The following is a 55,418-nucleotide window of genomic DNA, read 5'->3' as shown; positions in this document are numbered from 1 at the left end:
GCGCCATCCTGGTCGAGCAGTTCGCCGAGGACGCCGACCTGGTCGGCGAGCTGCGCGAGCTGATGTGGACCCGCGGCCAGGTCAAGTCCGCGGTCCGCAAGGGCAAGGAGACCGAGGGCGCCAAGTTCGCCGACTACTTCGAGTTCTCCGAGCCGTTCGGCAAGTTGCCCAGCCACCGCATTCTCGCCATGTTCCGCGGCGAGAAGGAGGAGGTGCTCTCGCTGACCCTCGATCCCGAGACCGAGGAGCTCCCGCTCGGCGAGGTCAGCGTCTACGAGGGTCGTATCGCGGGCCGGTTCGGCGTCGCGGACCGCGGACGTCCGGCGGACCGGTGGCTGCTCGACACGGTCCGCTGGGCCTGGAAGACCAAGATGCTCATCACGCTCGGCATCGACACCCGGATGCGACTGCGTCAGGCCGCCGAGCAAGACGCCGTCGATGTGTTCGCGATGAACCTCAAGGACCTGCTGCTCGCCGCCCCCGCGGGCACCCGCACCACGATGGGCCTGGACCCCGGCTTCCGCACCGGCACCAAGGTCGCCGTCGTCGACTCCACCGGCAAGGTGCTCGCGCACGACACCATCTATCCGCACCAGCCGGCGAACAAGTGGGACCAGTCGTTGGCGACGCTCGCCGCGCTGGCCGCCAAGCACAAGGTCGACCTGATCGCCATCGGCAACGGCACCGCCTCACGCGAGACGGATGCGCTGGCGGCGGACCTGATCAAGAAGTTCCCGGAGGCCGGCCTGACCAAGGTGATGGTCTCGGAGGCGGGCGCCTCGGTGTACTCGGCCTCCGCGTACGCCTCCGCCGAGCTGCCGGACCTGGACGTGTCCATCCGCGGCGCGGTGTCGATCGCGCGCCGCCTGCAGGACCCGCTGGCCGAGCTGGTGAAGATCGATCCGAAGTCGATCGGCGTCGGCCAGTACCAGCACGACATCTCCGAGACGCTGCTGGCGCGCTCGCTGGCAGCGGTGGTCGAGGACGCGGTGAACGCCGTCGGCGTCGACGTCAACACCGCGTCGGTGCCGCTGCTCTCGCGGGTCTCGGGCATCACCGGCTCGCTGGCCGAGTCGATCGTCGCGCACCGCGACGCGAACGGTCCCTTCCGGGCCCGCGCCGGCATCCTCGAGGTGGCGCGGCTGGGCCCGAAGGCGTTCGAGCAGTGCGCGGGCTTCCTCAAGATCACCGACGGCGACGATCCGCTGGACGCCTCGGCGGTGCACCCGGAGGCGTACCCCGTCGTACGGCGGATCGTGGAGGCCACCGGAACCGGGGTCAAGGAGATCATCGGCAACACCACGGCGCTGCGGGCGCTGCGGCCGCAGGACTTCGCCGACGAGAAGTTCGGCCTCCCGACCGTCACCGACATCATCGCCGAGCTGGAGAAGCCGGGCCGTGACCCGCGCCCGGAGTTCAAGACGGCGACCTTCGCATCGGGTGTGGAGAAGGTCGCGGACCTCAAGCCCGGCATGACGCTGGAGGGCGTGGTCACCAACGTCGCCGCGTTCGGCGCGTTCGTCGACGTCGGGGTGCACCAGGACGGGCTCGTGCACGTCTCCGCAATGTCGCACAACTTCGTGAAGGACCCGCGCGAGGTGGTCAAGTCCGGCGACGTCGTCAAGGTGAAGGTGATGGAGGTCGACATCCCGCGTCAGCGCATCGGGCTGAGCCTGCGTCTGGACGACGAGCCCGGCGCCGCCAAGCAGGACGGCCCGCGCGGTCAGCGCGGCGGGGGCGGCCAGCGTCAGGGTGGCCAGCGCGATGGTGGGTCGCGTCAGGGTGGCGGCCCGCGCAACGGCGGGCAGCGCACCGGCGGCCTGCGTCAGGGCGGCGGGTCGGGCAACAGCCCCGCGGGCGGTTCGATGGCCGACGCCCTCCGCAAGGCCGGCTTCGGCAAATAGGCGGCTCCGCCGCCTGTGCGCGGTTGACGAGTCCAGGGACTCGTCAACCGCGCACAAGCGCGAAGCGCCTAGTACCCGCCGATGCCCTTGCCGATCATCACCACGCCGATGACCAGCAGCAGCGTCGCCATCACGGCGGCGTTGTTCGCGGTCAGCCAGGACTTGAGATTCTGGAGCCACGCCGTGGCCTTCTCCCTGGCGACGAAGTAGGCGATCACCGGGACGGCGACGGTGCTGGCGGCCAGGATCGTGAACACGATTCCGGCGACGACGATGGTCGCGCCGCTGACCCCGAGGTTGGCCACCGCGACGGCAGCGCCGACGATCATCAGCAGGTTCTTCGGGTTCACCGCGGACAGCGCGAAGCCGAGACCCAGCGCCTTGCCGGGGGTGACCTTGTCGATGGCGGCGAGCCAGGCGGGCATCGTCGGTTCCGCGCCGGGCGCGGGCCTGCCCCTCCACTGTTTCAGGGCGAGGCCCAGCAGGGCGACGCCGAGCACGATCTTGATCGTCGCCGTGGTCGCGTTGCCGCCCGACGAGGTCTGCAGGCCGACCGCACTGGCGATCGCCACGATCACGGCGTAGGCGACGGCGATGCCGAGGATCCAGCCGGCGGTGAAGGCCGTCGCGGTGCTCCCCGCCTTCGGCGTCAGCAGCATGAGGATCGCGGCGATGATCGGGATCGGACTGATCGCCACGCCGAGCGCGAGCGGAAGAATGTCACCGATGGCTGTTCCCATGGTTGGCATGCTGGCAGTCGCGGGGAGTCCGGGAACCACCCGAAACGGGTGACTGTGGTGGCTGCGCGCGGTGCCGGTGAGGTGACATGCTTCGTCTCATGGCTCCGCACACGCAGTCGTTGAACATCGAGCCGCACAAGCCGGCGACCGCGAGGGCCGGGTCTCCCGGGTCCGGTTCGCTCAAGAACATGTCCTGGGTGCCCGGCGGCGTCTTCTGGATGGGGTCGGAGGACTTCTATCCGGAGGAGCGGCCGGTCCATCAGGTCGAGGTGGACGGATTCTGGATGGACACCCACCAGGTGACCGTCGCGGAGTTCCGGCGTTTCGTGAAGGACACCGGACACGTGACCGTGGCCGAGACCGCGCCGGACCCGGCCGACTATCCCGGCGCGGACCCGGCGCTGCTGGTCCCCGGCTCGCTGGTGTTCACGCCGCCGTCCGGGCCGGTCTCGCTCGACGACTACCAGCAGTGGTGGTCGTGGGTGCCGGGCGCGGACTGGCGTCACCCGGAGGGCCCGGACAGCAATGTCGGCGGGCGCGAGCGGCACCCGGTGACGCACGTGGCGTACGCGGACGCCAAGGCCTACGCCGCATGGGCGGGCAAGGAACTGCCGACCGAGGCCGAGTGGGAGTTCGCCGCCCGCGGCGGCCTGGACCGCAAGGCCTACGCGTGGGGCGACGAGTACACCCCGGGCGGGAAGCAGCAGGCCAACACCTGGCAGGGCCAGTTCCCGTGGCAGAACCTTGCCGAGGACGGCTTCGTCGGCACCTCGCCGGTCGGGAGCTTCCGGCCCAACGGTTACGGGTTGGTCGACGTGGCGGGCAACGTCTGGGAGTGGACCACCGACTTCCACACCGCCGACCACAGCGCGGGCGGGAAGAACGTCAACCCGGCGAGCTCATGCTGCATCCCGCGGAATCCGAGGTCGGAGTCAGCCGCGCAGGCCGACGGTGAGAGCTATCCGCGCCGGGTCATCAAGGGCGGCTCGCACCTGTGCGCGCCCAACTACTGCCTTCGCTATCGCCCCGCCGCCCGCCAGGGGGAGACCGAGGAGACCTCGACCTGTCACCTCGGGTTCCGGTGCATCGTCAGGGCGCCGGGGCCACGCTGATGGGCGGGTGGCTGCAGCACGCGATCATCGAACCGGGCAAGCTGCCGCTGCTCATGTTCTTCCTGGGCTTCATCGGTGGCTTCGCGTTCATCCGGCTCAGCGTGCGAATGATCCGGGCGCAGGTCCGGTGGTGGCCCGGCAACGTCACCCCGGGCGGCCAGCACGTGCACCACGTGGTGTTCGGCGTGGTGACGATGCTCATCAGCGGCGTGTGGGTGATCGCCGTCTACGAGGACGGCAGCTCGACGACCGGCGCGGTGCTCGCGGCGGCGTTCGGAATCGGCGCCGCCCTGGTGCTCGACGAGTTCGCGCTGATCTTCTATCTCAAGGACGTGTACTGGGCCGAGCAGGGCCGGACCTCCGTCGACGCCGTGTTCGTGGCCATCGCCGTCACCGGACTGCTGCTCCTCGGTGCCCGTCCCACGGCGATCCTGGACGTCGAGGACTTCCGCGGGGAGGCCCCGGGGTGGGTCCGCGCGCTGGTGGCGCTGCTCACGCTGCTGAGCTTCCTGATCGCGGCCGTTGTGATCGCCAAGGGCAAGATCTGGACGGGCCTGTTCGGCATGTTCTTCTTCCCGGCTCTGCTGGTCGGCGCGATCCGGCTGAGTCGCCCGGGCGCGCCGTGGGCGCGGTGGCGATACGGGGACCGGCCGAAGCGGATGCGGAGGGCCCTCGAACGGGAGAAGCGGTACCGCCGGCCGATGATCCGGGCGAAGATCTACGTGCAGGACCTCGTCGCGGGCAAGCCCAGCGCCGAGCACGCCAGGGTGGCGACGGAGGAGGAGCTCGAGCGGACCGTGCACGCCGCGCCCCCGGCCCCGCACCACGAGCGGGTGCCCCGGTAGTCCCGATTTCGCCCCGTCCTGGTCGTCTGGCACAATTGACGGGTTGCCTGTACAGGCCACACCTACCTAATCGGAGTACGAACCAGCCGAGCACCGTGAGCTGTGCCGCTCGGTTCCTCTACTCGTGCGAAAACGCAAGGATGGAACAACCGATGAACACCCTGGACTTTCTGGACGCCCGCTCTCTCCGCGACGACATTCCGGAGTTCCGTCCCGGCGACACGCTGAACGTGCACGTCAAGGTCATCGAAGGCTCGAAGGAGCGCGTGCAGGTCTTCAAGGGCGTCGTGATCCGTCGCCAGGGCGGCGGCATCCGCGAGACCTTCACCGTCCGCAAGGTCTCCTTCGGCGTCGGCGTCGAGCGCACCTTCCCGGTGCACAGCCCCAACATCGCTCAGGTCGAGGTCCTCACCCGTGGTGACGTCCGTCGCGCCAAGCTGTACTACCTCCGCGATCTGCGTGGCAAGGCCGCCAAGATCAAGGAAAAGCGCTGAGCTTTTTTCACGTCGGCCCGGCCCCGGAACAGCGCAACCGTTCCGGGGCCGGGCTAACCTGATCCGGTGGTAAATACCCCTCAGGAATCGACGGCGCCGGATGGTGCTGAATCCCCCGAATCGACGTCGGGGAGGGTTGAGAAGAAACCCCGCTCGTTCTGGCGGGAGCTCCCCGTACTCATTCTCGTCGCGCTCGTGATGAGCTTTCTGCTGCAGACATTCATCGTCAGGGTGTACCTGATTCCGTCGGAGTCGATGGAACCCACGCTGCACGGCTGCAACGGCTGCACCGGCGACCGGATCGCCGTCGAGAAGATCAGCTACCGCTTCGGCGAACCCCAGCCCGGCGACGTGATCGTCTTCCTCGGCCCGGATTCGTGGAACCAGGGATTCGTCTCGACCCGATCGTCCAACCCGGTGGTCCGCGGTCTCCAGGAGGTCGGTTCCCTGGTCGGACTCGTGCCGCCGGACGAGAACGATCTCGTCAAGCGCGTCATCGCGACCGGTGGCCAGACCGTCGAGTGCTGTGATGACCAGGGCCGGATCCTCGTCGACGGCAAACCCATCGACGAGCCGTATGTCGTCACGGACTTCCCGTTCACGCCCGGCACCCAGGACTGCCACACCCCGCTGAAGTCGGGCCGCTGCTTCGGCCCGGTCACCGTCCCGGAGGGCAACCTCTGGATGATGGGCGACAACCGCAGCAATTCCGCGGACTCGCGCTACCACGTCGGCGACGAGTACAACGGAAGCGTGCCCGTGGACAATGTCATCGGCAAAGCCGTCGCCATCGTGCTGCCGCCCTCGCGGTGGGGCCTCATCGACTCGCCTGATATCCAAGGAAAGTGAGTACCTGGCCACCGAGGACGATCATTCGCAGGGCCGCAGGCCTGCGGACGATGGAGTCGGCCCTCATCCGGAGCGGCCTGGGGCCTGTGGTCGGGGTCGACGAGGCCGGCCGCGGTGCCTGCGCGGGCCCGCTGGTCGTCGCGGCCTGCACGCTCGGGCCCAAACCGCACCCGGCGCTGGCGAAGCTCGACGACTCCAAGAAGCTGACCGAGCGGGCGCGGGACGAGCTGTTCCCGGCCATCACGCGCCTGGCCCGGGCGTGGTGCATCGTGGAGATCCCGGCCTGGGAGGTCGATTCGCTCGGCGTGCACGTCGCCAACATCGAGGGCATGAGGCGCGCGGTCGCGGGACTCTCGCTGGCCCCGGGATACGTTCTGACCGACGGGTTTCGGGTGCCGGGCCTGCCCGCGCCGTCGCTCCCGGTGATCGGCGGCGATGCCTCGGCGGCGTGTATCGCGGCGGCCAGCGTGCTGGCGAAGGTCTCCCGCGACCGCACCATGGTGGCCATGGACACGGAGCTGCCCGGGTACGGGTTCGCCGCGCACAAGGGGTACAGCACGGCGGCACACACCGCCGCGATGGCCGCGCTGGGCCCGAGTCGGCAGCACCGGATGTCATACGCGAATGTCGCGGCCGCGCGTCTCATGCAGCGCGATCCGGTACGGGACGACCGCTTGGTGGCCGATGCGGTGGGCGAAATGTACACCGCGGAGGTGCGTGCGGGATGATGATGGTTCACCACAGAGCAGGAGGACGGCGAAACCGATGAGTGCCGAAGATCTCGAGAAGTACGAAACGGAGATGGAGCTCTCGCTCTACCGTGAGTACAAGGACATCGTCGGCCAGTTCGCCTACGTGGTGGAGACCGAACGCCGGTTCTACCTGGCGAACTCCGTCGAACTGATCCCGCACAACGCGGACGGGGAGATCTACTTCGAGGTGCGGATGGCCGACGCCTGGGTGTGGGACATGTACCGCCCGGCGCGGTTCGTCAAGCACGTCCGGGTGATCACCTTCAAGGACGTCAACATCGAGGAACTCGAGAAGTCGGACCTCCGGCTGCCCGAGAACGGGCCGTTCGGGGAGTAGGGCGCGCCCACACCGCACACTTTCTGCCGAGATCGCACACCCCATGATCGCTCAACGGGTGTGCGATCTCGGCATTGGGTGTGCGCGATCTCGGGCGGGCGCGGGTCAGGCGATCCGGACGCCGTTCTCTAGCATCGTGGTCCGCAGCACGAAGGCAGCCTCGCCGCCGATGATCTCGCCGACCAGGACCAGGTAGCGGTCGACGAACTCCGGGCCGTGCGGGGCGAGCGCCGCGCCGTCCGGCTCGAGGTGATGGGCCAGCTCGTGCAGGACCACCAGCTCACGCAGCGCCCAGGCGGTGCCCCGGGTGTGCAGGGGGACCGCGATGGTCGCCGCACCGGGCTCGTAGTGGGCGGCCGCCGCCCCGGCCCGCGCGCGGACCGCCACCGGGACTGCCGCGCCCGGCCATAGCTCGCGCACCCAGTTCAGGGCCAGTACGCGGTCCGCGTAGTCCTGCACCGACTCGATCGAGGCGAACTTCCGCTCGACCGGCAGCGTGATCGTGGAACCGAACAGCTCGAGCTCCCGCGCGCCGCGGTCGGCGCGGTCGAACACCGTGCGCACCAAGGACTCAGCCTCGTAGACCCGGTTGCGCTGGCTGTCGCGGTCGGCGCTCATTCGAGCTGCTTCGTCGCCGCCGCGAGCTCCGGCGCATGGCCGAGGCGCGCGGCCCGGCCCGCCCGGTCGCCGGCCCGGCGTGCGGTCGACGAGTGCCCGGCGGTGGCCTTGGACCCCCGCCAGGTCCCGCGGGCCTGCGACGTTTGACGGTAGAAGTCCGACAGCTCGAGTTGCTTGTCGCGCAACACGAGCGCGGTGCCCGCATGTTCGGTTCCGGCCTGATCCGCGCGCACCGCGTCGGCCTCGGCGGCCTTCTTCGCGGTGGCCAGCCGCTCGCCGATCCGGGCGGCGAACGCGAGCTGGAAGTTCAACCGGGCGGTCACCCCCGCGACCGGGCGGTGCGCCCCCGACTTGATGAACGCGTCCGACGCCCGGACCATCTGGACCAGCAGGCTCGAGTAGAGCGCCTCGCAGGCGTCGATGTCGGTGCCGAACCCGTAGGCGAAGACCTGCGTCGAGTTGTGCGCGACGTCGCACTGCACGTCGTTGGCGGCCGCGATGCTGACGAACAGGTGCACGTACGTGCGCAGGCCCTTCTTGCCGATCTCGCCGATCGCGATGACCCGTTGGGTGGGGGTGACGCGCTGCTCGCGGCGCGAGGTGTGCGAGCGCGCGACGGCGAGGTCGATCGAGGTCGCGGTGGCCAGCCGTTGCGCGGCCTCCATGAAGGCCTGGGCCTCGTGCGGGTTGGTGGTGGACTCGGCCTGCCGCAGGAGGCCGCCGATCCGGGCCAGCATCTTCTCGGAACTCACGCGGACGAGCGTAGCCGCGGGCACCGACCGGGAGACGTGTGCCGTGGGCCAGTTGTCCACAGCCCCGAATCCATCCACAAGACGTCACGAAGCACCAGGAACCTCGGATGGGGCGGGGCGCCCGGGGTGCAGGGTCGTGGCATGGCGCGAAACCGGGAGCTGGGGGCATTGGGTGAGGACATGGCCGCGGGCCACCTCACCCGCGCGGGCATGACGATCCTCGAACGGAACTGGCGGTGCCGGTACGGCGAGTTGGATCTGATCGCCCGGGACGGGGACGCGGTGGTCTTCGTCGAGGTGAAGACGCGGTCGGGGCGGGGATTCGGCACGCCTGCCGAGGCGGTGACGTTCGCGAAGCAGGGTCGCATCCGACGGCTGGCCGGACTCTGGCTGTCCGGGCAGCCACACGGCTGGCGGCAGGTGCGGTTCGATGTGATCGCGGTGGTCGTCGAGTCCGGGCGGGATCCGGTGCTCGAGCACCTGCGGGCGGTGTTCTGATGGCGCTGGGGCGGGCGTATGCGGTGGCGGTGCGCGGCGTCGACGGGCAGCTGGTGGAGATCGAGGCGGACATCGGGCGGGGGCTGCCCGGCGTGCACCTGGTGGGGCTGCCCGACACCGCGCTGCAGGAATCGCGCGATCGGGTGCGGGCCGCGGTCACCAATTCCGGTGAGCGATGGCCGGATTCGCGGGTGATCCTGGCGCTGTCGCCCGCGACCCTGCCGAAGGGTGGCAGCGGATTCGACCTCGCCCTGGCCTGCGCGGTGCTGGTGGCGGACGGCCGGGTGCCGAGCGCCGACCTGGACAAGTCGGTGCTGCTCGGCGAGCTGGCGCTGGACGGGCGGCTGCGCGGGGTCCGCGGCGTGCTGCCCGCCGTGCTGGCGGCCAAGTCCGCGGGCAGGCCCCGCGTGGTGGTGCCGCACCCGGCGCTCGCCGAGGCCGGCCTCGTGGCCGGCATCGAAGTCCTGGGGGCGCGCAACCTGCGCGAGGTGATCGAGTGGCTGCGCGGGGAGTTGATGCTGCCGGGCCCGAGCCCCCTGGAATTCGAGCCCGAGCGCACGGCGGCCGACCTCAGTGACGTCGCGGGCCAGGGCGACGCGCGCCTGGCGCTGGAGGTGGCGGCCGCCGGCGCGCACCATCTGATGCTGACCGGTCCGCCTGGCATCGGGAAGACGATGCTCGCGCAACGCCTTCCGGGGGTGCTGCCGCCGCTGAGCGAGCAGGAGGCGCTCGAGGTGACCGCGATCCATTCGGTGGCGGGCCTGCTCACCAGCGAACGACCGCTGATCACCGAACCGCCGTTCGTCGCCCCGCACCACACCTGTTCGATCAGCGCTCTGGTCGGGGGCGGGTCGGGGATGGCCCGGCCCGGCGCGGTGAGCCGGGCGCACCGGGGCGTGCTCTTCCTCGACGAGTGCGCAGAACTGGGCGTCAAGACGTTGGAGGCGCTGCGCACCCCGCTCGAGGACGGCGAGGTCCGGATCGCGCGGCGGGATGGTGTGGCGTGCTACCCTGCGCGGTTCCAGCTGGTGCTGGCGGCGAACCCGTGCCCGTGCGCGCCGCCCAGGACGGAGGACTGCGTCTGCGCGCCGACCGCGCGCAGGCGCTACCTGGGCAAGCTGTCGGGCCCGTTGCTCGACCGGGTGGATCTGCGGGTGAGCATGCAGCCGCTCTCGGTCGGCGCGCTCAACGGGGAGGCCGCCGAGTCGACGGCGGACGTCCGGGCGCGGGTGGCCGGTGCCCGGGCGACGGCGGTGGAGCGCTGGCGCGAGTTCGGCTGGCGGACCAACGCCGAGGTGCCGGGTCCCGCTCTGCGGCAACGGTTCCGGATCTCCCGGCAGGCCCTTGGCCCGCTGGAGGGGGCGTTGCGGGAGGGCCAGATCACCGCGCGCGGCGCCGACCGTGCGTTGCGGGTCGCCTGGACACTCGCCGACCTGGCGGGCCTGTCGGTACCCGGCGAGGACCAGGTGGGGTGCGCGCTGGGCTACCGCGACCGGAGAGGGGAGTGAGCGCGCGGCTGGCGGCCTGGGCGTACCTGTCGCAGGTGGCGCCCGGTCCGTGCGCCGCACTGGTGGACCTGGTCGCGGCGGTGGGACCGGAGGAGGCGGCGCGTGCGGTGCGGGAGGCGGAGTTGCCGGAGGTGTTGCGCACCCGGACGCAGGCGCGCAGGCACATCGATTCCGCGGACCGCGACCTCGACCTCATCGAGCGGATCGGGGGCAGGCTGCTCACGCCCGACGACGAGGACTGGCCGTCGTGGAAGCTGCTGGCCTTCGACGGCCTCGACCCGCGGCGCGAGCGGGAGGCGGCGCCGCCGTTGGCGCTGTGGGTGCTGGGGGAGCGACCGCTGACCGAGCTGACCGAGCGTGCGGTCGCGGTGGTCGGGACCAGGGCCGCCAGTGGCTACGGCGAGCACGTCACCGGGCAGTTCGTCGACGATCTCGCGGGCCGGGGGTGGACAGTCGTCTCGGGTGCCGCGTACGGCATCGACGGCGTCGCACATCGCGCCGCCCTGGCCGCGGGCGGACCGACGGTCGCGGTGCTGGCGTGCGGGGTGGACCGGGCCTATCCGGCCGGTCATGCGCGGCTGCTGCGGGAGATCGCCGTGGAGGGGGCCGTGGTCAGCGAGTATTCGCCGGGCACCACGCCCGCCCGGCACCGCTTCCTGGCCCGCAACCGGCTGGTGGCGGCGCTCGCCGACGCGGTGCTGGTGGTGGAGGCGGGCGCCCGCAGCGGGGCGCGCAACACCGCGGCGTGGGCGTCGCGGCTCGGCCGGCCGGTGCTCGCGGTGCCGGGCCCGGTGACCTCGGCCTCCTCGGTGGGGTGCCACCGGATGATCAGGGAGGGCGAGGCTTTGCTGGCATCGCGGGCCGCCGACGTCGTGGAGGTCGCCGGACCGGCGGGGGTGGGCGGCGAGGAGGGCGGACCGGTGCGGCCGCTCGACGGCCTCTCGGCGAAGGCGGCGCTGGTGTACGAGGCGTTACCCGCGTCGGGGTCGATGGGCGTGCGCGAGCTCTCGGAGAGCGCCGGGGTGCCGATCGATTCGGTGCGGGGCGCGCTGCCGGTGCTGGAGCTGGCCGGGCTGGTCGGGTCGGACGGGACGGGGTGGTTCCGGCGCGGGTGAAATCGGAAGCGGGGGCCACGAATACGCGGGGTGTCCCTCCTCGCGGCAGTAGCGCCTCACCCACCGAATGTGCAATCGACAGATCGTCAGCGCATTCCATGGAGGTGTCGGACCGCGCGATGCAGCTCCTCGCTCACCGCGGAGAAGGCCGGCTGGGACCGGCTGCCGTTGCGGTAGGCGATCCGGGTCCGTCTGCCGATCGGGAGGGCGGTGAGCACCACCCCGGCCGGCACGTCGGTGGCGCCGAGCTGGGGAACCAGCGCCACACCCGCGCCCGCGGCGACGAGTCGCAGGACGGTCGCGAAGTCATCGACCCGATGGGCCACGCGTGGTTCGAAGCCCTGGGACTGGCAGGTGCGCAGGGTCATCGTGTGGCAGAGAGTGCCGGGGTTGCCGACTATCCAGCGGCTCCCGGCGTGGCTGCGGACCACCGCGAGGTCGGTCGCTTCGGGCGCCGCGGACGAGGCCAGGTACACGACCTCGTCGAGTAGCGGTTCGAGCTCGATGCCTGGACCCAAGGTGGAGGGGACGTTGTCATATTCGTGAACCAGCGCGATGTCCAGTTGGCCTCCACGAAGGAGGTCCGGCACATCGGCGGGATCGACCTCGGTCACCGTCAACTCCAGATGCTGTTCCGCGCGGCCGATTTCCAGCATGGCGGGCAGCACGAGCGTCCGTAGCGCGGTGGGAAATGCCCCCAGGCGAACCGATCCCGACACGCCCGTTTCGCTCGCCGCGAGGGCGGCTTCGGCCCGTTCCAGGTTGGCAAGGACCACCTCGGTGTGCTCGACGAGCACGGCCCCGGCCGGCGTAAGGGCGACCCGGCGGCCCGTGCGCGTCAACAGGGGACGACCGGCCTCGCGTTCAAGGGCCGCAATCTGTTGCGACACCGCTGAGGGCGTGTACGAGAGCGCCTCTGCGACAGCGGCGATGGTGCCTCGATGGGCGAGTTCGCGAAGAAGCCTGAGCTTGCGAGGATCGAGCATCAGCTCAGCTTACGGAAGACTCCACAAATAGTAACTGGATCTTGATTAGGTGGGCCCAGAGACTGGGTGCATGACCTTCCATCCGTCAGGAATCCTCGTCCCGCTCGTCACGCCCTTCACGGACGGCGGCGAGCTCGCGACCGCCGACCTGGAACGGCTCGCACACCACGTGATCGACGAGGGAGCGGCCGGGATCGTCGCGTTGGGGACGACCGCGGAGGCCGCCACGTTGAGCTCGCGGGAACGCCGAGAAGTCGTGCAGATCTGCGGCAGGGTCTGCGCTGCGCACGGCGTTCCGCTGCTCGTCGGGGCGGGCTCCCACGACACCGACGGCACGGTGCGCGCCATCGAGGAGGTGAACGACGAGGCCGATGTCGCGGGCTCCTTGGTGGTGGTCCCGTACTACACCCGTCCGTCCGAGGCGGGGGTCGTGGCGCACTTCGAGTACGTTGCCGAACGCAGCCCACTCCCACTGGTCCTGTACAACGTTCCGTATCGCACCGGCCAGCGGCTGGGCTGGGAGTCCGTTGTGCGCCTGTCGGAGCATCCGCAGATCGTCGGCATCAAGCAGGCGGTCGGTTCGGTGGACACCGACACCGCGCGGCTGCTCGCGGAGACCGCACCGTCGGGTGGCGCTGCGGATACGTTCTCGGTTCTCGCGGGGGAAGACACGCTGGCCTCGCCGCTGCTGGCGATGGGCGCGGCGGGCGCGATCCTCGCGACGGCGAACGTCTGCGTGCGCGAGTTCGCCGAACTGTTCCAGCTGTGGCGTCGTGGAAGCACCGCCCGGGCGCGGGCGCTGGGGAACCAACTCGTGGCGCCCTCATGCGCACTCATGTCCGAGCCCAACCCCACCGCAATCAAGGCCGTTCTCCACGCGCAGGGACGGATATCGACTGCGAATGTCCGGTTGCCCCTGCTGCCCGCCGGTGATCCCGCGGCGATTGTCTCCGAGCTTCGGCGACTTCGCCTGCGGGACGGCGCCCTGCCTCCCGAGGGCGCCGTCCGCGAGGCGTAGGCGGGGTCAGCCGAACTGCGGGCAGATGTGCTGCCGCGCCGCGTCGTAGGCCCGAGACTCCTCCTCCAGCGCTTGCTGCTCGGCCGAGAAGTCGCGACCCGCTGCCTTCGCGGCGTCCACTGCGGACCGTCGGGCACCGATCAGGGCCACCGTGTATCCCGCCCAGTCGTCCCAGGAGCCGGTCGACACGGCGGCGGGCAACATCTGCTCGTACGCCTCGCAGTAGCCGTGGCCCGCGAACACGATGGCGCCGCGCTCGGCGCGCGGGCTCAGCGTGACCGCGCCCGCGTTGATGTCGTCCCAGCGGGTATCCGCGCAGACGGCGCCCGCAAACGCGGCGTCGCCGCCGTCGGGCACGCTTCGGAAGACCGCGCTCTGTTCGACCCGCTCGATCTGGGCCGGGCGCGAGGCGGCGAACTGGTCCACCAGGTTCTGTTCGGCGGCGTCTGCGGTCCCATCGCCCCTCGGTCGGAGCACGTCGACGAGTTCCTCGGCGGTGGCGTTGGGGAGGGTCGCGTCGACGCAGGCCGCGGCGTCCGTCGACCCGGGTTCGGAGGACGCCGATGAGCATCCGCCGAGCAGGGCGGCGGTCAGCGGCAGCAGGACGGCCAGGGAACGAAATCGGCGATTGTGTGTCATTGCCCCTCGAGAAAGATGCGGAAGTCGTTGACGCCGAGGGTGGTTCGCTTCGCCCGGGCGTGTTCGGTCGGCCCGTCCGTCGGATCGACCAGACAGCAGTATCCCAGGCCGCGCCCGAACGAGAGGGGAATCACGCGGCCCGTTCCGACTCGCCCGGTACTGTCTTAGGTAACGCTAACTAGCGGGAGGTATCGGGATGGCCAGACGGATCACCACGCTCACCGTGTCGCGCACCGAGCGACTGACGCCGCATCTGGTGCGCGTTTATCTCGGGGACCCGGGCTTCGAGGAGTTCGTGCCCAACGACTTCACCGACGCCTACGTCAAGCTGATCTTCGGCCCCGACGACGACCAGGTGCTGCGCACGTACACGGTCAGTTCCGTGGACGACGAAAAGCGCGAGGTCGCCATCGATTTCGTGGTGCACGGCGCCCAGGGGGTGGCCGGCCCGTGGGCCGAGTCCGCCCAGCCGGGGGAGAGCGTGCGACTGTTCGGCCCCGGTGGGGCCTACGCCCCGCGCGCGGACGCCGACTGGCACCTGCTCGCGGGCGACGAATCGGCGATCCCCGCCGTCGCGGCGGCGGTCGCCGCGTTGCCCCCGGATGCGGTGGCCCGGGTGGTGCTCGAGGTCGCCGGTCCGGACGACGAGGTGCCCCTGCCGTCGGCCGCGCCGGTGGAGGTCACCTGGGTGCACCGCGGCGGTGGTGCCGACGAGGTGGGCGACGACCGGGCGGGCGACAACGCGCCGCTGATCGACGCCGTCAAGGCGGTGCCGTGGTTGCCGGGTCAGCCGCACGTGTTCATCCACGGCGAGGCGCACGCCGTCATGCACGGTCTGCGCGCCTACGTCCGCAAGGAGCGCGGTGTCGCCGCGGAGTGGGCGTCGATCTCCGGGTACTGGCGGCGCGGCCGCACCGAGGAGGGTTTCCGGGTGTGGAAGTCGGAGCTCGCGGCGGCCGAGAACCCCGACGGCGCGCGTTAGCCGACGGCGACGGGCGCGCCTCGCCGAACCAGCCGAATCCCGGTGCCGCTGAGCGCTACCGCGATGATCAGGCCCAGCGCGAGGCCGATCGCGGGGAAGGTGAGCCAGGTGGGCCCGAGGTCGATGTGCCACGGCAGCGATGCCGTCGTGGGATCGCCGGTCGGCGGCCGGTTCAGCACGAAGGGCTCTCCCAGCTTGGGGGGATTGGTGCCACCGATGAGAGAGACGATCGCGCCATAGATCAGCCCGCAGAACACGAATACCGCGTACAGCGGCCATCGGCCGCCGCCCCCGCCGCGGACCAGCCGCCAGCCGGACAACCCCACCAGCGCGCCGACGGCGGCCAGCATCGTCGCGCCGATCGCCGGGAAGATCAGCAGCGCGGGGAGCCACGGCGGGCCGGGGAAGTACATGAACCCGTAGTAGATCGTCCTGACGCCCAGGCGACCGTTCGGCTCGGCGGGTGAGTAGTCGGCGTACGGGGTCGCGTGGCGCCAGCCCGCGGCGCCGAGCGCGCCCGCGACCAGCCCGAACACGGCCAGCGCGGCGATCAGCGCCGGGAACCCGCCCCCTGTCCTGTTGCGGTTGCTCACCGGATCATCATCGCGGACACCGGGTCCCAGACGGGCGTACGCGCCGCCGGGCGCGTCACATCGCCGTGCGCGCCGCTGCCGGGGCCACCGCGACATCGGCGTCGGCGGCCGCCGGGGGTGCCGGCCTGCCGAGGGTGACCAGCGCCGTCATCGCCACGAGGGCGCACCCGACGATGCCGATCGACATCTGCACGGCGGACCCACCCACCAGCGGTGAGATCAGCGCGGCGAGGCCGAACTGGCCCGCGCCCATCAGTGCCGACCCCGTGCCCGCCGCCGCGCTCACCTCGGACTGGCCGAGTGCGGTCGCGTTGCCCATGATGAATCCCAGGCTGGTGGTCACCAGGAACAGCAGCGGCAACACGGCCCAGGTGGCGGTCCCGCCGACGGTGACCTCGAGCAGCAGGAGCGCCCCGGCGGCGAGGAGCATCGACACACCGAACCGCAGCAGCCTGCGCGCGTGGAAACGCCCGATCAGCCTGGTGTTGACGATGCTGCCCGCGACGATGCCGATCGAGTTGACGCCGAACACGATCGAGAACTGGCTGGGTGTCAGGCCGAGCACGTCCTGCACCACGAACGGTGAGGCGGAGATGTAGGAGAAGAGTGCGCCGAATCCGAACATGAAGGTCAGCGCGTAACCCATGTAGCGGCGGTTGCCCGTGACGTACCGCATGTTGTGGGCGAGAGCCGAGAGCCCGCCGCCGTGCCTGCGCTCGACGGGCAGCGTCTCGGGCACCAGGGTCAGCACGCCGACGAGCATCGCGACGGCCGCCGCGGCGAGCACCCAGAAGATGCCCCGCCAGCCGATCGGCCCGAGCAGCGCGCCTCCCATCAACGGGGCCACCACGGGGGCCACGCCCCCGATGATCATCATGACGCTGAAGAGCTTCGCCGCGTTGTCGCCCTTGGCGCGGTCGGCGATGACCGCGCGTGCGAGCACGATTCCCGCGCCGCCGCTCAGGCCCTGCAGCAGCCGGGCACCGATGAGCACCTCCGCCGACGGCGCGAGTGCGCACGCCACGCCGCTGATCGCGCAGACGATGGTGCCGCCGATGAGCAGCCGTCGCCTGCCCCAACCGTCGGAGAGCGGCCCGACGATCAACTGTCCGATGCCGAGGCCCGCCATGAAGGTGGTGAGGGTGAGCTGGACCGTCGAGGCCGAGGTGCCGAGATCGTCGCCGAGGGCGGGCAGGCCCGGCAGATACATGTCCGTCGCGAGCGGCGCGATCGCGGACAGCAGGGCGAGGACCAATAGCATCGGGATCGGAATCGTTCGGCTCACATGGGTGATCCAGCGGCGCGGGTGCTTGATTTATTCCCCACCGGGGGAGACGGTGCGCACATGAGTTCGCACGCGAAGCGGCAGGAACCGGGCGAGGTGCCCATGCGGCTGGCCGCGCACCTCGATGCGTATGCCGAGTATCTGACGCTGGAGCGGGGCCGGTCCGAGCACACGGTCCGGGCCTACCTGGCCGACGCCCGATCGCTGCTCGCGCACCTCGTCGCCTCGTCCGGGGACGCGGGACTCGAGGACATCGACCTGCGGGCGATGCGGTCCTGGCTGGCCGCGCAGGCGGCGGCCGGGGTGGCGCGCACCACCCTGGCCCGCCGGACCGCGGCCGCCCGCACCTTCACCGCCTGGCTGACGAGGACCCGCCGGATCGCGCGCGATCCCGGTGTCCGGCTCGTCGCGCCGAAGGCCCACCGCACCCTGCCCGTCGTGCTGCGTCAGGGACAGGCGGCCGAGGCCATGCAGGCCGCGGAATCCGGTGCGGCGCAGCTCGAACCGATCGCGGTGCGAGATCGGCTCATCGTCGAGCTCCTGTACGCGAGCGGTATCCGGGTCGGGGAGCTGTGCGGGCTCGATCTCGACGACGTCGACCTCGAACGCCGGGTGCTGCGGGTGTTGGGCAAGGGCAACAAGCAGCGCTCGGTGCCATTTGGGGGACCCGCGGCCGCGGCCGTCGACGCCTGGTTGACGTCGGGGCGCCCGGCCCTGGTGAACGAGCGCTCCGGCCGGGCGCTGCTGCTCGGCCGTCGAGGCGGCCGGATCGACCAGCGGCAGGCCAGGAGCGTCGTGCACGAGGTGCTCGAGTCGGTTCCCGGCGCCCCGAGCCTCGGCCCGCACGGGCTGCGGCACTCGGCGGCCACCCACCTGCTCGAGGGCGGCGCCGACCTGCGGGTGGTGCAGGAGCTGCTCGGGCACAGCAGCCTGGCCACCACCCAGCTGTACACCCATGTGTCGGTGGCGCGGCTGCGCGCGGTGCACGACCAGGCCCACCCCAGGGCCTGACGCCGCAATCGCGTGAACGGACCGAACGGTCCGGATTTGATAGCCTCGCCCCGGAATTGCCGCGGGTCGAACCCGCGGATCTGCCACACATTCGGGGGAATTGTGAACCGCGATCATTCGACGCCGGCCTGGCTGCGGGGAGCCGCCGAGTCGGCGGGGGAGCCGGTCTGGACGGACCGGAGTGCGCCGCTCACCGCCGTGCCCGCGTGGTCGCCCGCCGCCCCCGAGGAACCGAGGACGGGGCCGAACCACGCCGTCGAACCGGACTGGGCGCAGCCCGAACCCGCCCCTGTCGAGCCGACCTGGACCGAGCCGGTTCGCCCACCGGCGCCGCCGCACCAGCCCACCAATCGGGACCTCGTCGCCGGGGCGCTGCTCAAGCGGCCGCGCCGTGCCCCCGACGACGGCTGGCGCGCGGCGGTGCACCGAATCTCGGGTGGGGTCATCAACCCGGGCCAGTCCGCCGACGAACAGCATCTGCAGGCTCTGGTCGAGCGGGTCAACCAGCCGATCCGCGGCGACTATCGGATCGCCTTCCTCTCCCTCAAGGGCGGGGTGGGCAAGACCACGACCACGGTCGGGCTCGGCTCGACCTTCGCCTCGCTGCGCGGGGATCAGGTGATCGCGGTGGACGCGAACCCGGACATGGGCACCCTGGCGACGCGGGTTCCGCTGCAGACCGCCTCGACGGTGCGCGACCTGCTCGCCGACGCGCCGTACCTGCGCCGCTATTCCGATGTCCGCAGGCACACCTCGCAGGCCGAGAGCCGGTTGGAGGTGTTGGCCGGGGAGCAGGATCCGGCCGTGTCGGAGGCGTTCAGCGAGGCCGACTATCGGTCGGTCATCGACATCCTGCAGGTGTACTACAACATCATTCTCACCGACTGTGGCACCGGCATCATGCATTCGGCGATGAACGGTGTTCTGCAGCTTGCGAATTCGCTCGTGCTGGTGAGCTCGCCCGCGATCGACGGGGCCCGCAGCGCCGCGGCCACCCTGGACTGGCTGCAGCACCACCGCTACGGGCACCTGGTCGAGCGGACGGTGGTGGTGATCAGTTCCGCGAGGCCGGGCGCGACGACCATCGATCTCGACGAGCTGAGCAGGCACTTCCTCGCGCGGTGCCGGGCCGTGCAGGTGGTGCCCTTCGACGAGCACCTCGCGGAGGGGGCCGAGATCGACCTGAACCTGCTCCGGCCCGCGACCCGCCGGGCGTTCGTCGAACTCGCGGCGATGGTCGCCGACGACTTCCCGGCCTCCGCGGGCAGGCACGCCGTCGCCGAGTGGAGTTAGGGCCCGGCGCCGACCGCGCGCAGCGGCTTGAGCCGCACCGGCGCCCCGCGCACCAGGCCGAGCGGGTCGAGGTACTCCCGGCCGCGGCGCAGCCCCCAGTGCAGGCACGTCCCGCACCCCGGGTGCCCCGGCTCCAGGGTGCCGAGCGGGTTCCCGCGCGCCACCCGCCTGCCGGCGGCGACCGTCGCCAGGACCGGCTCGTAGGTGGTCCGCAGCCCGCCCGGGTGATCGACCGAGACCACCGGCTTGCCCGCCACCACGCCCGCGAATGCCACCACGCCATCGCCCGCGGCGAGCACCGCCTGGCCGGGGGCGGCGTCCAGGTCCACGCCGCGGTGTCCGGGCAGCCAGTCGTGCTCGGGTGGGTCGAAGGCTCGCGCCAGCGCGGGGCGGGGGCGCAGCGGCCAGGAGTAGTCGTCGGGCGTGGCAGTCACCGGCGACGGACCGCCGAACAGCACCACCACGCACAGCCCGAGAACGGTCAGGATCCGCATCCGTCCACCCTGGGCCACGCCGGGTATCCGCGGGCGCGGCACCGGCGCCCGCTGTGGATGAACGATCCGCTCTCCACAGCGCCGGTTAGGACCTGCAGGTGGCAGCCCGTACACTGTCCATGCGGTCTGTGCTCGCACAGTCCGACTTCGCGCGCCCGCGCATGAACAACGGCCTTCGGCTGGTCCTGCACCCGTGCAGGTCCGGGGGCTGGCGGGCGCCAGGGCAGGGATCACCGATCGCCTGCGTCAACCGGCTATGAAAGAGGTACACAGCCATGGCTGTCGTAACCATGAAGCAGATGCTCGACAGTGGTACCCACTTCGGGCACCAGACCCGTCGCTGGAACCCGAAGATGAAGCGTTTCATCCTCACGGACCGCAACGGCATCTACATCATCGACCTGCAGCAGACCCTCACGTACATCGACAAGGCGTACGAGTTCGTCAAGGAGACCGTCGCCCACGGCGGCACCGTGCTCTTCGTCGGCACCAAGAAGCAGGCGCAGGAGTCCATCGCCGAAGAGGCCACCCGCGTGGGCATGCCCTACGTGAACCAGCGCTGGCTCGGCGGCATGCTCACCAACTTCTCCACCGTGCACAAGCGTCTGCTGCGCCTCAAGGATCTCGAGGCCATGGAGCAGACCGGTGGCTTCGAGGGTCGCACCAAGAAGGAAATCCTCATGCTCACGCGTGAGATGACCAAGCTCGACCGCACCCTCGGTGGTATCCGGGACATGGCCAAGGTCCCGTCGGCCATCTGGGTCGTCGACACCAACAAGGAGCACCTCGCGGTCTCCGAGGCCCGCAAGCTGAACATCCCGGTCATCGCGATCCTGGACACCAACTGCGATCCCGACCTCGTCGACTACCCGATCCCGGGCAACGACGACGCGATCCGCTCCGCCGCTCTGCTGACCAAGGTCGTCGCCTCCGCGGTGGCCGAGGGCCTGCAGGCCCGCGCGGGCCGCGGTGCCGCGGACGACACGAAGCCCGAGGCCGGCGCCGAGCCGCTCGCCGAGTGGGAGCAGGAGCTGCTCTCGCAGGCCGCCCCCGCCGCCGAGGCGGAGGCAGCAGCCGAGGCTCCCGCAGCCGAGGCCACCGAGGCTCCCGCAGCCGAGGCCCCGCAGGCCTAGTGACTCGGCCCTGACCTTCCAAGGTCAGGGCCGCTTCACTTCACGCTCCACCCCAGGCATCGAATCTCACTCAAGGAGGCTCGCCCCCAATGGCGAACTACACCGCCGCTGACGTGAAGCGGCTCCGCGAGCTCACCGGCTCCGGAATGATGGATTGCAAGAACGCGCTTGCCGAGACCGACGGCGATTTTGACAAGGCCGTCGAGCTGCTCCGCATCAAGGGCGCCAAGGACGTGGGCAAGCGCGCCGAGCGCACCACGGCCGAGGGCCTGGTCGTCGCCAAGGACGGCGTCATGGTCGAGCTCAACTGCGAGACCGACTTCGTCGCCAAGAACGCCGAGTTCCAGGAGCTCGCGGACAAGGTCGTCACCGCGGCCGCCGCGGTCAAGGCCGGCGACCTCGACGCCCTCAAGGCCGCCTCCGCGGGCGACCAGACCGCCGACGAGCTCGTCGCGGCGCTGTCCGCGAAGATCGGCGAGAAGCTCGAGCTGCGTCGCGTCGTCGCGTTCGACGGCCCGGTCGCGACCTACCTGCACAAGCGCAGTGCCGACCTGCCGCCCGCCGTCGGCGTCCTGGTCGAGTACCAGGGCGAGGGTGACGCCGCAGCGGAGGCCGCTCGCGCCGCCGCCATGCAGGTCGCCGCGCTCAAGGCGAAGTACGTGACCCGTGACGAGGTCCCCGCGGAGATCGTCGAGGCCGAGCGCCGCGTCGCCGAGGAGACCGCCAAGGAGGAGGGCAAGCCCGAGGCTGCACTCCCCAAGATCGTCGAGGGCCGCGTCAACGGCTTCTTCAAGGACGTCGTGCTCACCGAGCAGTCCTCCGTCACCGACTCGAAGAAGACCGTCAAGGCCCTCCTCGACGAGGCCGGCGTGACCATCACCCGCTTCGCGCGGTTCGAGGTCGGCGCCAGCTAGACGGCACCAGCTCCACCGAAAGGCCCCGCCCCGGTTTCCGGGTGCGGGGCCTTTCTGCGTGTGCGGGCGCGTCGACGGCCCCGGGCACCGTTCCCGGGGGCGGATAAGGCAGGATGGAGTGGTCATCTGTGGCCAGAACACCGGGTGGCCGATTCTTGCTGGCCGCACACCGCCCCGCGGCGGCACCGACGATCGAGGAGAGCCATGACCGAACCCGCACCGACCGATTCCGCGCCCCGGCGGGACGGCTTCAAGCGCGTCCTCCTCAAGCTCGGCGGCGAGATGTTCGGTGGTGGCGAGGTCGGCCTGGATCCCGACGTGGTGCAGACGGTGGCGGAGCAGATCGCCGAGGTCGTCAACTCCGGCGTGCAGGTGGCGGTCGTCATCGGCGGCGGCAACTTCTTCCGTGGCGCCGAGCTGCAGCAGCGCGGCATGGACCGGTCACGGTCCGACTACATGGGCATGCTCGGCACCGTGATGAACTGTCTTGCGCTGCAGGACTTCCTCGAGAAGCAGGGCGTTGCGACCCGCGTGCAGACCGCCATCACCATGGGCCAGGTCGCCGAGCCGTACCTGCCGCTGCGGGCACGCAGGCACCTCGAGAAGGGGCGCGTGGTCATCTTCGGCGCCGGCATGGGCATGCCGTACTTCTCCACCGACACCACCGCCGCGCAGCGGGCACTCGAGATCGGCGCCGAGGTCGTGCTGATGGCCAAGGCCGTCGACGGCGTCTACACGGCGGATCCGCGGGAAGACCCCGACGCGACCATGTACACCGAGATCACCCACCGCGAGGTGATCGAGCAGGGGCTCAAGGTCGCCGATGCGACCGCGTTCAGCCTCTGCATGGACAACCAGATGCCGATCATGGTGTTCAACCTGCTCACCGAGGGGAACATCGCACGCGCGGTGGCCGGTGAGAAGATCGGAACACTCGTCAAGTCATGAACCATCCCACCGCACCCGCCGAGCCTGGAGGAACACCGTGATTGATGAAGCTCTCTTCGACGCCGAGGAGAAGATGGAGAAGGCCGTCGCGGTGGCCAAGGAGGACCTCGGCGGTATCCGCACCGGGCGCGCGAACCCGGGCATGTTCAACCGGATCCACATCGAGTACTACGGCTCGATCACCCCGATCACGCAGCTGGCGAGCATCAACGTGCCCGAGGCGCGCATGGTGATCATCAAGCCGTACGAGGCCGCGCAGCTCGGGCCGATCGAGACCGCGATCCGCAACTCGGACCTGGGCCTGAACCCCAGCAACGACGGCAGCATCATCCGCATCTCGGTGCCGCAGCTCACCGAGGAGCGGCGCCGCGAGTTCGTCAAGCAGGCCAAGGGCAAGGGCGAGGACGCCAAGGTCTCCATCCGCAACGTCCGCCGCAAGGCGATGGACGAGCTCTCGCGCATCCAGAAGGACGGCGATGCCGGCGAGGACGAGGTGGGCCGCGCCGAGAAGGAACTCGACAAGACCACCGCCAAGTACGTGGCGCACATCGACGAACTTGTGAAGCACAAGGAAGCCGAATTGCTGGAGGTTTAGTGTCCACCGAAGGCTCGGCGCCCCAGGGCGCCGCCGCGGCCGTGAACGCCAAGGCAGGACGAAACCTGCCCGCGGCGATCGCGGTCGGTGTGGGACTCGGGGCGATGCTCGTCGTCGCGCTGCTCTACGTCCCGAACCTGTTCTTCGCCATCGTGGCGGCCGCCATGGCCGTCGCGACATGGGAGGTCACCAAGCGGCTGCGCGAGGGCGGGATCGCGGTCCCGTTCATCCCGCTGCTGCTCGGTGGGCAGGCCACGATCTGGCTGGGCTGGCCCTACGGCACCACCGGCGTGCTCGGCGGATTCGCGGGCACGGTGCTCGCGTGCATGGTGTGGCGCCTGCTGCAGGGCGGGCTGAAGGCCACTCCGCAGAACTTCCTCCGCGACACCGGTGTCGCGGTCTTCGTGGCCGCGTGGATCCCGCTGCTGGCCTCGTTCGCGACCTTGATGGTGCGCCAGGAGGACGGTCCGGGACGGATCTTCTGCCTGATCATCGGGGTGGTGTGTTCCGACGTGGGCGGCTACGCCGCGGGCGTGCTGTTCGGCAAGCACCCGATGGTGCCGGCGATCAGCCCGAAGAAGTCCTGGGAGGGCTTCGCCGGTTCGATGGTCTTCTGCGTGATCGGTTCGATCCTCACCGTCACCCTCATCCTCGACGCAGAAGCGGTGGTCGGCGTCGTGCTCGGCGTCGTGCTGGTCCTGGTGGCCACCACGGGCGACCTGATCGAGTCGCAGGTCAAGCGCGAACTCGGGATCAAGGACATGGGCACCCTGCTGCCCGGACACGGTGGGATCATGGACCGGCTGGACTCGCTGCTGCCGTCCGCGTTCGTCACCTGGCTGGTGTTCACCGCGCTGCTGTGACCGTGCGAGCGCAGTCGTGACGGCACCGATCCCGAGCCCCAACATCTGGCACTGGCCGGACGTCTACGAGGTGGAGAACCGGGCCCAGGACGCCGACGGCGCCGTGTTCGCGGTGCTGCGGCGGGTCGCCGACTGGGCCGGGCGTGACGTGCTGGACCTGGGCTGCGGCGCGGGGTTCCACCTGCCGGTGTTCGCGGCGCGGGCCCGGTCGGTGGTGGGCGTCGAGCCGCACCCACCGCTGGTCGACCGGGCGCGTCAGCGCACCGCGGGACACGACGCAGTGACGGTGCTCGCGGGCTCCGCCGAGCGCATCCCGTTGCCCGCCGACTCCGTGGACCTCGTGCACGCACGGACCGCGTACTTCTTCGGGGCGGGGTGTGGACCCGGCATCACGGAGTCCATGCGGGTGCTGCGTCCCGGGGGAGTGCTCGTGGTGGTGGATCTGGACGCCACCGTCGGCCCGTACGGCGAGTGGATGCGCGCGGACCTGCCGCACTACGACCCGGCCGGGGTCGAGTCGTTCTTCGCCGCACAGGGATTCGAGCTCTCGCGGGTGCGGACGCGGTGGGAGTTCGACAGCCGGGAGGCCCTGCGCGCGGTGCTCGGGATCGAGTTCAGCGGCAAGATCGCACAGCGCGCCTACGACCAGACCCCCGGACTCGCGCTGGAGGTCGGGTACCGGATCCACACCAGGCGCGCACCCGTCGGGCTGCTGTACTGACGCGACCGGACACGGCTCGCGGGCTGATGGCCACGCTCAGGAGCCTGGCCATCAGCCTGCATTGTCGGGCCGGTCGCGCGGTGGTCCGGTGTGGGGCTACTACCGAGCGTTGAGGTTCTCGAAGATGGTGGCGTTGGCCATGCCGCCGCCCTCGCACATCGTCTGCAGCCCATACCGGACGCCTTCAGTGCGCAGGTGGTGGACGAGGGTCGTGGCCAGCCGGGCACCCGAGCCGCCGAGCGGATGACCGAGCGCGATCGCGCCGCCGAGAGGGTTCACCCGGTCCTCGTCGGCGCCGGTGGCGCGCAGCCAGGCGCCGACGACGCTGGCGAACGCCTCGTTGACCTCGAATGCGCCGATGTCGTCGAGGGTCAGCCCGGCGCGCTCGAGCACGCGGGCGGTGGCGCGGATCGGGCCGGCCAACATCGTGACGGGGTCGTCGCCGACCACGGTCGCGGTGTGCACCCGGGCCAGCGGGGTCAGTCCCAGCTGCCGGGCCCGCTCGCCCGACATCACCAGCAGCGCGGCCGCGCCGTCGGAGATCTGTGAGGCGTTGCCGGCGGTGATGCGACCGTCCTCGGAGAACGCAGGGTCCAGCTGGGCCAGCTTGTCCAGCGTCGACTCCCGGCGGATGCCCTCGTCGGCGGTGAGCTTGCTCCCGTCCGGCAGCTCCACCGGCACGATCTCGCCGTCGAACCGGCCGGCGTCGACGGCGCTCGCGGCACGCTGGTGCGAGCGCAGCGCGTACTCGTCGAGCCAGCCACGGCTCAGGTCGTAGCGGGCGGCGAGGATCTCGGCGCCGCGGCCCTGGTTGAACTCGATGCCCTCGTAGCGGCGCTTGATCGCGTCGCTGTTCGGGTCGCCGAGTCCGACGCGGCGGGCCGAGCCCATCGGGATCCGGGTCATCGACTCGACGCCGCCGGCGACCGCGATGTCGTACTGGCCGGAGATCACGCCGGCGGCCGCGAAGTGCAGTGCCTGCTGGCTGGATCCGCACTGGCGCTCGATCGTGGTGCCGGGCACCGACTCCGGCCACCCGGCGGCGAGTACCGCATTGCGGGCGATGTTGCCCGCCTGCTCGCCGACCTGGCCGACGCAACCCCACACGACGTCGTCCACGGCCGCGGCGTCGACGCCGGTGCGGTCGAGCAGCGCCGTCAGCACGGTGGCGGACAGGTCGACGGGGTGGGTGTCCTTGAGCGCGCCCTTGCGGCGGCCGACGGGGGTCCGGACCGCGTCGACGATGACTGCATCACGCATGGTGTGTTCCTGTTCTCTCGATCCCGGCGTTCACGAGGCCGTCCAGACCGGGGTTCGTCGTTCGGTGAAGGCGGCGGCGCCCTCGCGTGCGTCGTTCGAGTCGAACACCGGCATCACGATCTTCCTGGTGCGCTCGAACGTCTCGTCGGGAGCCCAGCCGGGGGACTCGTCGACGACCTTCTTGCTGGCCCGCACCGCGAGCGGGCCGTTGGCGGCGATCTCCGCGGCGAGCTCGAGGGCCGCGGCGAGCACCTCGCCCTCGGGGGCGAGGCGGTTCACCAGCCCGTGCGGATGGAGCTGCTGCGCCGTCATGGATCCTCCGGTGAGGATCATCTCCAACGCCACCGCGCGCGGCAGGCGCGTGGGCAGCCGGGTCAGCCCACCCGCGGCGGCGACCAGTCCGCGACGCACCTCGGGCAGACCGAAGGTGGCCGTCGGCGCGGCCACGACGAGGTCGGCGGCCAGCACGATCTCGAACCCGCCGGCCAGCGCCGGCCCGTCGACGGCGGCGATCAGCGGCTTCGCGGGCGGCGCCTCCACCAGCCCGGCGAACCCGCGGCCCGCGACGCGGGGGCTCTCGCCCCGCAGGAAGGCCTTGAGATCCATTCCGGCGCAGAAGTATCCACCGGCTCCGGTGAGCACCCCGACGCTGAGCTCCGGATCGCTGTCGAGCAGTTCCATCGCCGCGGCGATCGCGGCGGCGACCGCACCGTCGACGGCGTTGCGGGCCTGCGGCCGGTTCAGCGTGACTACCAGGACCCGCCCCCGGCGCTCGGTCAGCACCACGGGCTGATCGGTCATCGGGGCGCCATCCGGATCGCGCCGTCGAGGCGGATCGTCTCGCCGTTGAGCATGCCGTTGGAGATGATGTGCTCGGCGAGCGCGGCGAATTCGGACGGCTCCCCGAGCCGCTGCGGGTGCGGCACCGACGCGGCCAGCGCGTCGCGGATGTCGTCGCGGGCGTTCAACAGCAGGGGAGTGGCGAACACGCCCGGCGCGATCGTGTTGACGCGGACGCCGACGCTGGCGAGGTCGCGGGCGGCGGGCAGGGTCATGCCGACCACGCCCGCCTTGGAGGTGGCGTAGTTGATCTGCCCGATCTGGCCCTCGAAGGCGGCGACGGAGGCGGTCAGCACCACCGCGCCGCGGTCCCCGTCGAGCGGCTCGTTGGCGGCCATCGTCTCGGCCGCGTAGCGCAGCACGTTGAACGTGCCGATCACGTTGAGCCGGATCACCGACTCGAACGGCTCGAGGTCGGCCGCCTTGCCCTCCTTGGTGAGGATGCGCATCGGCTTGCCGCGGCCGGCGCAGTGCACGACCGCGCGCACCGGGCCGCGCCCGGCGGCATCGGCGAACGCGGCCGCGACGGCCTCGGAGTCGGTGACGTCGGTGGGCACGAACCGGGCCGCCGGGCCGAGCGCCTCCGCCTGCTCGGCGCCGGGCGAGCCGGGCAGGTCGAGCAGGGTGACGGTGGCGCCGGACTCGATCAGCCGGGTGGCCGTGGCCAGGCCGAGGCCGGAGGCGCCGCCGGTGACGACGGCGTTGATGTCCTTGATCTGCATGGTGATTGGTCCTTCGATACTCTCGTGGGGGCGTGTCTCAGATCCCGAGCGACTTCGAGATCACGCTCTTCATGACCTCGCTGGTGCCGCCGTAGATCCGGGTGACGCGGGCGTCGGTGTACAGGCGGGCGATCGGGTACTCGGTCATGTAGCCGTAGCCGCCGTGCAGCTGCAGGCACTTGTCGATGACCCGGGCCTGCATCTCGGTGCAGAACAGCTTCACCTTCGCGGCATCGGCCGGGGTGAGGGTGCGCCCGTCGAGGGCCACCAGAGCCTGGTCGATCATCGACTGCCCGGCCTGCAGCTCGGTCGCGCACTCGGCGAGCACGAACTTGGTGTTCTGGAAGCCGGCCAGCGGCTTGCCGAACACCATGCGTTCCTGGGCGTATTCGATGGCCAGGTTCATCGCGGCGGTGGCCGTGGCCTGCGCGGTGATCGCGATCGACAGCCGCTCCTGCGGCAGGTTGTGGCCGAGCATCGCGAACGCACCACCCTCCTCGCCGAGCAGGTTCGCCACGGGCACGCGGACGTTGTCGAAGGTCAGCTCCGCGGTGTCGGACGACTTGATCCCGATCTTGTGCAGGTTCCGGCCGCGGAGGAAGCCGGGCATGTCACCCTCCACGACCAGCAGCGACAGGCCGTTGCGGCGGTTCTCGGCGTCCTTGGAGGTGCGCGCCACCACGATCACCAGGTCGGCGCCGATGCCGCCGGTGATGAAGGTCTTGTTGCCGTTGAGGACGTAGTGGTCGCCGTCGCGGACCGCGGTGGTGGCGACGCCCGCGAGGTCGGAGCCGATGCCGGGTTCGGTCATCGCGATCGAGCTCACCAGGCTGCCGTCGGCGAAGCCGGGGAACCAGCGCCGGCGCTGCTCCTCGTTGGCGTACTCGAGGAAGTAGGGCAGCACGGTGTTCAGGTGCACCTGGAAACCGCCGAGCGACGCCGCGGCGTAGCCGATCTCCTCGTAGACGACGGTGTTGAACAGGAAGCTGTCGATGCCGCCGCCGCCGTACTGTTCGGGCACCTGCAGGCCGTTGATGCCGATCTCGGCGGTCTTGTAGTAGAAGTCGCGGGGGATGCAGCCGGCGTCCTCCCACTCGGGCAGGTTCGGGGTGATCTCCTTGGCGATGAACTGGCGGACAGACTCCCGGAAGGCGTCGTGGTCCTCGGTGAAGATGGTGCGCTGCATGGTGATTCCTTGATTGTGGGGTGAGGGTTTCAGCGGCGGACGACGACGCCGTCGGTGGCGAGCGCGTCGACCGTGTCGCCGGGATAGCCGAGCTCGGCGAGCAGCTCGGCGGTGTGCTGGCCGAGATCCGGCGCGCCCGCGGTGGGCGCCTTGGGGACGCTCTCGAGGTGCCAGGGCGTGCCGAGCGCGGTCGCGGGCACCCCGTCGGGACGGCTGACCTCGAGGAACAGCCCGGACGCCTCGACGTCGGGGCTGCGCAGCGCCTCCGGATAGGTGTTGATCCGGCCGGCCACGACGCCGTTGCCCGTCAGCATGTCCATCGCCTCGTCGCTGGTCATCGTCGCGAATGCGGCGTGCAGCTCGGCGAGCAGCGCGGGCCGGTTGCGGACCCTGGACGGGTTGTCGGCGAAGCGGGGGTCGTCGGCCAGTTCGGGGCGCCCGAGCAGGCGGCACAGCCGCCGGAAGTGGACCTCCGAGTAGGCGGAGACCACCACGCTGCCGTCGCGGGTCGGCATGATGTCGGCCGCCGGCGCCACCGTCGGCTGCCCGTTGCCCATCCGCGTCGGCTCCACCCCGGTGGCCAGGTAGGCGCCCCAGTTGGGCGTCTGCAGGTGCAGGGCGACCTCGAGCAGCGAGACCTCGACGGTGTCGCCCTCGCCGGTGCGCAGGCGCCGGATGTAGGCGGCGAGGATGGCCTGGGCGCAGACGTATCCGGTTGCGGCGTCGACGATCTGGGCGCCCACCTTCTGCGGTTCCCGGTCCCGTTCGCCGGTCACCCACATCAGCCCGCTCTCCGCCTGCGCGGCGATGTCGAGGCCGGCGCGGTTGCGGGACGGGCCGTGCAGGCCGAATCCGCTGACGGTGGCGTACACCAGGTGCGGGTGCGCGGTGCGCATCGCCTCGGCGCCCAGGCCCATCGAGTCCATCACGCCGGGGCGCAGGTTCTGCACCACGATGTCGGCGCCCGCGATCAGGCGCCGCGCGATCTCCTGACCGCGCGGGTCCTTGAGGTCGAGCGCGATGGCGCGCTTGCCGCGGTTGTAGTTCTGCACCATCGCGTCGCCGTGCGGTCCGATCCCGCGGGCGGATTCGCCGTGCACCGGTTCGACCTTGATCACGTCGGCGCCGAGGTCGACCAGCGACTGAGTGGCGGCCGGGGCGGCGATGAACTGTCCGAAGTCGACGACGCGGACGCCGTCCAAAGGCTTGTCGATCATGGCTGTGGTGCTCACGCGGTCTCCTCGGCGGTGGGACGTGCGGCCTGTTCGGCGCGGCGGCGGATGAGGGCGATGTCGCGCTCGGGGTTGATCAGGAAGACCGCGATGACCGCGCCGACTACCATCAGGGCGCCGCTGGACTGGAAGCCGATCGCGTAGCCGGTGATCTTGTCGACGGACGAGCCGACGGCAAAGCCGAGGACGAGCGGCGCCACCATCCCGGAGATGCTCGCGACCGCCGAGAGCATGCCGAGCACCATGCCGCGCTTCTTCGCCTGGACGACGTCGGCGATCGCCGAGAGCGCGACGCCGAAGGCCGCGGTGTTCAGCGAGAAGGCGAGGGCGATCAGGACCAGCTGAACTCCACCCTGAGGGAGCAGCGTGAACCCGGCCATCGAGATGCCGGCACCGGCGACGAGCGCCACGCTGAAGTAGCCGCGGGCGACCCGGCGGGAGACGCCTCGCGAGATCAGCCGGCCCGAGATCCAGCCCGCGCCGATGGCGCCGACGGCCGCGAGACCGTACGGCAGCATCATGAGCTGGCCGGCGGTTGCCGTGTCGTAGCCGAGGCCTTCCTGGAGATACACGGGCAGCCAGGCGATCTTCAGGGTGGTGGACCAGTACGAGCTGAACAGCAGTACCGCGATGCCGATGACGGTGCCGGTCTTCAGGATCGTCTTGTACGGGGCGTCGACCGTCTCGACCACGACCGTGGACACCGGAGCCGCGCCGTCGTCGCCGGCGCTGCGGCCGAGGATCAGCCAGGCCACCGCCCACAGGACGCCCACCGAGATGAGGACGTAGAACGCGGCGTGCCAGTCCCATTGGGCGATGATGAAGGTGAGCGCCGGTGCGGCGATCAGGGTGCCGATCGAGGCGCCCGCGGAGACGAAGCCGCCCGCCATCGCCCGCTTCTCCGGTGGGAACCAGGAGTGCGCGGCGTGGTTGGCCAGTGCGAACGCGGGACCCTCGGCGAAGCCGAGGATCACCCGGCAGGCGATGAGGACGCCGAAGCTGACCGTGCCGAGCAGCGGGATCATCGTCGCGACCCAGGTCAGCATCAGGCCGGCGAGCAGCCAGCGCAGGCTCACCCGCGAGGAGAGCCAGCCGAAGAACAGCGCGCCTGCGGCGAACAGCCAGAAGAAGCTGCTCTGCAGGAGCCCGAACTGCTCAGAGCTCAGCCCCAGGTCCTTCTGGATCTGCACACCGGCGAACGCGATGACGGACTTGTCCGCGTGGTTGATGAGCATGAAGACGACGAGGAGGCCGACGACGGTCCAGGCGCGTCGCATGTGCGAGGACCGCGGGGACCGGTCCGGCGCACGCGTCGGCAGGGTTGTCTGGGTCATGGGATCCCTTCCGGGGCGAACGACTTCGGCGCACCGGCGGGCGGGCGGGTCCGGTCGAACGGTCCGAAAGGGGCCGTCTACGTGATGGATCCGGCTGGCGCCGCACCGATGTGATCTGGTGCACACCATTCAAGGGCAGCGGGATCCATTACGTCCAAGACGAAAATGGTAGGTAATCTACTGTGTCAGCCTATGAGTTGCGGGTGGCCTGGGAGTTCTCCGCGCGCAACTGCAGGTCGGTCTCGTCGCGGGTCAGCTTCGCGGCGTCGACGAGCGACATGCCCTCCGCCATCCGGATGTCGATCGCGCGGACGAACTGTTCGATCGAGGCGCGGGCGCAGGCCAGGAACTCGGTCGCGGCCTCGGTCAGGCGCCCGGTCCTGCGGACCACGCCCATGTGGCGGGTCAGGCGGGGTTCCAGCTCGCGTACCACCCCGCCGCGCAGCATCGCGTCGAGCCCGCTGCGCAACGCGACGATCGACACCCCGCCGCCCGCGAGGACGATCGGCAGCACGGCACCTCGCTGGCGCACCTCCACCGCGACGTCGGGTTCGACGCCGTGCGCGCGCAGCGAGCGGTCGATGAAGTCGCGAGTGGCGGTGCCGCGCTCGCCCATGACGAACGGGACGCGGGAGAGATGTTCGATGGGCACCGGGTCCGGCCAGCGGGCGTCGGTGGCGGGTGGGCACACCAGCACGAGCTGCTGGCCGACGAGCTCCTCCGCGACGAGGCCCTCGGTCGGGAGGGGCAGAGCGAGAATGCCCAGCTCACATGCCCCCGACCGGACCAACGACACCACGTCGGCGGTCTCGTCACGCTCCTCGATGTGGAACCGTACGTCGGGGTACTGGCGGCGGAACTTGGCAACCCACACCGACAGCGGGTCGGAGGACAGGTCCGACAGCGAGGCGATGTCGATCCGGCCGCCGCGGATCGCCCCGACATCGCGCACCGCCTTCTCGGCGGATTCCACCTCGCGCAGGATCATGCGCGCCGGACCGACGAGTGCCTCGCCGGCGGGGGACAGCACCAGGCCCCGGCCGACCCGATGGAACAACTCGACGCCCAGGTCCTTCTCCAGCTTGCGCACCACCTGCGAAAGAGAGGGTTGTGCGACGTGCAACTGTGTCGCGGCCCGGGTGACCCCGCCGCAGTCGACCACGGCGAGGAAGTACTCCATCTGACGCAGGTCCATGCCCCGAATCTAGAGGGAACTGCTTCGTAGGTACCCCGGTTCTCAGTCCAGGCCAAAAGCCCTGGCGAGTTGCGCGACCTTCTTCGCCTTGGCCAGGCGCGGCAGATCGCTGCCGTCGCGGACGTGTTCCCCGTCCTCGCCGAGCTCGGCGATCACCGCCCGCGCCCAGACGACGTCATCCCCGCTCGGGCTCAGTGCCCGATTGACGGTGAGGGCCTGATCGGGGTGCATGCAGAGCTTGCCGGTCAGCCCCATCGACGCGGTCAAAGCCGAATCACGCTGCAGGACTGTCTCGTTCGTGCTGATGGTCGGGCCGTCGATCGGGCCGGGGAGCCTGGCCGCGCGGCTGGTGACGACGAGGCGGGCCCGGGGATACGCCATCGCCATCGGGTCATCGCTCATGCCGGTGTCGCGGCGGAAGTCGCCGCTGCCGAACGCGAGCCGGAACACCCCGTCCGCCCTGGCGATCTCGGGTGCGGCCTCCAGGCCCATCGCCGACTCGATCAGGGCCAGGATGGGGGTGCCGTCGGGGAGTCGGTCCGCGGTCGCGTCCACCTGGTTGCCGCTCTCGGTCTTGGCGAGCATCACGCCGACCAGCCCGGGCGCCGCCGCGAGGGCCGCGAGGTCGTCGGCCCAATACGGTGTGGTGGCATCGTTGATGCGGACCCACGCTCGGCCTCCGCGGTCGAGCCAGTCGACCACGCGGGCGCGGGCGGTGGGCTTGGCGGGCGGCGAGACCGCATCCTCGAGGTCGAGGATCACCGCGTCCACCCCGGATTCGGCGAGCGGGGTGAAGCGCTCGGGCTTGGTCGCGGGGACCAGCAGCCAGGACCGGGCGAGATCGGGTGGGGCGGCGACGCCTCGGCGCTCGGCGTGCATGGTCACGGCAACTCCTCCGGTGGTCGGGCCGACGTGTCCATCGTCCTCTCGCCGGGCGCGCGGAGCCAGTTTGCGTAAGTTATGTGCGCCGTCACACAGGGCGGTCGGTGGCGGCGGACCGGACCTTCTTCGCGACGCGGCGAATCTGCAGGATGCGGACGCCACCCGCGAGGGCCATGATCAGCGCGCCCGCGATCGCGGCCATCAGCAGGCTGACACCGAGCGGCAGTGAGAACTCCCAGAAGAACAGCTGGAGTCGGACCTTGTCGAGGTTCTGCAGGATGAACACCAGCAGCAGGATCAGGACCAGGACGCCGATGACCAGGCCGGTCCAGGTGGCGGCCGCCTTGGTGTGCCCCAGGCTGGTGTGGCGATCGATGGCGGCCAGGCCGGGGTCCACCGGCGGCGAGGGCTTCGAGGATGCCGGCCGGGTCGTGCCGCGCGCGTCGTCGGTCGGGTCGGAGGTGATGTCCGGATCGGGTGTGTCGCTGGTGGCCATGGCCTGATCATTTCGCACGGAATGTGTGATTGCACGCGCATCGGGTCGAGAATTCGCATGTCGTGGGGGCCGGATGGGACACTGGAACCCACTATGGCCGTATCAGTCCCCCTCGTGTTCAACGCGCCGCGTCGCGGCATGCCGCCGACGCACCTCGCCGACCTCGATTCCGAGGGCAGGAAGGCAGCCGTCCAGGAGCTGGGCCTGCCCGGATTCCGGGCCGATCAGCTGGCCCGTCAGTACTACGGCCGGCTCGAGGCCGACCCCGAGAAGATGACGGACCTGCCCGCCTCGGTGCGCGAGAAGGTGGGCGAGGCGCTGTTCCCGACGCTGCTGACCGCGGTCAAGCACGTCGCGTGCGACGACGGCAGCACCCGCAAGACGCTGTGGAAGGCCAACGACGGCACCCTGCTCGAGAGCGTGCTCATGCGGTACCCGGACCGGGCGACGTTGTGCATCTCCAGCCAGGCCGGCTGCGGGATGGCGTGCCCGTTCTGCGCGACCGGGCAGGCGGGACTGACCAGGAACCTGTCCACCGCGGAGATCGTCGACCAGGTCCGCTCCGCGGCCGCCGCGATGCGCGACGGCGACGTCGCGGGCGGGGAGGGCCGGCTCTCGAACGTGGTGTTCATGGGGATGGGGGAGCCGCTGGCGAACTACAAGCGGGTCGTCGCGGCGGTCCGGCGGATCACCTCGCCCGCACCGGACGGCCTCGGGCTGTCGCAGCGCTCGGTGACCGTGTCGACGGTCGGGCTGGCGCCCGCCATCCGCAAGCTCGCCGACGAGGGGCTGTCGGTGACGCTCGCGGTGTCGCTGCACACCCCGGACGACGAGCTGCGCGACACCCTGGTCCCGGTCAACAACCGGTGGACGGTCGCCGAGGTGCTCGATGCCGCCAAGTACTACGCCGATCAGACCGGTCGCCGCGTGTCGATCGAGTACGCGCTGATCCGCGACATCAACGACCAGCCGTGGCGGGCGGACATGCTCGGCAAGAAGCTGCACAAGGCGCTCGGGTCGCGGGTGCACGTCAACCTGATCCCGCTGAACCCGACGCCGGGCAGCAAGTGGGACGCGAGCCCCAAGGACGTCGAGCGCGAGTTCGTGCGCCGGGTCATCGCGCAGGGTGTGTCGTGCACGGTCCGCGACACCCGCGGCCAGGAGATCGCCGCCGCCTGCGGGCAGCTCGCAGCGGAGGGATGAGCAGCATCAGTCCCGAGTGGTTCGGGGACCGATTCGAAGACGTCTCACCGGTGCAGCTGGCTCGACGCCTGTCAGCGATAGCGCCCGAGGAACTCGTCCACTTCGTTACTGACAAAGCGCAACAGTGGAATCACCGTCGATCTTGCGCGGATGCGCTCGTCGGGCGGCTTCCGTCGGGGAGTGCGGCAGACCTGCTCGCGATTCTGCGTGATCCGACGGAAACCAGCGAACTGCGCCGAGCGGTACTCGACTTGCTGACGGTTTCGCCCGGGCCACATTCCGGTGAGGTACTGGCGTGGGCGAAGCTGCAGGCGGGCGGTGTCGACGGCAGTGATGTCCTCGGCGCTCTGGGGTTTGCTGCCCTCATCGTCCGCGCCGAACTCGGTGACACTTCCGCCGCACTGGCCCTCGTCGAACGGGCTACCGACCCGTGGGACGGCGTCCGCGCGGAGCATGCGATCGACGCGCTCATCACCTCCTACGGGGCGGACGTTGTGTTCGGGGGATCGCCGAACGTACTGATGCTGAGCGGCGAGACACCGGGGCTGCGGCTGCTGGGTGTGCGCCTGAGTGATCGGGTGGGCATAGACGTTTCCCCGGCGCTGGCAGACGAATCGACGATGGTTGCCCGTACGGCATTCGACCTCCTCACGGCGCGCTATCGCGACGGCCGTTTCGCCACCGGCGTCGTCGCCGGGCTCACAGCAATGGCGACCCGGGCCGGCCCGGGTCAGGTGTGGGCAATGGCGGTGCTCGCCAGGCGTTTTCCGGTCGACGTCCGCAAGATGTGGAATGAACTGGGTCCACGCCCCCTCGACGTGCCCGGGCTGCCGACCGATGTGCGGGACGCGATGGTCCGAGAATATGCACCCGGCCAACGTGATACCGACCCCCGCTGGATTCTCGAAGCCGCACTACAGCCGTCGATCGAGGACCGGGACGACGAGGCGCCGGTCCGGGCGGCCATGACGGCACTCAAAGCCGCCGGTGTCGAACCCGGCGAGCCGGTACCTGCAGGCGTGGACGAGGGCTGCGGGGGTGGCACGTACTTCCGTATCCACACCGCTGAGGGTGACGTCATGATCAGCACCCTCGGACCCTTCTTCCAGACCCAGCGAGATGCCATCGCCGAGCTACTCACCAGCTCGGTCGGTTTCCGCCGTATCGATGACAGGCTTGCAGAAGTCGTTGTCGACGGACTGTGCGTCTACTTCTTCGGCGATCGGGGCCCACTGTGTGTGCGGGATCTGCTGTTCTACTGGCAGGACTGAATTACGAGCAACGGCCGCCAGGTTTGTGAACCTGGCGGCCGTTGTCGAAAGTTCTTGTCTACCGGGGCTTGCGGCGCTGGATGATGTCGCGCACGAGCAGGAACACCATGCCCGCGGCCAGGCCGACGAGCCACAGGTCCTCGACCTTGCCCTCGTGGTTGCCGATCGTGTAGACGAGCAGGAAGGCTGCGAAGAACCAGCCCAGGAAGCGGAACAGTCGCGGCGCCTCGCCGCTCCAGCCCCAGGCTGCGGACGGAACTTCTGCCGTGTCGACGTGTGCGGCGACGAGGGGCTCGTTCACGCTGGGATCCAGCTCGGTGGCCACGGTCGATCCTCCTGCTCGTACGGGTGTGCGTGTGCCTGCATATCGTGGCATACGACCACGCGTCGTACCTAGCTGGGTCGGCGCGCCCGCGGGGTCCGGGTGAACGCGTGGAGGTAGCGGCCCCGTGATGAGCCGTTGCACCGCCCGATTCGCCGGGCCACCGAGCCGGGCGAGCGTGCTGCCGCCGGTCGAGAACGCGTCGATGACCACCCGGACCAGGCCGTCGTCGCCGAGTTCGACCGCGAAGCGTTCCTCGCCGCGCTCGGGGTGTCCGGGCAGGGTGCCGTAGGCGAAGCCGGACCGCCGCGGCTCGTCGATCCGGTACACCACCCGGCACGGCGCCGTGATGGCCAGCGGACCCGGTCCCAGTCGCAGGATCACGACAGCGCCCTCGACGGCCTCCTCGTCGGAGGACTGCACCCGCAGGCCGGCGCGACGGTGCATGTCCCAGTGCAGCAGTACGTTTTTGGCCCGCTCGAATTCCTCGGCGCCGATGCCGATGACGGCGCTCTCGTGCACGTGGTGGTACCCGTCGGGCAGGACGGCGCGGGTGCCGCCGACCTCGGGGTAGGTCCACGGCGCGGTCTGCAGCGCGTCCGGGTTCACGGACGCCATCCTGTCAGGGGTGGCCGGGTGGCGGCATTAACCGTACGGTGTACTACATGACGATCCTGGTGACCGGGGCCACCGCGAACATCGGCCGGCTGGTCGTCGACCACCTCCTCGCGGCCGGGGCGACCGACGTCCGCGCCCTGACGAACAACCCCCCGAAGGCGATGCTGCCGGACGGCGTCGAGGTCGCCGAGGGCTATCTGCGCCGGCCGGAATCGCTGCCGCCCGCCTTCGAGGGCGTCCAGAAGATGTACCTGGCGCCGACCCCGGACACCGTCGAGGAAGTCGTGTCGCTGGCCCGCGACGCCGGGATTCGGCACATCGTCGACCTCTCCGGGGAGCACGAATCGTGGTGGGGCGCGGTCACCTCGGCCGTCGAGAGGTCCGGGATCGCCTGGACGCACCTGTGGGCGGGGGAGTTCCTCGAGAACGACCTCGTCTGGGGCGACCAGGTGCGACGCACCGGAGCGGTGCGCGATCCGTTCCCCGGCGTGGTCAGCGCCCCGATCGCGATGGACGACATCGCCCGGGTCGCGGCGTCCGTGCTGCTCGGTGAGGGCCATGTGGGCCGAACCTACGAGCTGACCGGACCCGAGGCTCTCTCGCGTGCCGAACGGGTCCACGAACTCGGTGCGGTGCTGGGCCGGCCGGTGGAGTTCGTCCGGGTACCCGTCGAGGAGGCCATCGAGATCCTCGAACCGGTCATGGGCGCGAACGCCCGGTTCTACCTCGAGAGCGCGGTCGCGTCGCTCGTCGGTGTCCCGCAGCAGGCGAACTCCACCGTCGAGGAGGTCACCGGGAGCCCGGCCGCGACCTTCGCGCAGTGGGCGGGCGCACACGCCGCCGCGTTCCGTTAGCCGCGTCGGCGGTATCCCCTTCGACGCCCGCGTCGGTATCCCCTTCGACGCCCGCGTCGGAGTCCTGTCAGCTTCTTCTCAGGTGCCGTCGTGAACAATGGACGGGTGGCAGAACCTACGCGCGTGCTCCTGCTCGGCAGCACCGGATCAATCGGCACGCAGGCCCTCGAGGTCATCGCGGCAAACCCCGACAAGTTCACCGTCGTCGGACTGGCCGCGGGCGGTGGCAACATCGACCTGCTGGCCTGCCAGGTCCGCGACACCGGGGTGAGCGCGGTCGCGGTGGCCGACCCCGCTGCCGCCGCGCGACTCGACGGTCCCGCCCTCAGCGGTCCCGGCGCCGTCACCGAACTGGTCCGCACCACCGAGGCGGACGTGGTGCTCAACGCGCTGGTCGGGTCACTCGGCCTGGAACCGACGCTCGCTGTGCTCGAATCCGGTGCCCGGCTGGCGCTCGCGAACAAGGAGTCCCTCGTCGCGGGCGGACCGCTGGTCACCGCCGCCGCGGCGCCCGGACAGATCGTGCCGGTCGACTCCGAGCACTCGGCGCTCGCGCAGTGCCTGCGCGGCGGGCGCGCCGAGGAGGTGGATCGGCTGGTGCTCACCGCCTCGGGCGGTCCGTTCCGCGGCTGGACCGCCGACGCCCTCGAATCGGTGACCCCCGAGCAGGCCGGCGCCCACCCGACCTGGTCGATGGGCCCGATGAACACGCTCAACTCGGCGACGCTGGTCAACAAGGGCCTCGAACTGATCGAGACGCACCTGCTGTTCGGCATCGACTACGACCGCATCGACGTCACCGTGCACCCGCAGTCGATCGTGCACTCGATGGCCACCTTCACAGACGGCTCCACCCTCGCCCAGGCCAGCCCGCCGGACATGAAGCTGCCGATCGCCCTCGCACTCGGCTGGCCGGACCGGGTGCCCGGCGCCGCCGCGGCCTGCGACTTCAGCACCGCCTCGACCTGGACCTTCGAGCCGCTCGACTCGTCGGTGTTCCCGGCCGTGGACCTGGCGCGGGCGGCGGGCAAGGCCGGCGGCTGCCTGACCGCGGTCTACAACGCGGCCAACGAGGTCGCCGCGCAGGCGTTCCTCGACGGGGCCGTCCGGTTCCCCGCGATCGTGCGCACCGTCGAGCGCGTCCTCGCTGGTGGCGACGAATGGTCCGCGCCACCGGCTACCGTGGAGGATGTGCTCGCCGCCGACGGGTGGGCGCGCGCACGGGCACACGAGCTCGTCGAGCAGGAGGACTAGAGCCACATGGTGTTCGTCATAGGTGTGGTGCTGTTCGCGTTGGGCATCACGATCTCCATCGCGCTACACGAGGCGGGCCACATGTGGACCGCCCGCGCGCTGGGGATGAAGGTCCGCCGCTACTACATCGGCTTCGGGCCGAAGATCTTCTCCTTCCGCCGCGGCGAGACGGAGTACGGGCTCAAGGCGATCCCCGCGGGCGGATTCTGCGACATCGCCGGCATGACCCAGCACGACGAGCTCGCGCCCGACGAGGTCGACCGCGCGATGTACAAGCAGAAGACGTGGAAGCGCCTGGTCGTCATGTCCGGCGGCATCGCGATGAACTTCATCCTCGGATTCGTGCTGGTCTACATCCAGGCCGTCGGCTGGGGACTGCCGAACACCGAGACCCGGGCGGTCGTGGAGGGCGTCACCTGCGTCGCGCCGACGCAGGCGGGCGAGGACGGCGACTTCAAGCTCGCGGACTGCACCGGTCAGGGGCCCGCGCAGCAGGCGGGCATCCTGCCCGGAGACGTGGTCGTCGCGGTCAACGGGACGCCGACCTCCACCTTCGGTGACGTGGTCAAGGCGACACAGCCGCTGTCGGGCACCGCCGAGTTCACCGTCGACCGGGACGGTCGGACCGAGGTGATCGACGTGCAGGTCCAGCAGGCGCAGCGCTGGGTCAACAATCCGGACTCCACCAACAGCAACCCGCTGCCGCCGGTCTCCCGGGACGTCGGCGCGATCGGCATCAAGGCGCCGCCGACCTTCCTCGAGTACTCGGCGCTCTCGGCCATCCCCGGATCGGTCGTCTACACCGGCGACGTCTTCGTCCGCAGCGCGGAGGCGCTGGTCAAGATGCCGGCGAAGGTCGCGGACCTGTGGACCGCCGTCACCGGCGGCGAACGCGACATCGAGACCCCGATCAGCGTCGTCGGCGCCTCCGTCATCGGCGGTCAGATGGCCGAACGCGGCTACGTCGACCTGTTCATCGGCTTGCTCGCGACGCTGAACTTCTTCCTCGGCATCTTCAACCTGCTGCCACTGCTCCCGCTCGACGGCGGCCACATGGCGGTGACCGTCTACGAGAAGATCCGCGACGCGATCCGCGCGCGGCGCGGTCTGCCCGCGGGCGGGCCCGTGAACTACATGAAGCTCATGCCGATCACCTACGTGGTCATCGCGCTGGGCGGCGCGTACATGCTGCTCACGCTGACCGCGGACATCGTGAACCCGATCAAGATCTTCTAGTGCTCGCTAAACTTGTCCTGACGCTACGAAAGAAGGCATCCACGTGACCAGCCCCGTCGGATTGGGCATGCCCGAAGGCCCGGCCGCCGTCCTCGCGCCGCGCCGCAAGACCCGACAGCTCCAGGTCGGATCCGTCGGGGTCGGCAGCGACTTCCCGGTGTCGGTGCAGTCGATGTGCACCACCAAGACGCACGACGTCAACGCCACACTGCAGCAGATCGCGGAGCTCACCGCCTCCGGCTGCGACATCGTGCGCGTGGCCTGCCCCCGGCAGGAGGACGCCGACGCGCTGGCGACGATCGCGAAGAAGAGCCAGATCCCGGTCATCGCGGACATCCACTTCCAGCCGCGGTACATCTTCGCCGCCATCGACGCCGGCTGCGCGGCGGTCCGGGTGAACCCGGGCAACATCAAGGAGTTCGACGGCCGGGTGGCCGAGGTGGCCAAGGCCGCGGGGGCGGCGGGCATCCCGATCCGGATCGGCGTCAACGCCGGTTCGCTGGACCCGCGCCTGATGCAGAAGTACGGCAAGGCCACCCCGGAGGCGCTCGTGGAGTCGGCGCTGTGGGAGGCGAGCCTGTTCGAGGAGCACGGTTTCGGCGACATCAAGATCTCGGTCAAGCACAACGACCCGGTGATCATGGTGGAGGCGTACCGCCAGCTCGCCGCGCAGTGCGACTACCCACTGCACCTCGGGGTGACGGAGGCGGGCCCGGCGTTCCAGGGCACCATCAAGTCCGCGGTCGCGTTCGGCGCGCTGCTGTCGGAGGGGATCGGCGACACCATCCGCGTCTCGCTGTCCGCACCGCCTGCCGAGGAGATCAAGGTCGGCACCCAGATCCTGCAGTCGCTGAACCTGCGGCCACGCAAGCTGGAGATCGTGTCCTGCCCGTCCTGCGGTCGCGCCCAGGTGGACGTGTACACCCTCGCCGAGCAGGTGACGGCAGGCCTCGAGGGCATGGAGATCCCGCTGCGTGTCGCCGTGATGGGCTGCGTGGTCAACGGTCCCGGTGAGGCGCGCGAGGCCGACCTCGGGGTCGCGTCCGGGAACGGCAAGGGTCAGATCTTCGTCAAGGGCAAGGTCATCAAGACGGTGCCCGAGGCGATGATCGTGGAGACGCTGATCGAGGAGGCCATGCGGATCGCGGAGGAGATCGGTGAGGGCGATTCCGCCTCCGGTTCTCCGGTCGTTACCGTCAGCTGACGCTCGCACGTATCGTGGGATCACCAGACCATCCGAATCCCGACGACCCGACCCGGGGGTGACTCGGTGCTCAAGCTGCTCGGCGCGAGGCAACTCGGCGCGCGCGACAGGGTGCACGTACTGCGCGTGCTGGACGCCGACCCGATCGCCTCGTGCATGGTCGCCGCACGGATTCAGGACCTGGGGATCGATCCTCGAGCGATCAACGGTGAACTCTGGAGCCGGGGCGGCCCCGCCGAGTCGCTGTGTTTCTCGGGGGCGAACCTGGTGCCCCTGCGCGGCGACCTCGACGACCTCCGGGCGTTCGCGGACCGGGCGTGCCGCGGTCCACGGATGTGTTCGTCGGTGGTCGGACGCGCCGAGTTGGCGTTGCCGCTGTGGGAGATGCTCGAGACCGACTGGGGCCCGGCCCGTGAGGTCCGCGCCGAGCAGCCGCTGCTGGCGCTGTCGGCGCCGCCCGTCGTCACGCCGGACCCCTACGTGCGGCCGGTCCGGATGGAGCAGCTCGAGCCCTATCTCAAGGCCGCGATCGCGATGTTCATCGAGGAGGTCGGCGTCGACCCGCGCTCCAACGACGGCGGCCGCGGCTACCGACGGCGCGTCGCCGGCCTGATCGCCGCGGGCCGGGCGTGGGCGAGGTTCGACGGCGACGAGGTGACCTTCAAGGCGGAGGTCGGCTCGATGTCGGCGCAGGTCGGCCAGATCCAGGGCGTGTGGGTGCATCCGCGGTACCGGGGCCACGGCCTCGGCGCGGCCGGGACGGCGTCGGTGGCGGCGGCGGTGGTGGCCTCCGGCCGCACCGCGAGCCTCTACGTGAACAGCTTCAACCATCAGGCGAGGCGGACCTACCAGCGCATCGGGTTCACCCAGGTCGGCACCTTCTCGACGGTCCTGCTCGACTAGCGCCGCCGGCGCCCGTGCGCGACGGGAGTGGAGCCCGCGGAACGACCCGGGGATTCGGTCACCCCGATTGGGGCACCGATCACGCACTGCCGAGGGTGCCTCCCCGGTCGACGGGCCCCGCCGACCTACGATGGCAGGCGATGATCTCCACCGCCGCACCCCGCATCCTCTCTTCGCTCGTCGTCACGGGCGCCCTCGTCCTCGGCGTCGTCGCGTGCACCCCGAAGCCGGACGGCCCGGAACCGGCGGCGCAGGAGTTCCTCGACGCGCTGGCCGACCGGGACACCGAGCGGGCCGCCGCGCTCTCCGACCGGCCGGCGGACGCCCAGCCCGCGATCGACGCCGCGTGGGAGGGGCTGCAGGCCGAATCCCTCACCGCGACGACCGGATCGGTCCGGTTGGACGGCGACACCGCGACCGTCGGCTACACCTACGAATGGCATCTGCCGAAGGATCGGGTGTGGACCTACACCGGAGACCTGCAGATGGGTCGGCGGAACGGGGAGTGGGCGGTCCGCTGGAGCGCCTCCGACCTGCACCCGAAGCTCGGCGACACCCAGACGATGACGCTCCGCGCGACCCCGGCCCCGCGGGCCCGGGTGAACGAGCGGGCCGGCTCCGACGTCCTCGTGCCCGGGACCATCGAGCGGATCAAGTTCAACGCCAAGGACTCCGGCAACGTGACGGCGGTCGCGACCGCGCTGGCGACGACGCTCGCGCCGTTCGACCGAACCCTCACTCCGCAGTCGATCGTGGAGTCGGCGACCGCGGTCAGCGGGGACTACCTGGTCGCCAGCCTGCGGCAGGAGGACTACGACACGGTGGCCGCGACGCTGAGCGGTCTGTCCGGCGTCACGGTCTCGGAGGAGGCGGACCTGGTCTCCACCGATCGCGACTTCGCCCCCGACCTGATCGGACAGGTGAAGAAGCGGGTGATCGACGAGGTCGACGGCAAGGCCGGCTGGAGCGTCGTGACCGTCAACAAGAACGGCGTCGACATCGACGTGCTCACCGAGACCAAACCCCAACCCGCACCGTCCTTCTCGGTCAGCCTTGACCGTCCCATCCAGGTGGCCGCGCAGAACGCCGTCAACGCGCGGGTCGAGCAGGCGATGATGGTGGTGCTGCAGCCGTCCACCGGCGCGATCCTCGCGGTCGCGCAGAACAAGGCGGCCGACAAGGACGGTCCGGTGGCGACCACCGGCCTGTACCCGCCCGGTTCCACGTTCAAGATCATCACCGCGGGCGCGGCCATCGACAACGGTCTCGCCCAACCCGGTACTCCCGTCGGCTGCCCGGGACGGATCGTCATCGGGGAGCGGTCGGTGCCGAACTACAACGAGTTCGCGTTGGGCACGGTGTCGATGAGCACCGCGTTCGCGCGTTCGTGCAACACCACCTTCGCGAAGCTCGCCAGCGAGATGAAGCCCGACGCGTTGACGGTGGCGGCCGCGCGCTACGGGATCGGGCCCGACTACGACGTACCCGGTCTGCCAACCGATTCCGGATCCGTTCCACCCGCGCCCGAGCTGGTGCAACGCACCGAGGACGGTTTCGGGCAGGGCAAGGTCGTCGTCAGCACCTTCGGAATGGCGCTGGCGGCGGCGACGATCGCGAACGGGTCGACGCCGGTGCCGACGCTGATCTCGGGGGAGGAGACCACGATCGAGGGCGCCCACCCGCCGATCAGCCCGGAGATGGTCGAGGGCCTGCGCGGGATGATGCGCGACGTGATCGCCAGTGGTACCGCAACCCGGATCGCCGACCAGGGCGAGGTGTACGGCAAGACCGGTGAGGCCGAGGTCGACGGCGGCTCGCACGCCTGGTTCGTGGGATACCGCGGCGACATCGCGTTCGCGACACTGGTGGTCAGGGGCGGCAGCTCCGACAACGCGGTGGCCGTCACCCGGGACATGTTCGCGGCGTTGCCCGAGGGGTACTGAGGCGGAGCTGCTCAACGCGTGGTTACAACGATCGTTGTAATTGTGTGGCAGGATGGCGTCACGACGACGTACGAACCGGCGGGCACGCGCGTCCGTGGTGGGAATCCGGCCCGCTTCGGGTCCGCGGTGAACGCGCCCGCTTCGATCGCCTGAAGGAGGATCCGTGCGATACCGATTGCTCGGCCGGACCGGGCTCCGAGTCTCCGAACTGTTCCTCGGGACAATGGGTTTCGGTGGACAGGGCGCGCAGCCCGATGCGTGCCGCCGCATTCTCGACCGGTACGACGACGCGGGTGGCAACGTCGTCGACACCGCGATCAACTACCGCGATGGCGAGAGCGAGAGCATCCTCGGCGGGCTCCTCGGCTCCCGCCGGGACCGTTTCGTCCTCGCGACGAAGTACTCCGCTTCTCGCGACGGCAGCGACCCGAACGCGGCCGGCAACCATCGGAAGAACCTGATGTCGTCCCTGGAAACCAGCCTGCGACGGCTGCGCACCGACCGCATCGACCTGTACTGGGTCCACCTATGGGATCCGCACACGCCGGTGGAGGAGACGATGCGGGCGCTCGACGATGCCGTGCGTGCCGGAAAGATCCAGTATGTCGGCATCTCCGACGCGCCGGCCTGGGTTGTCGCGCAGGCGAATACGCTCGCTCAGTGGCAGGGCTGGACGCAGTTCGCCGGCCTGCAGGTGCCGTACAACGTGCTCAGCCGGGACATCGAACGCGAGTTGCTGCCGATGGCGGAGGCGTTCGGGATGACGGTTGCGACCTGGGCCCCGCTCGCCCACGGAGCGCTGGCGGGCAGGGCCGGATCCGAACCCGCCGATGCCCGCACGCGGAAAGCGGTGCGCGCGCTGCGCGAGGTCGCCGACGAACTCGGCGCCACGCCCGCGCAGGTGGCGATCGCCTGGACCAGGGCTCGGTCGCGGGCGGTCCACCCGATCCTCGGGGCGCGAACCGTGGCGCAGCTCGAGGACAACCTGGGAGCACTCGCGGTCTCGTTGCCGGACAACGCGATCGAGCGGCTCGATGCGACGGGGGAGTTCACCCTCGGGTTCCCCGGCGACTTCCTCGCGGGTGCGGGCGCGATGGCCTTCGGAGAGGTCTCCACTCGGGTCGACGGCAGGTGACGCTCCGGCGCCGTCAGCCGCTCACGTACACCCTGCACTCGGTGACGTTGAGGGTCTTGCGGTCCAGGTAGGCGAACAGCACGGCGTGTGCGCCGTCCACGGTGCCGGACGCGGTGACGGCGTCACCGGCGGCGATCACCTTGGTCAGATCGGTGATCGCGTTGCCGCCGAGCATCTTCAGAGCGTGAGCGTCGCCGCGCTGCGCCGAATCGACCAGACGCCGGACCGCCGCCTTGCCCTTCTCGCCCACGCTCAGGGCGGCCTTGCCGAAGGCGACCGAGCCGCCGAGACCCTGCAGTCGCAGCATCCGCGCGCTCATCGACGCGGCGACCGCCAGCCGCCCGGGGCTCACACCGGCGACCTGTGCGAACATCGGCGTCACCTCCCAGTGTGCGGCGATTCGGCGGATCCGGGGCTCGCCGTCGTCGAGGGTGGCCTCGTAGAGCAGGTGCATCGGCGCCCGCGCCACCACGCTCGCGGAGAGCCGGGTCTCGATGGTCACGTCGCGGACCACGTGCAGGCCGTCGACGATGTCCTCGCGTTCGATGTCGAAGCTGATGTCGTTGGGCGCGATGAAGGTGTCCCAGAACCGGGCCAGCGGGTCGCCGCCGCGCTTGCCGGACCGCCGGTCGTACAGGCCGCCGAGCACCGGCCGGCCGCCGACGGGGTCCTCGATGATGTGCTGCCGTGCGAAGAGACCGAGCCAGGCGGCCTTGTCGTGCACGGCCACGGCGCTGGGGGAGGACCGCGCCAGGGCCAGCAGGTCGTCGGCGGTCGGCTTGGCGGACATGGCACCCCTGGGATTCGGCGTCGGACGGTCGATCCGGAGTATGCCAGGAAAGGTAGAACTTGTTCTAGATCCGGCCTGGCGTTGTGTCAGTTCATCGGTCCGGGCGGGACGCCGTCCTCGCCGAGGAACTCGGGCCGCAGTTCGGCCTTCACGCCCAGTTTCTTGTTGATCAGGTAATTGACGAACCACAGCACCACGCCGATCGCCAGCAGCACGCTCGCGATCGCGTACTGGTCTGGGTTGCGGTCCGTGAAGGGGGTGGCAAGGAAGGCGCAGCTGATCGCACCGACCACCGGCAGCACCGTCGGCGCCCGGAAGTGCTTGTGGTCCACCGTGTCCTTGCGCAGCACCAGGACGGCGACGTTGACGACGGTGAAGACCACGAGGAGTAGCAGCGCCGTCGTCCCGCCGAGTTGCGGCACCTCGCCGACGACCGTGATCAGGCCCAGTGCGAGGAGCGTGGTGAACCCGATCGCGACGTACGGGGTGCGGCGGGTGCGGTGCACCCGGCCGAGCTGTGGCGGCAGCACGTGCTGCCGGCTCATGCCGTAGAGCAGCCGGCTGGCCATGAGCATGTTGATGAGAGCGGTGTTGGCGACCGCGAACATGGTGATGAACGCGAAGATTCCGATCGGGAAACCCGGGGCGCCGGCCTCGACCACCTGGAGCAGCGGGGTGTCGCCCTCGCCGAGCTTGTCCGGGGGCACCAGGGCGATCGCGGTGATCGACACGAGCACGTAGATCAGGCCGGTGAAGAGGAGGCCGATCAGCAGAACCTTGGGGAAGATCCGGCTCGGCTCCTTGCATTCTTCGGCCATGTTCACCGAGTCCTCGAATCCGACCATCGCGAAGAAGGCGAGGGTGGTCGCGGCTATCACGCCGCCGAGCGCCGTCCGATCACCGGTGTCGAACTCGGTGGCACGCGAGAAGTCGCCCTCTCCGATACCCAGGGCCCACATGCCGATGCAGATGATGATGAGCAGACCGGACAGCTCTACGCAGGTGAGCAGCACGTTCACCTTGACCGATTCGCCGACCCCGCGGAAGTTGATCGCGGCCACGACGAGCATGAACGCGATGCCGAGCAGGGTGATCCCGATCCCCGTGGACAGGTCCAGGTCGAAGGCCTCGGCGAAGTTCGCGGCGAATGCCCGCGAGGCGGTCGATGCCGAGGTGATGCCCGAGCACATCACCGCGAACGTCACCATGAAGGTGAAGAACTGGATGCCGAACGCCTTGTGCGTGTACAGCGCGGCGCCCGCGGCCTGCGGGTACTTGGTGACCAGTTCGAGGTAGCTGAACGCGGTGATCAGCGCGACCACGAAGGCGACCAGGAAGGGCAGCCACACCACGCCGCCGACATCGTTGGCCACCTGCCCGGTCAGGGCGTAGATGCCGGTGCCGAGGATGTCGCCGACGATGAACAGCAGCAGCAGCCACGGGCCCATCACCCGCTTGAGGGTCGGTTCGTCCTTCGATTCGCTCAGGGCTCCCGGTGGATTAGTCATTGCCCGCCCCCTCGTGAGTTGCTCCGATGACCGACCGCCGCCACTCGATGATCTGATGCTGCCACAGTTGGGACGGCGATCAGCGGCGAAACGGGTGGTCGCGGAGGTCGGGCAGGCATGGATTCGAACCGTGGACGTCAGGAACTGCGCGGGGCGACCAGACCGGATTCGTAGGCGAGAACCACGAGTTGGGCGCGGTCGCGGGCGTGGAGCTTGGTCATGGCTCGGTTGATGTGGGTTTTGGCGGTCAGCGGGCTGATCACCATGTGGCCGGCGATCTGGTCGTTGGACAGGCCCTGTGCGACCAGGGCGACGGCCTCGCGTTCGCGGTTGGTCAGTTCTTTCAGCCCCGTACCGGTAGCGGTGTTGAGCGGCTGGGTGACGTACCGGTCGATCAGGCGGCGGGTGATCGACGGTGCGAGCAGGGCGTCGCCGCGCGCGGCGACGCGTACGGAGTGGAGGAAGTCTTCCGGCTCGATGTCCTTGACGAGGAATCCGGCCGCGCCCGCGCGCAGCGCGTTGAAGACGTATTCGTCCAGGCCGTAGTTGGTCAGGATGACGACGTGCACCCCGGCCAGGGTCGGGTCCGCGGCGATGCGCCGGGTGGCCTCGATGCCGTCGATCACCGGCATCTGAATGTCGATGAGCGCGATGTCGGGCAGGTGTTCCCTGGCCAGCGCCAGGCCCTCGCCACCGTCGGCGGCCTCCGCCACCACCTCGATGTCGTCCTCGAGGTCAAGGAGCGCGCGGAATCCGCTACGAATGAGTGGCTGGTCGTCGACCAGCAGGACACGGATCATGACGTTCGGTCCACGGGAAGATCCGCTCGCACAGAGAAGCCGCCCTCGCTGCGTGGTGCCGCCAGCAGGAGACCTCCGAGGGCGGTGACTCGTTCGCGCATCCCGAGCAGCCCGACCCCGGGCACAAGCGCGGTGTCCGGGGTGGCCTTGCCGTCGTCATCGACCTGAATGACCAGGGCGTCGGGACGGTACTCGATCCGGACCGATGCCGTCGCGGCGGCGGCGTGCCGGGCGATGTTGGTCAGCGACTCCTGAACGATCCGGTAGCCCGTCCGGTCCACGGCGGCCGGCACGTGCTGGCGTTGTCCTTCGATCGTCAGCGTGGCGTCCAGGCCGGTCGTCCGGGCCCGCTCCACCAGATTCGGGACGTGGGCGAGTCCTTGCGGCGGACTCTTGCCGTCGTCGCGCAGCGCCTCCAGGGTCGCGCGTAGTTCCCGGGCGGCCTCGCGCCCGGCCTCCCGAATCGCAAGCAGGGCCTCCGGTACCTTTTCGCCCCGCTTGCGGGCCACGTGGACGGCGGCTTCGGACTGCACCTTGATGATCGAGATCTGGTGGGTGAGCGAATCGTGCAGCTCCCGTGCGATGTGCAGCCGCTCCTCGTCGGCGCTGCGCCGCGCGGTCTCCTCCCGGGTGCGTTCGGCCTCGTCCGCCCGACCCTCGGCCTGCCGCAGCGCTTCCCCCGCCGCGCCGGCCGCGATCAACCACGCGATCTCGAGGGCGTCTCGGGCCTGCGCGAAGGCTTCGCCCGTGTCGTGCAGGGAGACCAGGGCCGCGAGCGGGAGCGCGGCCAGCAGGGTCACCGACGCCGCCACCGTGATCATGCGGTGTCCCGCCCGCACGGCGGCGTACACCGCGAACAGGAACGCGACGGCAGGCACGTCGAAACCGACGGCCTGGTAACCCAGCGCGCACAACCCGGTCACGGCCAGCACGGTGACCGGCGCCCGGCGGCGCGCGGCCAGTGCCAGACCGCCGATTGTCAACAACGCGTAGCCGATCGGGTCGAGATCAGTCGGGGCGTGTTGCCTGGACAGCCCGGCGACCAGCAGGATCGCCGCCACTCCCACGGCGATCGCCCAGTCTCCGATCCGTCCCCTGCTCATGCCTGCACCCTAGCCGGACGTTCGCGCGGGCAAATCCTGCAAATGGATGATCGGCCGCCTACCGCACACGCGGTACCTTCGCCGGCTCCTGCAGCGTCCGCAGCAGCCGGCTACGGCATAGGAGGCAGCGCGAATTGCCTACGTGCGCACGATGATCGGCGGTGTGTCCGACGCGCATGATCGGGCGACGTCCAGTCCTACGATGAAGGAGCACCTCATGTCCGTCCGAAACCTGCTTGCCGTCGCGGCGGCCGCCCTGCTCGGCGGTGTCGCGTTTGCCGCACCGGCGGTCGCGCACGCCTCGGTCCAGCCGGTCGCCGCCAGTTACGGCATGACCTCCGGGCGACTCGGGCCCACCCTGGCCGCGCTGGTGGGGCTGATCGGCGTGGTCATCGGTGGGCTGGCGCTGGCCCGCTCCGCCGGTCGTCTCGGCACCGGCGGCGGGGGAAGAGGGGCCATGGCGGCCCTGGTGGTGGGGCTGATCAGCGTGGTCATCGGTGGGGTTTTCGCGGCCACCGCCGACGGTGGCCCCGGTACCGGCAACGGGATCGTCGGGGCGCTCGCGGCCGTGTTGTTCGGGCTGATCGGCACGGCCCTCGGTGGGCTCGCGCTGTCCCGGTCCCGCCGCGCTGGGCTGGCCGACTAGGGAAGTAGGCCGAGTTTTCTGGCGGTGACCACGGCCTCGTGCCGGGAGTGCGCGTCGAGCTTGCCCATCGCGGCACGCAGGTAGCTCTTCACCGTCTCCGGCTGGAGCGAGAGCCGATGGGCCACTTCGTTGTTGGTGCAGCCGAGGGCGATGTGGGCGAGCACATCCAATTCCCGCGGGGACAGGGCGACCGGGTTGTCGACGGGATCGGCCTCGTCGTTGACCAGCGCGGCCAGCTTCTCGGACACCGCGCGCAGCCGCCCCCGGAGCGGTCCCTCGGGTACCGACTGCGCGAGCCCGCGCAGCTCGGCGTGGGCGTCCCGGATGCCCTCGGCCACCGCGCCGCTCGCATTGCCGCGGTTGCTCTCGAGCACCCCGAGCATCTGCAGGCGCCGGTCCACCTCGTCGCGGATCGCGATCTCGGTGGCGAGCCGGCGGCCGGCCTGGACCAGGATCTCGGCGGTGTTGTCGCCGATCGGCGTCGATTCCCGCACCGCCGCGTAGAGGACCGCACGCGAGGCGCCGTCGACCAGGACGGGGACCGCGAGCACCGAGCGGATGCCCTCGCCGAGGACCGGCCGGTCGTAGTGATGCGTGATCGACATCGCGCTGCCGTAGTCGGGCACCGAGGCCGGGTGACGTTGCAGGACCACCCGCCCGCCCAGTCCCGAGTTCGGCGGGATGACCAGGCCCTTGAGCCCATTGGTCCGGGTCCCGAAGAACTCGGTCAGGTGCAGCGTGCCCTCGGCGACCTCACCTCCGAACAGCACGGGCACGTTCGCCCGTCCCGAGACCGCGCGCAGCTCGGCGCGCAGGGCGTCGCCGTCTCGTGGCCGCAGCAGGGGTGGGGTGCGGGAGAGCATTCGGTTACCCCTTTCCGGGGGTGGTGCGCGGTCTTTGTGAGCTAGATCATAGGGCCATGGAGAAGTCCGGCGCGTGCCGGACCGCTGTTGAAGGAGTCAAACCATGGGCACCGATGCCACCTCGCGGGTGCGCGAGCTGCTGGAGCAGTACGACACGCCGGAGGCCTGCGCCGCTGACCTGCTGTGCGACCGGCATCCCGACACCGATGTCGCGTTCACGGTGATCGAGGGCGATCTCACCTCGCGTGACCTGAGCTACGGCGAGCTGCGGGCGGAATCGACCAAGTTCGCGGCCGCGCTGGCGGAGCTCGGCGTCGAGCCGGGCGACTGTGTGGCCACGCTGATGGGCAAGTCCGCGGAGCTGGTCGTCGCGCTGCTCGGAATCTGGCGACGCGGCGCGGTGCACGTGCCGCTGTTCACCGCGTTCGCGTCCCCGGCCATCGCGTTCCGGCTCGGCTCGAGCGGGGCCAAGTTCGTCGTGTCCGATCAGAACCAGCTCGCCAAGCTCGCGCCCGGCGAGGACATCCCGGCTGACGCACCCTGGCGGGTCATCGTCGCCGCGGGGGAGCCCGAGTCCGACGACCAGCTGCGCTTCGCGGACCTGCTGGCCGCGCACACCGCCGGGGACCCGGAGGGCGCCGCGGTCGCGGTCGGCGGCAACGGCCCGATGGTGCAGCTGTTCACCAGCGGCACCACCGGGACCCCGAAGGGCGTGCCGGTGCCGGTGCGCGCGCTCGCCTCGTTCCACGCCTATCAGGAGTTCGGCCTCGACGTCCGCCGCGACGACGTGTTCTGGAACGCCGCCGATCCCGGCTGGGCCTACGGGCTGTACTACGCGCTGCTGGGCCCGCTGGCGGCGGGCACCCGCAGCCTGCTGCTGCACTCGGGCTTCTCCGCGCCGCTCACCTGGCAGATCATCGAGAAGTTCGGCGTCACCAATTTCGCGGCCGCGCCGACCGTCTACCGCAGCCTGCGCGCCGACACCAGCCCTGTGCCGCAGGGGCTGGCGCTGCGCCGCGCGTCCTCGGCGGGCGAACCGCTGACCCCGGACGTCGTGGCCTGGTCCCAGAGCACCCTCGGGGTCGAGGTGCGCGATCACTACGGGCAGACCGAGCACGGCATGTTCATCGTCAACGCGTGGGCGGACGGCCTGCGTGAGGGCGTGCGGCCCGGCTCGATGGGTCGGCCGCTGCCGGGCTGGAACTGCGCCGTGCTCCTCGACGACGCGGACGAGGTCGCGCCGGCAGGAACCCAGGGTCGCGTCGCCATCGACACGCTGGGCAGCCCACTGATGTGGTTCACCGGTTACGTCGACGCACCCGAGAAGACCGCCCAGCGGTTCACCGCGGACGGCCGCTGGTACATCACCGGCGACGCGGGCAAGACCGACGAGGACGGCCACTTCTTCTTCTCCTCGCGCGACGACGACGTCATCATCATGGCCGGCTACCGGATCGGGCCCTTCGACGTGGAGAGCGTCCTGGTCATGCACGAGCAGGTGATCGAGGCGGCCGTCGTCGGCATGCCCGACGAGCTGCGCGGCGAGGTGCTCGAGGCCTTCGTGGTGCTCCGCGACGGCATCGAGGGCACCGATGAGCTCGAGGCCGAGCTGCAGACGCTGGTCAAGAAGAAGTTCGCCGCGCACGCCTACCCGCGGACCGTGCACTTCGTGCCGTCGCTGCCGAAGACCCCCAGCGGCAAGGTGCAGCGCTACATCCTGCGCCAGGGATAGGCGGCTGCGCCGCCCGTGCGCGGTTGACGAGTCCCTGGACTCGTCAACCGCGCACAGGCGCGTCAGCGCCTATCGCCTGCGGATGCGGCCGACGATCAGCAGGGCGACGAGCGTGACCGCCAGCAGCAGGGTGGTGTCGGCTGCGGCGAGGAACACCTGGCCGCGATCGGTGAGCCCGAAGATGGTCACCGGCAGCGTCTTCCAGGTGGCCGGGTACACCATGATGGTCGCGCCGAGCTCACCCATCGACAGCGCGATCGCCAGGCCCGCGGCCGCGCCGAGCGCGGGCAGCAGCAGCGGCAGCGTGATCCGCAGCAGCACCCGCGTGGGTCCGGCGCCGAGCGACTCGGCCGCCTGGCGGTAGGCCGGGTCGAGCCGGTCCAGCGCCGCCGAGACGGCACTGAACGCGAAGGCCAGGACCAGCACGGTGTGCGCGAGGATGACGATCCACTTGGTCCCGCCGAGCAGCAGCGGCTCGGAGTTGAACGCGATCAGCAGGCCGAGGCCGATTGCGACCGACGGCACGGCGATCGGCAAATGGAACACGGCGTCGGTGCTCCTGCGCAGCCAGGCGGGTGCCTCCCGGGCGGCGAGTGCCGCCCAGGTGCCCACGAACAGCGCCAGCGCGCCCGCGATGAACGCGGTCTGCAGGCTCACCGTGAGGCTCGCCAGGTTCTCATCGGACAACGCTGCGGAGAGGTTCTCCGCACCGAGGTCCGACGGCAGCGGCCCGGTCCAGGCCCCCGCGAGGGCCGCGGCGACCACGGTGGCGATCGGCGCGACGAAGACCACGCCCACCACGACGGCGAAGACGGCCAGGGTCAAGGCCCTAGCGCGGGTGGTCCACAGCAGCACGGCCGCCTCCCAACAGTCGGTTGAACAGGAATCGGTAGCCGCAGTACAGCGACAGCGACAGCGCCACCTGGACGCTCGCGATCACCGCGGCGCCCGGCAGGTCGAAGGTGACGATGCCGCGGGTGTAGATCAGCACCGGCAGCGTCACGACATCCTTGGCCCCGGTGAACAGCACGATGCCGAACTCGTTGAGCGTCAACAGCAGTACCAGCGAGCCGCCCGCCATCAGTGCGGGCCAGGCCTCTGGCATCACGACCGTCCTCAGCACCCGCATGGGGGAGGCACCGAGGCTCGCCGCGACATCGAGCTGTTCGCGCGGCATCTGGGTGAACGCGGCCAGCAGGGGCCGCACCACGAACGGGGTGAAGAAGGTGATCTCGGCGGCGATCACGCCGAGCGGGGTGTTCAGGAAGTTCAGCGGCCCGCGGTCGGCGCCGGCGAGCCGGGCGATGAGGGCGTTGACCGCACCCGCGGTGCCGTACAGGAACGTAAACGCCAGCGTGATGAGGAACGAGGGCAGCGACAGGATGGTGTCGATCAGCCGGCCGACCACCTTCGACCCGGGGAAGGGCACGAAGGCGAGCACCAGCGCGAGGAAGGTGCCCAGTACCAGGCAGCCCAGCGTGGAGGCGACCGCGATTTCGATGGTGCGCCACAACGCGTTTCGGAACTGCGCGGACGTGAGTGCCTCCGTCCAGGTGGACAGCCCCCTGCCCTCGTCGGTGACGGTGGACTCGGCCAGCACGCGGGCCATCGGGTAGACCGCGAAGCCGAGCACGAGCAGCAGCGGCGGCAGCGCCCAGGCCACCGACCGCCACCGGCTCGGCTCGGGCCGGACCGGAGGGGGGTCGAGGTGTACCCGGTCGAGGACGGCGGTCATGACGCCGACCCCGGCGCGGGGACGAGCACCGCGCCCTGGTCCGGGAAGCGAACGCCCACCGCGGTTCCGGCCGGCCGCTCGTCGTGTCCGGTCACGTCCACCTCGAGCAGCGCGTCGGGCAGGGCGGCGAGCGCGACGGTGTGCCTGGTGGT

Annotated in this window: 57 protein-coding genes (2 of these 57 cut by a window edge); 31 read left to right on the top strand and 26 right to left on the bottom strand. The window is 70.5% G+C overall.

The genetic code is table 11. The annotated features are described in order from the left end of the window. Positions 1-1,904 carry the 3' portion of a Tex family protein gene (locus ACFQS9_RS04995; protein ID WP_378402181.1) on the top strand. It extends 469 nt beyond the left edge of the window, so only the last 1,904 of its 2,373 coding nucleotides appear in the window; its start codon lies beyond the left edge, outside the window; it ends in the stop codon at positions 1,902-1,904. A 68-nt stretch (positions 1,905-1,972) separates the two neighbouring features. On the opposite strand, the gene ACFQS9_RS04990 is transcribed toward ACFQS9_RS04995, so the two are convergent. Beyond that, on the bottom strand, positions 1,973-2,644 hold the full coding sequence (locus tag ACFQS9_RS04990; protein WP_378402179.1) for a GAP family protein: 672 nt from the start codon (positions 2,642-2,644) through the stop codon (positions 1,973-1,975). Positions 2,645-2,832: 188 nt separating this feature from the next. On the opposite strand from ACFQS9_RS04990, the gene ACFQS9_RS04985 reads away from it, so the two are divergent. The 6 genes from ACFQS9_RS04985 to ACFQS9_RS04960 all read left to right on the top strand — a co-directional run bounded on the left by ACFQS9_RS04985 (position 2,833) and on the right by ACFQS9_RS04960 (position 7,033). Next, positions 2,833-3,756 carry a formylglycine-generating enzyme family protein gene (locus ACFQS9_RS04985; protein ID WP_378403144.1) on the top strand — a complete coding sequence of 308 codons (924 nt, stop codon included), beginning with the start codon at positions 2,833-2,835 and terminating at the stop codon, positions 3,754-3,756. Next, a complete protein-coding gene (locus ACFQS9_RS04980; protein ID WP_378403142.1) occupies positions 3,756-4,601 on the top strand; it encodes a hypothetical protein in 846 nt (281 codons plus the stop codon). Before ACFQS9_RS04985 ends, ACFQS9_RS04980 begins: the two co-directional genes overlap by 1 nt. 152 nt (positions 4,602-4,753) lie before the next feature. Next, positions 4,754-5,095 carry a 50S ribosomal protein L19 gene (rplS, locus tag ACFQS9_RS04975; protein ID WP_027499292.1) on the top strand — a complete coding sequence of 114 codons (342 nt, stop codon included), beginning with the start codon at positions 4,754-4,756 and terminating at the stop codon, positions 5,093-5,095. Between the two features lie 66 nt (positions 5,096-5,161). Beyond that, positions 5,162-5,944 (top strand): signal peptidase I, encoded by a 783-nt coding sequence (gene lepB / locus ACFQS9_RS04970; protein ID WP_378402176.1) that lies wholly within the window; start codon positions 5,162-5,164, stop codon positions 5,942-5,944. After that, positions 5,941-6,672 (top strand): ribonuclease HII, encoded by a 732-nt coding sequence (locus ACFQS9_RS04965; protein WP_378402174.1) that lies wholly within the window; start codon positions 5,941-5,943, stop codon positions 6,670-6,672. Before lepB ends, ACFQS9_RS04965 begins: the two co-directional genes overlap by 4 nt. A 37-nt stretch (positions 6,673-6,709) precedes the next feature. Then, entirely contained in the window at positions 6,710-7,033 is a 324-nt protein-coding gene (locus ACFQS9_RS04960) for a DUF2469 domain-containing protein (RefSeq protein ID WP_072750096.1), read from the top strand. Positions 7,034-7,138: 105 nt separating this feature from the next. Here ACFQS9_RS04960 and ACFQS9_RS04955 read toward each other — a convergent pair whose 3' ends face one another. After that, on the bottom strand, positions 7,139-7,651 hold the full coding sequence (locus ACFQS9_RS04955; protein WP_378402172.1) for a TIGR04338 family metallohydrolase: 513 nt from the start codon (positions 7,649-7,651) through the stop codon (positions 7,139-7,141). Continuing rightward, entirely contained in the window at positions 7,648-8,403 is a 756-nt protein-coding gene (locus ACFQS9_RS04950; RefSeq protein WP_378402170.1) for a DUF2786 domain-containing protein, read from the bottom strand. The genes ACFQS9_RS04955 and ACFQS9_RS04950 overlap by 4 nt, the downstream gene beginning before the upstream one ends. A 141-nt stretch (positions 8,404-8,544) precedes the next feature. Between ACFQS9_RS04950 and ACFQS9_RS04945 the strand changes: the two genes are divergently transcribed. Genes ACFQS9_RS04945 through dprA form a run of 3 tightly spaced genes read left to right on the top strand, consistent with a single transcriptional unit; the run spans position 8,545 to position 11,524 of the window. Next, positions 8,545-8,901, top strand: coding sequence for a YraN family protein (locus tag ACFQS9_RS04945; RefSeq protein WP_378402168.1), 357 nt, complete (start codon positions 8,545-8,547; stop codon positions 8,899-8,901). Beyond that, on the top strand, positions 8,901-10,409 hold the full coding sequence (locus tag ACFQS9_RS04940; protein ID WP_378402166.1) for a YifB family Mg chelatase-like AAA ATPase: 1,509 nt from the start codon (positions 8,901-8,903) through the stop codon (positions 10,407-10,409). Before ACFQS9_RS04945 ends, ACFQS9_RS04940 begins: the two co-directional genes overlap by 1 nt. Beyond that, entirely contained in the window at positions 10,406-11,524 is a 1,119-nt protein-coding gene (gene dprA, locus ACFQS9_RS04935; RefSeq protein ID WP_378402164.1) for a DNA-processing protein DprA, read from the top strand. The genes ACFQS9_RS04940 and dprA overlap by 4 nt, the downstream gene beginning before the upstream one ends. An 86-nt stretch (positions 11,525-11,610) precedes the next feature. Here dprA and ACFQS9_RS04930 read toward each other — a convergent pair whose 3' ends face one another. Further along, positions 11,611-12,510: a LysR family transcriptional regulator gene (locus ACFQS9_RS04930; RefSeq protein WP_378402162.1), complete on the bottom strand. Its 900-nt coding sequence runs from the start codon at positions 12,508-12,510 to the stop codon at positions 11,611-11,613. A gap of 70 nt (positions 12,511-12,580) precedes the next feature. On the opposite strand from ACFQS9_RS04930, the gene dapA reads away from it, so the two are divergent. Next, entirely contained in the window at positions 12,581-13,528 is a 948-nt protein-coding gene (dapA, locus tag ACFQS9_RS04925; RefSeq protein ID WP_378402161.1) for a 4-hydroxy-tetrahydrodipicolinate synthase, read from the top strand. 6 nt (positions 13,529-13,534) lie between these two features. Here dapA and ACFQS9_RS04920 read toward each other — a convergent pair whose 3' ends face one another. Then, the gene (locus ACFQS9_RS04920) at positions 13,535-14,167 is read right to left on the bottom strand and encodes a hypothetical protein (RefSeq protein ID WP_378402159.1); all 633 of its coding nucleotides are present in this window, start codon (positions 14,165-14,167) and stop codon (positions 13,535-13,537) included. A gap of 196 nt (positions 14,168-14,363) precedes the next feature. Between ACFQS9_RS04920 and ACFQS9_RS04915 the strand changes: the two genes are divergently transcribed. Next, positions 14,364-15,149 (top strand): siderophore-interacting protein, encoded by a 786-nt coding sequence (locus tag ACFQS9_RS04915; RefSeq protein WP_378402157.1) that lies wholly within the window; start codon positions 14,364-14,366, stop codon positions 15,147-15,149. Here ACFQS9_RS04915 and ACFQS9_RS04910 read toward each other — a convergent pair. After that, positions 15,146-15,742 carry a hypothetical protein gene (locus ACFQS9_RS04910; protein WP_378402155.1) on the bottom strand — a complete coding sequence of 199 codons (597 nt, stop codon included), beginning with the start codon at positions 15,740-15,742 and terminating at the stop codon, positions 15,146-15,148. The genes ACFQS9_RS04915 and ACFQS9_RS04910 overlap by 4 nt on opposite strands. 55 nt (positions 15,743-15,797) lie before the next feature. Continuing rightward, the gene (locus ACFQS9_RS04905; RefSeq protein WP_378403140.1) at positions 15,798-17,003 is read right to left on the bottom strand and encodes a multidrug effflux MFS transporter; all 1,206 of its coding nucleotides are present in this window, start codon (positions 17,001-17,003) and stop codon (positions 15,798-15,800) included. 126 nt (positions 17,004-17,129) lie between these two features. Here ACFQS9_RS04905 and ACFQS9_RS04900 point away from each other — a divergent pair, with 126 nt between their 5' ends. Continuing rightward, positions 17,130-18,038, top strand: coding sequence for a tyrosine recombinase XerC (locus tag ACFQS9_RS04900; RefSeq protein WP_378403138.1), 909 nt, complete (start codon positions 17,130-17,132; stop codon positions 18,036-18,038). Between the two features lie 372 nt (positions 18,039-18,410). Then, positions 18,411-19,331, top strand: a complete 921-nt coding sequence (locus tag ACFQS9_RS04895; RefSeq protein ID WP_378403136.1) for a MinD/ParA family ATP-binding protein — start codon at positions 18,411-18,413, stop codon at positions 19,329-19,331. Here ACFQS9_RS04895 and ACFQS9_RS04890 read toward each other — a convergent pair. Next, positions 19,328-19,825, bottom strand: a complete 498-nt coding sequence (locus tag ACFQS9_RS04890; RefSeq protein ID WP_378402153.1) for a M23 family metallopeptidase — start codon at positions 19,823-19,825, stop codon at positions 19,328-19,330. The two genes, ACFQS9_RS04895 and ACFQS9_RS04890, sit on opposite strands and share 4 nt — an antisense overlap. 275 nt (positions 19,826-20,100) lie before the next feature. Between ACFQS9_RS04890 and rpsB the strand changes: the two genes are divergently transcribed. From rpsB to ACFQS9_RS04860, 6 genes are all read left to right on the top strand, one after another. Continuing rightward, positions 20,101-20,958 (top strand): 30S ribosomal protein S2, encoded by an 858-nt coding sequence (rpsB, locus tag ACFQS9_RS04885; RefSeq protein ID WP_378402151.1) that lies wholly within the window; start codon positions 20,101-20,103, stop codon positions 20,956-20,958. Between the two features lie 89 nt (positions 20,959-21,047). Beyond that, on the top strand, positions 21,048-21,872 hold the full coding sequence (gene tsf / locus ACFQS9_RS04880; protein WP_378402149.1) for a translation elongation factor Ts: 825 nt from the start codon (positions 21,048-21,050) through the stop codon (positions 21,870-21,872). 204 nt (positions 21,873-22,076) lie between these two features. After that, positions 22,077-22,820, top strand: coding sequence for a UMP kinase (gene pyrH, locus ACFQS9_RS04875; protein ID WP_378402147.1), 744 nt, complete (start codon positions 22,077-22,079; stop codon positions 22,818-22,820). Positions 22,821-22,857: 37 nt separating this feature from the next. Beyond that, positions 22,858-23,415 (top strand): ribosome recycling factor, encoded by a 558-nt coding sequence (gene frr / locus ACFQS9_RS04870; RefSeq protein ID WP_027499313.1) that lies wholly within the window; start codon positions 22,858-22,860, stop codon positions 23,413-23,415. Then, the gene (locus ACFQS9_RS04865; RefSeq protein ID WP_378402144.1) at positions 23,415-24,278 is read left to right on the top strand and encodes a phosphatidate cytidylyltransferase; all 864 of its coding nucleotides are present in this window, start codon (positions 23,415-23,417) and stop codon (positions 24,276-24,278) included. Before frr ends, ACFQS9_RS04865 begins: the two co-directional genes overlap by 1 nt. A 16-nt stretch (positions 24,279-24,294) precedes the next feature. Further along, complete coding sequence (locus ACFQS9_RS04860; protein ID WP_378402142.1) at positions 24,295-24,999, top strand: class I SAM-dependent methyltransferase; 705 nt, start codon at positions 24,295-24,297, stop codon at positions 24,997-24,999. Between the two features lie 99 nt (positions 25,000-25,098). On the opposite strand, the gene ACFQS9_RS04855 is transcribed toward ACFQS9_RS04860, so the two are convergent. The 9 genes from ACFQS9_RS04855 to ACFQS9_RS04815 form a co-directional block, all read right to left on the bottom strand. Beyond that, positions 25,099-26,259: a thiolase family protein gene (locus tag ACFQS9_RS04855; RefSeq protein ID WP_378402139.1), complete on the bottom strand. Its 1,161-nt coding sequence runs from the start codon at positions 26,257-26,259 to the stop codon at positions 25,099-25,101. A gap of 30 nt (positions 26,260-26,289) precedes the next feature. Next, the gene (locus ACFQS9_RS04850) at positions 26,290-27,060 is read right to left on the bottom strand and encodes a crotonase/enoyl-CoA hydratase family protein (RefSeq protein ID WP_378402137.1); all 771 of its coding nucleotides are present in this window, start codon (positions 27,058-27,060) and stop codon (positions 26,290-26,292) included. Beyond that, positions 27,057-27,821: an SDR family NAD(P)-dependent oxidoreductase gene (locus tag ACFQS9_RS04845; protein WP_378402136.1), complete on the bottom strand. Its 765-nt coding sequence runs from the start codon at positions 27,819-27,821 to the stop codon at positions 27,057-27,059. Before ACFQS9_RS04845 ends, ACFQS9_RS04850 begins: the two co-directional genes overlap by 4 nt. A gap of 37 nt (positions 27,822-27,858) precedes the next feature. Beyond that, on the bottom strand, positions 27,859-29,007 hold the full coding sequence (locus ACFQS9_RS04840; RefSeq protein WP_378402134.1) for an acyl-CoA dehydrogenase family protein: 1,149 nt from the start codon (positions 29,005-29,007) through the stop codon (positions 27,859-27,861). Positions 29,008-29,036: 29 nt separating this feature from the next. Next, entirely contained in the window at positions 29,037-30,239 is a 1,203-nt protein-coding gene (locus ACFQS9_RS04835) for a CaiB/BaiF CoA transferase family protein (protein WP_378402133.1), read from the bottom strand. Next, positions 30,236-31,573, bottom strand: a complete 1,338-nt coding sequence (locus ACFQS9_RS04830; protein ID WP_378402131.1) for an MFS transporter — start codon at positions 31,571-31,573, stop codon at positions 30,236-30,238. The genes ACFQS9_RS04835 and ACFQS9_RS04830 overlap by 4 nt, the downstream gene beginning before the upstream one ends. 190 nt (positions 31,574-31,763) lie before the next feature. Continuing rightward, positions 31,764-32,768, bottom strand: a complete 1,005-nt coding sequence (locus ACFQS9_RS04825) for a LysR family transcriptional regulator (RefSeq protein WP_378402129.1) — start codon at positions 32,766-32,768, stop codon at positions 31,764-31,766. Between the two features lie 42 nt (positions 32,769-32,810). Then, positions 32,811-33,647, bottom strand: coding sequence for an HpcH/HpaI aldolase/citrate lyase family protein (locus tag ACFQS9_RS04820; RefSeq protein ID WP_378403134.1), 837 nt, complete (start codon positions 33,645-33,647; stop codon positions 32,811-32,813). 91 nt (positions 33,648-33,738) lie between these two features. After that, positions 33,739-34,146: a LapA family protein gene (locus ACFQS9_RS04815; protein WP_378402127.1), complete on the bottom strand. Its 408-nt coding sequence runs from the start codon at positions 34,144-34,146 to the stop codon at positions 33,739-33,741. Positions 34,147-34,239: 93 nt separating this feature from the next. On the opposite strand from ACFQS9_RS04815, the gene rlmN reads away from it, so the two are divergent. Together rlmN and ACFQS9_RS04805 are read left to right on the top strand one after the other, a co-directional pair. Further along, positions 34,240-35,349 (top strand): dual-specificity RNA methyltransferase RlmN, encoded by a 1,110-nt coding sequence (gene rlmN, locus ACFQS9_RS04810; protein WP_378402125.1) that lies wholly within the window; start codon positions 34,240-34,242, stop codon positions 35,347-35,349. A 50-nt stretch (positions 35,350-35,399) separates the two neighbouring features. Next, the gene (locus ACFQS9_RS04805) at positions 35,400-36,620 is read left to right on the top strand and encodes a hypothetical protein (RefSeq protein ID WP_378402123.1); all 1,221 of its coding nucleotides are present in this window, start codon (positions 35,400-35,402) and stop codon (positions 36,618-36,620) included. 58 nt (positions 36,621-36,678) lie between these two features. Here the strand turns inward: ACFQS9_RS04805 and ACFQS9_RS04800 are convergent, their stop codons facing one another. Then, positions 36,679-37,560 (bottom strand): DUF1990 family protein, encoded by an 882-nt coding sequence (locus ACFQS9_RS04800; protein WP_378402121.1) that lies wholly within the window; start codon positions 37,558-37,560, stop codon positions 36,679-36,681. A gap of 47 nt (positions 37,561-37,607) precedes the next feature. Here ACFQS9_RS04800 and ACFQS9_RS04795 point away from each other — a divergent pair, with 47 nt between their 5' ends. From ACFQS9_RS04795 to ACFQS9_RS04765, 7 genes are all read left to right on the top strand, one after another. Continuing rightward, positions 37,608-38,414: an NmrA family NAD(P)-binding protein gene (locus ACFQS9_RS04795; RefSeq protein WP_378402120.1), complete on the top strand. Its 807-nt coding sequence runs from the start codon at positions 37,608-37,610 to the stop codon at positions 38,412-38,414. Positions 38,415-38,519: 105 nt separating this feature from the next. Then, positions 38,520-39,668, top strand: a complete 1,149-nt coding sequence (gene dxr / locus ACFQS9_RS04790) for a 1-deoxy-D-xylulose-5-phosphate reductoisomerase (RefSeq protein WP_378402118.1) — start codon at positions 38,520-38,522, stop codon at positions 39,666-39,668. Between the two features lie 6 nt (positions 39,669-39,674). Further along, complete coding sequence (locus ACFQS9_RS04785; protein WP_378402116.1) at positions 39,675-40,904, top strand: M50 family metallopeptidase; 1,230 nt, start codon at positions 39,675-39,677, stop codon at positions 40,902-40,904. Between the two features lie 43 nt (positions 40,905-40,947). Continuing rightward, on the top strand, positions 40,948-42,108 hold the full coding sequence (gene ispG / locus ACFQS9_RS04780; RefSeq protein WP_378402114.1) for a flavodoxin-dependent (E)-4-hydroxy-3-methylbut-2-enyl-diphosphate synthase: 1,161 nt from the start codon (positions 40,948-40,950) through the stop codon (positions 42,106-42,108). A 66-nt stretch (positions 42,109-42,174) separates the two neighbouring features. Continuing rightward, positions 42,175-43,011 carry a GNAT family N-acetyltransferase gene (locus tag ACFQS9_RS04775; RefSeq protein ID WP_378402112.1) on the top strand — a complete coding sequence of 279 codons (837 nt, stop codon included), beginning with the start codon at positions 42,175-42,177 and terminating at the stop codon, positions 43,009-43,011. A 140-nt stretch (positions 43,012-43,151) separates the two neighbouring features. After that, positions 43,152-44,954, top strand: coding sequence for a penicillin-binding transpeptidase domain-containing protein (locus tag ACFQS9_RS04770; RefSeq protein ID WP_378402110.1), 1,803 nt, complete (start codon positions 43,152-43,154; stop codon positions 44,952-44,954). Between the two features lie 163 nt (positions 44,955-45,117). Continuing rightward, positions 45,118-46,089: an aldo/keto reductase gene (locus ACFQS9_RS04765; RefSeq protein ID WP_378402109.1), complete on the top strand. Its 972-nt coding sequence runs from the start codon at positions 45,118-45,120 to the stop codon at positions 46,087-46,089. A gap of 13 nt (positions 46,090-46,102) precedes the next feature. Here the strand turns inward: ACFQS9_RS04765 and ACFQS9_RS04760 are convergent, their stop codons facing one another. The 4 genes from ACFQS9_RS04760 to ACFQS9_RS04745 all read right to left on the bottom strand — a co-directional run bounded on the left by ACFQS9_RS04760 (position 46,103) and on the right by ACFQS9_RS04745 (position 50,290). After that, entirely contained in the window at positions 46,103-46,879 is a 777-nt protein-coding gene (locus ACFQS9_RS04760) for a transporter (RefSeq protein ID WP_378402107.1), read from the bottom strand. Between the two features lie 86 nt (positions 46,880-46,965). Then, positions 46,966-48,387: an APC family permease gene (locus tag ACFQS9_RS04755; protein ID WP_378402105.1), complete on the bottom strand. Its 1,422-nt coding sequence runs from the start codon at positions 48,385-48,387 to the stop codon at positions 46,966-46,968. A 137-nt stretch (positions 48,388-48,524) separates the two neighbouring features. Beyond that, a complete protein-coding gene (locus tag ACFQS9_RS04750) occupies positions 48,525-49,187 on the bottom strand; it encodes a response regulator (protein ID WP_378402103.1) in 663 nt (220 codons plus the stop codon). Beyond that, entirely contained in the window at positions 49,184-50,290 is a 1,107-nt protein-coding gene (locus tag ACFQS9_RS04745; protein ID WP_378402101.1) for a sensor histidine kinase, read from the bottom strand. Before ACFQS9_RS04745 ends, ACFQS9_RS04750 begins: the two co-directional genes overlap by 4 nt. A 217-nt stretch (positions 50,291-50,507) precedes the next feature. Here ACFQS9_RS04745 and ACFQS9_RS04740 point away from each other — a divergent pair, with 217 nt between their 5' ends. Then, positions 50,508-50,936: a DUF6223 family protein gene (locus ACFQS9_RS04740; protein ID WP_378402099.1), complete on the top strand. Its 429-nt coding sequence runs from the start codon at positions 50,508-50,510 to the stop codon at positions 50,934-50,936. Here ACFQS9_RS04740 and ACFQS9_RS04735 read toward each other — a convergent pair. Then, the gene (locus tag ACFQS9_RS04735; protein WP_378402097.1) at positions 50,933-51,799 is read right to left on the bottom strand and encodes a helix-turn-helix transcriptional regulator; all 867 of its coding nucleotides are present in this window, start codon (positions 51,797-51,799) and stop codon (positions 50,933-50,935) included. The genes ACFQS9_RS04740 and ACFQS9_RS04735 overlap by 4 nt on opposite strands. 103 nt (positions 51,800-51,902) lie before the next feature. Between ACFQS9_RS04735 and ACFQS9_RS04730 the strand changes: the two genes are divergently transcribed. Further along, positions 51,903-53,531, top strand: coding sequence for an AMP-binding protein (locus ACFQS9_RS04730; protein WP_378402095.1), 1,629 nt, complete (start codon positions 51,903-51,905; stop codon positions 53,529-53,531). A 69-nt stretch (positions 53,532-53,600) separates the two neighbouring features. Here ACFQS9_RS04730 and ACFQS9_RS04725 read toward each other — a convergent pair whose 3' ends face one another. The 3 genes in view from ACFQS9_RS04725 to ACFQS9_RS04715 are tightly spaced (each overlapping or abutting the next) and all read right to left on the bottom strand, a layout consistent with a single transcriptional unit that may run on beyond the window. Further along, positions 53,601-54,386 (bottom strand): ABC transporter permease subunit, encoded by a 786-nt coding sequence (locus ACFQS9_RS04725; RefSeq protein WP_378402093.1) that lies wholly within the window; start codon positions 54,384-54,386, stop codon positions 53,601-53,603. After that, positions 54,361-55,266 (bottom strand): 2-aminoethylphosphonate ABC transporter permease subunit, encoded by a 906-nt coding sequence (locus ACFQS9_RS04720; protein WP_378402092.1) that lies wholly within the window; start codon positions 55,264-55,266, stop codon positions 54,361-54,363. The genes ACFQS9_RS04725 and ACFQS9_RS04720 overlap by 26 nt, the downstream gene beginning before the upstream one ends. Continuing rightward, positions 55,263-55,418, bottom strand: the 3' portion of a protein-coding gene (locus tag ACFQS9_RS04715) for an ABC transporter ATP-binding protein (RefSeq protein ID WP_378402090.1). Its footprint extends 1,050 nt past the window's final position; 156 of the gene's 1,206 nt are visible here — the last part of the coding sequence; the start codon falls outside the window, past its right edge; the stop codon is at positions 55,263-55,265. The genes ACFQS9_RS04720 and ACFQS9_RS04715 overlap by 4 nt, the downstream gene beginning before the upstream one ends.

Source organism: Rhodococcus daqingensis, from assembly GCF_042665615.1.
Classification (GTDB): domain Bacteria; phylum Actinomycetota; class Actinomycetes; order Mycobacteriales; family Mycobacteriaceae; genus Rhodococcus_G; species Rhodococcus_G daqingensis.
Note: the sequence above shows the minus strand (reverse complement) of the source record. Positions and strands in the feature narration are given on the sequence as shown.

Excerpts from the sequence above, each read along its gene's own strand:
- ACFQS9_RS04990 (WP_378402179.1), bottom strand. The coding sequence starts at position 2,644 with ATGGGAACAGCCATCGGTGACATTCTTCCGCTCGCGCTCGGCGTGGCG.
- ACFQS9_RS04985 (WP_378403144.1), top strand. The coding sequence starts at position 2,833 with ATGTCCTGGGTGCCCGGCGGCGTCTTCTGGATGGGGTCGGAGGACTTC.
- ACFQS9_RS04980 (WP_378403142.1), top strand. The coding sequence starts at position 3,756 with ATGGGCGGGTGGCTGCAGCACGCGATCATCGAACCGGGCAAGCTGCCG.
- rplS (WP_027499292.1), top strand. The coding sequence starts at position 4,754 with ATGAACACCCTGGACTTTCTGGACGCCCGCTCTCTCCGCGACGACATT.
- ACFQS9_RS04960 (WP_072750096.1), top strand. The coding sequence starts at position 6,710 with ATGAGTGCCGAAGATCTCGAGAAGTACGAAACGGAGATGGAGCTCTCG.
- ACFQS9_RS04955 (WP_378402172.1), bottom strand. The coding sequence starts at position 7,651 with ATGAGCGCCGACCGCGACAGCCAGCGCAACCGGGTCTACGAGGCTGAG.
- ACFQS9_RS04945 (WP_378402168.1), top strand. The coding sequence starts at position 8,545 with ATGGCGCGAAACCGGGAGCTGGGGGCATTGGGTGAGGACATGGCCGCG.
- ACFQS9_RS04940 (WP_378402166.1), top strand. The coding sequence starts at position 8,901 with ATGGCGCTGGGGCGGGCGTATGCGGTGGCGGTGCGCGGCGTCGACGGG.
- ACFQS9_RS04930 (WP_378402162.1), bottom strand. The coding sequence starts at position 12,510 with ATGCTCGATCCTCGCAAGCTCAGGCTTCTTCGCGAACTCGCCCATCGA.
- dapA (WP_378402161.1), top strand. The coding sequence starts at position 12,581 with ATGACCTTCCATCCGTCAGGAATCCTCGTCCCGCTCGTCACGCCCTTC.
- ACFQS9_RS04920 (WP_378402159.1), bottom strand. The coding sequence starts at position 14,167 with ATGACACACAATCGCCGATTTCGTTCCCTGGCCGTCCTGCTGCCGCTG.
- ACFQS9_RS04915 (WP_378402157.1), top strand. The coding sequence starts at position 14,364 with ATGGCCAGACGGATCACCACGCTCACCGTGTCGCGCACCGAGCGACTG.
- ACFQS9_RS04905 (WP_378403140.1), bottom strand. The coding sequence starts at position 17,003 with ATGCTATTGGTCCTCGCCCTGCTGTCCGCGATCGCGCCGCTCGCGACG.
- ACFQS9_RS04900 (WP_378403138.1), top strand. The coding sequence starts at position 17,130 with ATGCGGCTGGCCGCGCACCTCGATGCGTATGCCGAGTATCTGACGCTG.
- ACFQS9_RS04890 (WP_378402153.1), bottom strand. The coding sequence starts at position 19,825 with ATGCGGATCCTGACCGTTCTCGGGCTGTGCGTGGTGGTGCTGTTCGGC.
- rpsB (WP_378402151.1), top strand. The coding sequence starts at position 20,101 with ATGGCTGTCGTAACCATGAAGCAGATGCTCGACAGTGGTACCCACTTC.
- tsf (WP_378402149.1), top strand. The coding sequence starts at position 21,048 with ATGGCGAACTACACCGCCGCTGACGTGAAGCGGCTCCGCGAGCTCACC.
- pyrH (WP_378402147.1), top strand. The coding sequence starts at position 22,077 with ATGACCGAACCCGCACCGACCGATTCCGCGCCCCGGCGGGACGGCTTC.
- ACFQS9_RS04855 (WP_378402139.1), bottom strand. The coding sequence starts at position 26,259 with ATGCGTGATGCAGTCATCGTCGACGCGGTCCGGACCCCCGTCGGCCGC.
- ACFQS9_RS04850 (WP_378402137.1), bottom strand. The coding sequence starts at position 27,060 with ATGACCGATCAGCCCGTGGTGCTGACCGAGCGCCGGGGGCGGGTCCTG.
- ACFQS9_RS04845 (WP_378402136.1), bottom strand. The coding sequence starts at position 27,821 with ATGCAGATCAAGGACATCAACGCCGTCGTCACCGGCGGCGCCTCCGGC.
- ACFQS9_RS04840 (WP_378402134.1), bottom strand. The coding sequence starts at position 29,007 with ATGCAGCGCACCATCTTCACCGAGGACCACGACGCCTTCCGGGAGTCT.
- ACFQS9_RS04830 (WP_378402131.1), bottom strand. The coding sequence starts at position 31,573 with ATGACCCAGACAACCCTGCCGACGCGTGCGCCGGACCGGTCCCCGCGG.
- ACFQS9_RS04825 (WP_378402129.1), bottom strand. The coding sequence starts at position 32,768 with ATGGACCTGCGTCAGATGGAGTACTTCCTCGCCGTGGTCGACTGCGGC.
- ACFQS9_RS04820 (WP_378403134.1), bottom strand. The coding sequence starts at position 33,647 with ATGCACGCCGAGCGCCGAGGCGTCGCCGCCCCACCCGATCTCGCCCGG.
- ACFQS9_RS04815 (WP_378402127.1), bottom strand. The coding sequence starts at position 34,146 with ATGGCCACCAGCGACACACCCGATCCGGACATCACCTCCGACCCGACC.
- rlmN (WP_378402125.1), top strand. The coding sequence starts at position 34,240 with ATGGCCGTATCAGTCCCCCTCGTGTTCAACGCGCCGCGTCGCGGCATG.
- ACFQS9_RS04800 (WP_378402121.1), bottom strand. The coding sequence starts at position 37,560 with ATGGCGTCCGTGAACCCGGACGCGCTGCAGACCGCGCCGTGGACCTAC.
- ACFQS9_RS04795 (WP_378402120.1), top strand. The coding sequence starts at position 37,608 with ATGACGATCCTGGTGACCGGGGCCACCGCGAACATCGGCCGGCTGGTC.
- ACFQS9_RS04785 (WP_378402116.1), top strand. The coding sequence starts at position 39,675 with ATGGTGTTCGTCATAGGTGTGGTGCTGTTCGCGTTGGGCATCACGATC.
- ACFQS9_RS04770 (WP_378402110.1), top strand. The coding sequence starts at position 43,152 with ATGATCTCCACCGCCGCACCCCGCATCCTCTCTTCGCTCGTCGTCACG.
- ACFQS9_RS04760 (WP_378402107.1), bottom strand. The coding sequence starts at position 46,879 with ATGTCCGCCAAGCCGACCGCCGACGACCTGCTGGCCCTGGCGCGGTCC.
- ACFQS9_RS04755 (WP_378402105.1), bottom strand. The coding sequence starts at position 48,387 with ATGACTAATCCACCGGGAGCCCTGAGCGAATCGAAGGACGAACCGACC.
- ACFQS9_RS04750 (WP_378402103.1), bottom strand. The coding sequence starts at position 49,187 with ATGATCCGTGTCCTGCTGGTCGACGACCAGCCACTCATTCGTAGCGGA.
- ACFQS9_RS04745 (WP_378402101.1), bottom strand. The coding sequence starts at position 50,290 with ATGAGCAGGGGACGGATCGGAGACTGGGCGATCGCCGTGGGAGTGGCG.
- ACFQS9_RS04740 (WP_378402099.1), top strand. The coding sequence starts at position 50,508 with ATGTCCGTCCGAAACCTGCTTGCCGTCGCGGCGGCCGCCCTGCTCGGC.
- ACFQS9_RS04735 (WP_378402097.1), bottom strand. The coding sequence starts at position 51,799 with ATGCTCTCCCGCACCCCACCCCTGCTGCGGCCACGAGACGGCGACGCC.
- ACFQS9_RS04730 (WP_378402095.1), top strand. The coding sequence starts at position 51,903 with ATGGGCACCGATGCCACCTCGCGGGTGCGCGAGCTGCTGGAGCAGTAC.
- ACFQS9_RS04720 (WP_378402092.1), bottom strand. The coding sequence starts at position 55,266 with ATGACCGCCGTCCTCGACCGGGTACACCTCGACCCCCCTCCGGTCCGG.